This window comes from Enterobacter pseudoroggenkampii, assembly GCF_026420145.1.
In the GTDB taxonomy this organism is placed as follows: Bacteria; Pseudomonadota; Gammaproteobacteria; order Enterobacterales; family Enterobacteriaceae; genus Enterobacter; species Enterobacter pseudoroggenkampii.
The window spans coordinates 167,292-222,701 of record NZ_JAPMLV010000004.1 but is presented as its reverse complement, the minus strand read 5'-3'; the positions used below and the strand labels follow the sequence as shown (position 1 = coordinate 222,701).

Below are 55,410 nucleotides of genomic sequence, written 5' to 3'. Positions count from 1 at the left end.
GACGTGGCGCTGCATGCGCTGACCGACGCGCTGCTGGGCGCTGCCGCGCTGGGTGATATCGGCAAGCTGTTCCCGGACACCGACCCGGCATTTAAAGGCGCGGACAGCCGCGAACTGCTGCGCGAAGCGTGGCGTCGCATTCAGGCGAAAGGTTACACCCTCGGCAACGTCGACGTGACGATTATTGCCCAGGCCCCGAAAATGCTGCCGCACATTCCGCAGATGCGCGTGTTTATTGCAGAAGATCTGGGCTGCCATATGGACGACGTGAACGTGAAAGCGACGACGACCGAGAAGCTGGGCTTTACCGGGCGTGGCGAAGGGATTGCCTGTGAAGCCGTGGCGCTGCTGGTGAAGGCGAGCAAATGACAGACTTCGACAACCTGACATACCTGCACGGTAAACCGCAGGGGAACGGGGTGCTGAAAGCCAGCCCTGAAGACTTCCTCGTGGTAGAGGATCTGGGCTTTGAGCCGGATGGCGAAGGCGAACATATCCTGGTGCGTATTCTGAAAAATGGCTGCAATACCCGCTTTGTGGCCGACGCGCTGGCAAAATTCCTTAAAATTCATGCCCGCGAAGTGAGCTTTGCCGGGCAGAAAGATAAACACGCCGTCACTGAACAGTGGCTCTGCGCGCGCGTTCCCGGTAATACGATGCCTGATTTAAGCAAATTTGAGCTTGAGGGTTGTAAGGTACTGGAATTCGCTCGCCACAAGCGCAAACTGCGTCTGGGGGCGTTGAAGGGTAACGACTTTACGCTGGTGCTGCGGGAAGTGACCCACCGCGAAGACGTTGAAAAACGTCTGAACGCTATCAGTGAACGCGGCGTGCCGAACTACTTTGGCGCGCAGCGCTTTGGTATTGGCGGCAGCAACCTGCAGGGTGCGCTGCGCTGGGCGCAAAGCGATGCACCGGTGCGGGACAGGAATAAACGCAGTTTTTGGTTGTCGGCGGCCCGCAGTGCGTTGTTTAATCAGATTGTGAGCGAAAGGCTGAAAAAACCGGACGCGAATCAAGTTGTTGTTGGCGATGCGCTACAATTAGCGGGACGCGGAAGCTGGTTTGTGGCAACGGCCGAAGAAATGGCCGATGTGCAGTCGCGCGTGGACGCAAAAGCGCTGATGATTACCGCCGCGCTGCCCGGTACGGGCGACTGGGGAACACAGGGCGACGCGCTGGCCGCCGAGCAAGCAGCCGTAGCGGATGCGCCAGAACTGCAATCCTTGCTGGTGCGGGAAAAAGTCGACGCGGCACGCCGCGCAATGCTGCTCTATCCGCAGCAGTTAAGCTGGAACTGGTGGGATGACGTAACCGTCGAGTTACGCTTCTGGCTGCCGGCAGGTAGCTTTGCCACCAGTGTTGTCAGGGAACTTATCAACACCTCGGGTGATTATGCGAATATTGCTGAGTAACGATGACGGGATCCACGCGCCGGGTATTCAGACCCTGGCGAAACACCTCCGTGAATTTGCGGATGTGCAGGTCGTGGCACCCGATCGTAACCGCAGTGGAGCGTCTAACTCGCTGACGCTGGAGTCGTCGCTTCGCACCTTTACCTTTGAAAATGGCGATATTGCCGTGCAGATGGGCACGCCAACCGACTGTGTTTTTCTGGGCGTGAACGCGCTGATGCGTCCGCGTCCGGATATCGTTGTCTCCGGCATTAACGCCGGTCCTAACCTCGGCGATGACGTGATTTACTCCGGTACCGTGGCGGCCGCAATGGAAGGGCGCCATCTGGGCTTCCCGGCGCTGGCGGTCTCGTTGAACGGCTACACGCACTACGACACCGCCGCTGCGGTGACCTGTTCGATCCTGCGGGCGCTCGGCCGCGAGCCGTTGCGTACCGGGCGCATCCTCAACATCAACGTGCCGGATCTTCCTCTCGATGAAATTAAAGGCATTCGCGTCACCCGTTGCGGAAGCCGACATCCTGCCGATCAGGTGATCCCGCAGCAGGATCCGCGCGGCAACACGCTTTACTGGATTGGCCCTCCTGGCGATAAGTGCGATGCGGGGCCAGATACCGACTTTGCCGCCGTAGAAGAAGGCTATGTTTCGGTTACCCCGCTGCACGTAGATTTAACCGCGTATAGCGCGCATGATGTGGTGTCGGGCTGGCTGGATCGCGCAGGAGTGAACGCGCAATGGTAAACAAACGTGTACAAACTCTTCTGGAACAACTCCGCGCGCAGGGGATCCGCGACGAGCACGTGCTTGAAGCGCTTGCTCAGGTTCCGCGTGAGAAATTTGTAGACGAGGCGTTTGAACACAAAGCGTGGGAAAACGTGGCGCTGCCCATCGGGCAGGGCCAGACGATTTCGCAGCCTTATATGGTAGCGCGGATGACGGAGCTGCTGGAGCTGACGCCCGACTCCCGCGTGCTGGAGATTGGCACCGGGTCGGGGTATCAGACTGCGATCCTGGCGCATCTGGTGCACCATGTATGCTCCGTTGAGCGGATTAAAGGTTTACAGTGGCAGGCGCGTCGTCGCCTGAAACAACTTGATTTACATAATGTTTCGACACGACACGGTGATGGATGGCAGGGTTGGAAAGCTCGCGCCCCGTTTGACGCCATCATCGTGACGGCGGCCCCGCCTGAAATTCCAGCTGCCCTGTTATCGCAGCTGGATGAGGGGGGCATTCTGGTTCTGCCTGTCGGGGACGAGCAGCAGCTGTTGAAGCGCGTTCGTCGGCGCGGCGGCGAGTATATTATCGACACCGTGGAAGCCGTGCGCTTTGTGCCTCTGGTGAAGGGGGAGTTGGCCTGAGACTCGGAATTATCCAGGGTTATTAAGGCAAATTCAGCGTATGGTGTGGCGCGAAAGATTCGTGCCATCACGGTAAATTTTAAGTCACTGGTAGTTAACACATTCCTGGGGGATAAATGAGCGCGGGAAGCCCTAAATTCACCATCAGCCGTGTTGCGGCATTATCACTGGTTTCGCTCTGGCTGGCAGGTTGTACAAGTTCTAACAACGCGCCTGCGCCCGTCAGTTCCGTCGGCGGAAACAGCGGCTCCGGTAACACGTCCAGCGGAATGTTAATCACGCCGCCACCTAAAATGGGAACGGCTGCGCCGCAGAAAACGCCACAAATTCAGCCTGTGCAACATCCTGTTACACAGCCAATGCAGGTTCAGCCAGTTGAACAACCTGTTCAGACCCAAAATGGCCGCATAGTCTATAACCGCCAGTATGGGAACATTCCGAAAGGCAGCTACACCGGTGGCAGCACCTATACCGTGAAACGCGGCGATACGCTGTTCTACATTGCGTGGATCACCGGGAACGATTTCCGTGACCTCGCGCAGCGCAATAACGTCCAGGCCCCATACGGTCTGGAAGTCGGGCAAACGCTCCAGGTGGGTAACGCGACGGGCACGCCGCTGACCCCTGGCAACACCGTTTCAGCGGCCGATGTGACGGCGCAGAATAACAGCGTTAAGCCTGCACAAAAATCCACCACGGTGGTTGCTTCACAACCTGTAATTACGTATTCTGAGGATTCAGGTGATCAGACTGCTAACAAAATGTTGCCGAATAATAAAGGGACTGCGACTGCTGTCACAGCACCGGTTACGGCACCTGTGGTTAGCTCTACTGAACCGACTGCCAGCAGTATGACCTCCAGTTCGCCGATTTCTGCGTGGCGCTGGCCAACTGACGGCAAGGTTATCGAAAACTTCTCTTCCTCCGAAGGGGGAAATAAAGGGATCGATATCGCAGGGAGTAAAGGACAGGCTATCATCGCGACCGCAGACGGACGCGTTGTGTATGCCGGTAACGCTCTGCGCGGTTACGGTAATCTTATTATCATCAAACATAACGATGATTACCTGAGTGCCTACGCCCATAACGACACAATGCTGGTCCGGGAACAACAAGAAGTTAAGGCGGGGCAAAAAATCGCTACCATGGGTAGCACCGGAACCAGTTCTACACGCTTGCATTTTGAAATTCGTTACAAGGGGAAATCCGTAAACCCGCTGCAGTACTTGCCGCAGCGATAATTTGACGGGGCATGCCAGCCAGGGTGTCTCGTTCAGGGATCACGGGTAGGAGCCACCTTATGAGTCAGAATACGCTGAAAGTTCATGATTTAAATGAAGACGCGGAATTTGATGAGAACGGAGTAGAGGCTTTTGACGAAAAAGCCTTAGTAGAAGAGGAACCCAGTGATAACGATTTGGCTGAAGAAGAGCTGTTATCGCAGGGTGCCACACAGCGTGTACTGGACGCGACTCAGCTTTACCTTGGGGAGATTGGTTACTCCCCACTGCTAACGGCCGAAGAAGAAGTCTATTTCGCACGTCGTGCTTTGCGTGGTGATGTCGCCTCGCGTCGTCGCATGATTGAAAGTAACCTGCGACTGGTCGTGAAAATTGCCCGCCGTTACGGCAATCGTGGTCTGGCTCTGCTGGATCTGATTGAAGAGGGCAACCTGGGTCTCATCCGCGCAGTTGAGAAGTTTGACCCGGAACGCGGGTTCCGTTTCTCAACCTACGCGACCTGGTGGATTCGTCAGACCATCGAACGGGCTATTATGAACCAGACCCGTACGATCCGCCTGCCGATCCACATCGTCAAAGAGTTGAACGTTTATCTGCGCACCGCGCGCGAGTTGTCCCATAAACTGGACCACGAGCCAAGCGCAGAAGAAATTGCCGAACAACTCGATAAACCGGTTGATGACGTAAGCCGTATGCTGCGTCTCAACGAGCGCATTACCTCCGTTGACACCCCGCTGGGTGGCGACTCCGAAAAAGCGCTGCTGGACATCCTGGCCGATGAAAAAGACAACGGCCCGGAAGACACCACGCAGGACGATGACATGAAACAGAGCATCGTCAAATGGCTGTTCGAACTGAACGCCAAACAGCGTGAAGTGCTGGCACGTCGTTTCGGTTTACTGGGGTATGAAGCTGCGACACTGGAAGACGTCGGCCGCGAAATTGGCCTGACCCGTGAACGTGTTCGTCAGATTCAGGTTGAAGGTCTGCGCCGCCTGCGTGAAATCCTGCAGGGGCAAGGTCTGAATATCGAAGCGCTGTTCCGCGAATAAGCTACCTTTCGTCAAAAAGGCCCGTCGTGAGACGGGCCTTTTTCTTTTGTGTTACGGTTGCGTCGCCGTCTCGTGCAGCAGACGCCACACTATCCGATCGCCTTCCTGGTTGAGCACTGCGGTTGACCAGCGCACGTTAACGGGCTGGTCCGGCCGGGTTTGCGTCTCCCGGTAATGGAGTACCGCGCCGTGAGGCCACGCCTGGCGCGTAGTTAATTCATCAATGACGATCTTCAGTCCGGGACGGCTTCCGCGCTGTTTTTCCAGAAAGCTGACAAGGCCGTCATAGTCGATATGAACGCCGCCCGGCGGGATCATCAGAAAATCGGGACGAAAACGGGCGTGCAGGGCGTCGGAATCACCTTCACCTTTGCCTAACCAGTCTTCAAGCGCAATGTGGAGGTCGATAATGTCGTGTTCGAAAGGCGTCATGAATTCTCCTGTCGCAGCTGGGTGAGCACCTGCGAATTGTTAAGACGAAAAACATACAGTACAGGCAGCAAGGTCATGCCTGCTGCAAAAATAAACATCCCGTGCCAGGCGGCGAGCGGTGGCAGCCACGCCTGAGCCAGGTTCAGCACTTGGGCAAGCAGCAGGGCACCGGCAAAAAAGCTCAGCTGACGATTGAGATTCCACAGCGCGCTGGCATCGGGCATCTCTTCCCGGCGCGTTGTCAGAAACGCGCTGCTCTGAGCCGTACTGCTGCACAGGCTTCCTCCCGCGCCCATCAGGGTAAACGCAACGGCAGGCAGCAGCGTAGCCGAACTGATGTTAATCAATAGCAGGATACCCGTGGCCTGCAACAGGCAGCCGATGACGATCAGCGGCCGGGGACCGATACGGTTAAAATAACGTCCCGTTGCCGTGATGGCGATAAACGATGCCACGGACCACGGCAGCATGAGCATCCCCGTTGCGGCTGGGCTCATGTTCGCCACGTGCTGAAGATAAAACATGCCCGTGACGTTCACCCCAATAAATACGCCAGGAACGCATAAATAGACAAGCATGGAAAAACGTAAAAGCGGGTCCGTGAGCAAGGGCAGGTTTAGCAGTCTGGCCGCTTTCATCGTGGGTTTTTCGTGTTTAAGCCACAGACAGGCCAGAACAAAGGTCACGATAGCGACCGGTAGCGTGGCGAAAAATATCCATCGCCAGCCCAGCGTCTGCACCAGCACGCCGCCGACAGCCGGGGAGCAGGCCGGGGCAAGCAGCGCGACCAGCATCACCGCCGAGGAGAGTCTGGCACGCTCGTGAGGCTTATACTGTTGCCAGGTCAGCGCCTGTCCAACGGGGATCAGTAAGCCTCCTCCCACGCCCTGGATCATTCGCCAGGCGATCAGACTTTCAAGCGTTGCAGACAGGCCCGCCGCTGCGGAGGCTGCGCTGAACAGAAAAAGCGAGAGCAGGATGACGCGCTTGGGCCCGATGCGGCGCGTGAGCACGCTGCTAAACGGGATCACCAGCGTCAGGCCGGCAATGTACCCGTTACTAACCCAGGTAAGGGCCGAAGGCGTGGCGTTAAAGGCGTGAGCCATTGCCGGGAACGCGACGCTGGCAATGAACATGTTGATCAAATCAAGAAAAAAGCCCAGCAGATAAACAACGGCGACTTTGCTGCGATACGTCATGGTGGATCCTCCGGTGAGGTGGCGTATCGTATCGGCTCGGTAATCACGGATAAACCTGACAAAGCGCGATATACTGTCAAAAATATTTTGACAGTAAAGGGCGTGATGATGATTAACCTGCAGCGGACGCAGATGTTTGTCGCGGTGGCCGACACCGGCAGTTTTACGGCGGCCGCCGAGGCGATGGGGCTGACAAAAGCGGTCGTTAGCTTCAATATTCGCCAGCTTGAAGATGAGCTGGGCGTTACGCTGCTGCTGCGCTCCACCCGTCGACTGACGTTAACCGAGGCGGGCGCGCTTTTTCATCAGCGCAGCGTGGCGCTTCTGAAGGACGCCGAACGGCTGCAGGAAGATGTCCGCGCGAACCATGCGGGGCTTACTGGCGAACTGCGGATCACCACTACGCCCGAGTATGGCTCCCGGGTGGTGGTGCCGCTGCTGGCCAGGTTTAGCCAGCAGCACCCGGATCTTCGCGTACGACATGCTTCGTCGTCCCTGCACGCCGACCTTATCTCGGAGCGCTTTGACGTGGCCATCCGGCTGGGAACGCTTGCCGATTCGCGCAACCACGCCGCGCTGATTTCGCACTTTTCTATTCTCCCTGTGGCGACGCCCGGGTGGCTCGTTAACCATCCGATAGAAACGCTTGCGCAGCTGGCGCAAGCCGACTGGATCATCCACGAGCGCCTGGCCTCGCCGCTGCGCTGGCAGGTGAGAGATGCCAGCGGTGCGCCTGAAATACTGGAGATAAAACAAGCGCCGCGCCTGTTTGCCGACAGCGCTCAGGCCCTTATGGCTTTTGCGCTCGCAGGCGGTGGGGTGGCGTTACTGCCGGAATGGCTGGTACGCGGTGCGCTTGATGCGGGAAAACTGGCCCCGGTATTACCGGAATATACCTTTGCGCGGCAGGGTATCTATGCGGTGTATCCTGATGCCCGGCATGTGTCAGCGAAAGTGCGCACCTTTATCGATTTTATGCGCACCAGCGTGAATTAATCGTGCATCATCTTTTTGATGAGCGCCGAGAACTGCTCCCGTTCGGCCTTGCTTAGACGGCCTAAAAAGGCCTCATCAACTTCATTGCCTACCGGCTTGCAGTCTGCAAGCAGGGCTTCCCCTTCTGGCGTCAGGAAGACAAAGCGACGGCGCTTATCCGCAGGGTCGTGCTCGCGTTTGACCAGACCACGCGCCTCCATGCGGCTGAGCATCTCCGCCAGGGTCGCTTTCGTGCTGACCGCGACTTCAGTCAATGCCACCTGTTCAATGCCTGGATGCTCGGCAATGGAGCGCATCACCGCATACTGTGGCTTGGTCAGTTCCGGCAAGGCATGTTGCCACTGCGCGGTATGCTGTTGAAAAAGCTGACGTAACAGGTGGAACGCCTCTTGTCTTAGTTCCATGAACACTCCGACGGAAAAAATCTCCCCCTATGATAGCCGCTATTGCTCTCAATTTTAACGCGGCATTTTTTAGCCATTCGTGTGATCGTATGCGAACGATCTTGTCAGCAAAACAATCCTGGAGTAGCTTATTTATAATGTTCGTGTACGAACAAATTATTGAGGTGATGAATGAGATTGATAGTAGGAATGACGGGAGCAACGGGCGCGCCGCTGGGTGTGGCTTTATTGCAGGCACTGCGTGACATGCCGGAGGTGGAAACCCATCTGGTGATGTCTAAGTGGGCAAAAACCACCATTGAGCTGGAAACGCCTTACACCGCGCAGGACGTCGCTGCGCTGGCTGACGTTGTCCACAGCCCGGCTGACCAGGCCGCCACTATCTCTTCCGGCTCGTTTCGCACCGACGGCATGATCGTCATTCCCTGCAGCATGAAAACGCTGGCGGGTATCCGCGCGGGTTACGCCGAAGGGCTGGTGGGACGTGCGGCGGATGTGGTGTTGAAAGAGGGGCGCAAGCTGGTGCTGGTTCCCCGTGAAACGCCGCTCAGCACCATTCATCTTGAGAACATGCTTGCGCTCTCCCGCATGGGCGTGGCGATGGTGCCGCCTATGCCTGCGTATTACAACCACCCTCAGACCGCAGATGACATTACCCAGCATATTGTGACCCGCGTGCTCGACCAGTTCGGTCTGGAGCATAAAAAGGCGCGACGCTGGAACGGGCTGCGGGAGGCGAAACATTTTTCACAGGAGAATAAAGATGGCATTTGATGATTTGAGAAGCTTCCTCCAGGCGCTCGATGAGCAAGGGCAACTGCTGAAAATTGAGGAAGAGGTAAACGCTGAGCCCGATCTGGCAGCGGCAGCCAACGCGACCGGCCGCATTGGCGACGGCGCGCCCGCGCTGTGGTTCGACAACATTCGTGGCTTTACCGATGCCCGCGTGGTGATGAACACCATCGGCTCCTGGCAGAACCACGCCATTTCGATGGGGCTGCCGGCGAACACTCCGGTAAAAAAACAGATCGACGAGTTTATCCGCCGCTGGGATAAATTCCCCGTCACACCGGAGCGCCGCGCTAACCCGGCCTGGGCGCAGAATACGGTGGACGGTGAAGACATCAACCTGTTCGATATTCTACCGCTGTTCCGTCTGAACGACGGTGACGGGGGCTTTTATCTCGATAAAGCGTGTGTCGTCTCGCGCGATCCGCTTGACCCGGATCACTTCGGCAAGCAAAACGTCGGGATCTACCGCATGGAAGTGAAGGGCAAGCGCAAGCTCGGCCTGCAGCCGGTACCGATGCACGATATCGCTCTGCATCTGCACAAAGCGGAAGAGCGCGGCGAAGACCTGCCGATTGCGATTACCCTCGGCAACGACCCGATCATCACCCTGATGGGCGCCACGCCGCTGAAATACGATCAGTCCGAGTATGAAATGGCCGGCGCGCTGCGTGAAAGCCCGTACCCTATTGCCACCGCGCCGCTGACCGGCTTCGACGTGCCGTGGGGTTCTGAAGTGATCCTGGAAGGGGTGATTGAGGGCCGCAAGCGTGAAATCGAAGGGCCTTTCGGCGAGTTTACCGGGCACTACTCCGGTGGCCGTAACATGACGGTTGTCCGTATCGACAAAGTCTCTTACCGCACCAAACCGATTTTCGAATCCCTTTACCTTGGCATGCCGTGGACCGAGATCGACTATCTGATGGGACCGGCTACCTGCGTGCCGCTCTACCAGCAGCTGAAAGCAGAATTCCCGGAAGTGCAGGCGGTTAACGCGATGTACACCCACGGTCTGCTGGCGATTATCTCCACCAAAAAACGTTACGGCGGTTTTGCCCGCGCGGTCGGCTTGCGCGCCATGACCACGCCGCACGGTCTGGGCTACGTGAAGATGGTGATCGTGGTGGATGAGGATGTCGATCCGTTCAACCTCCCGCAGGTGATGTGGGCGCTGTCATCGAAAGTGAATCCTGCAGGGGATTTGGTGCAACTGCCGAACATGTCGGTGCTGGAACTGGATCCTGGATCCAGCCCGGCGGGCATTACCGACAAACTGATTATCGATGCCACTACGCCTGTCGCACCGGACACCCGTGGCCACTATAGCCAGCCGGTACAGGATCTCCCAGAAACCAAAGCCTGGGCCGAAAAACTGACCGCGATGCTGGCAGCACGCCAATAAGGAGGAAAAGATGATTTGTCCACGTTGTGCCGATGAGCATATTGAAGTGATGGCGACGTCGCCGGTAAAAGGGGTCTGGACCGTTTACCAGTGCCAGCATTGTTTGTATACCTGGCGCGACACTGAACCGTTGCGTCGTACCAGCCGTGAGCATTATCCGGAAGCGTTCCGCATGACGCAGAAGGATATTGATGAGGCGCCTCAGGTGCCGACGATCCCGCCGCTGTTGTAAAAAAAGCCCGGTGGCGCTGCGCTTACCGGGCGATAACATCGTGCGGTCTGTTTTGCCGGGTGGCGGCTTCGCCTTACCCGGCCTACAAAACCCGTAGGCCCGGTAAGCGCAGCGCCACCGGGCAAAAGACCGCAGAGAACTAAACCAGACTCTTCAAACGATAAATCCACTCCAGCGCCTGACGTGGCGTCAGTGAATCCGGATCGAGGTTTTCCAGCGCTTCCACGGCAGGCGATGTCTCTTCCGCCGGTACCAGCAGCGACATCTGCGTACCATCAATCTGCGTCGCCGCCGCATTCGGTGAGAGGCTTTCCAGTTCACGCAGTTTCTGACGCGCGCGCTTGATCACCTCTTTCGGTACACCTGCCAGCGCCGCGACGGCCAGGCCATAGCTCTTGCTCGCCGCGCCATCCTGCACCGTGTGCATGAAGGCAATGGTATCGCCGTGCTCCAGCGCATCCAGATGAACGTTCGCAACCCCTTCCATTTTCTCCGGCAGCTGCGTCAGCTCGAAGTAGTGGGTAGCGAACAGCGTCATGGCCTTGATTTTATTCGCGAGGCTTTCCGCACAGGCCCATGCCAGTGACAAACCGTCATAGGTTGACGTTCCGCGTCCGACTTCGTCCATCAGCACCAGGCTGTGCTCCGTCGCGTTATGCAGAATGTTTGCCGTTTCGGTCATCTCGACCATGAAGGTAGAGCGACCGCTCGCCAGATCGTCCGCTGCCCCGACGCGGGTAAAAATGCGGTCGATGGGGCCAATCTCCACGTTTTGCGCCGGGACGTAGCTGCCGATATAGGCAAGCAGGGCAATCAGCGCCGTCTGACGCATATAGGTACTCTTACCGCCCATGTTCGGACCGGTAATGATCAGCATTCTTCTCTGCGGTGACAGGCTCAGCGGGTTGGCGATGAACGGTTCATTCAGCACCTGCTCTACCACAGGGTGACGACCTTCAGTGATACGAATGCCAGGCTTGTCGGTAAAGGTCGGGCAGGTGTAGTTCAGCGTTTCCGCGCGTTCTGCCAGGTTCACCAGCACGTCCAGTTCCGCCAGCGCGCTGGCGCTCAGCTGCAGGTCGGCCAGGTGCGGCATCAGCATGTCGAACAGCTCGTCATAAAGCTGTTTTTCCAGCGCCAGCGCTTTACCCTTCGAGGTAAGGACTTTATCTTCGTACTCTTTCAGTTCAGGAATGATGTAGCGTTCGGCGTTTTTCAACGTCTGGCGACGCACGTAGTGAATCGGCGCCAAATGGCTCTGCCCGCGGCTGATCTGAATATAGTAGCCGTGTACCGCGTTATAACCCACTTTCAGGGTGTCGAGCCCGAGACGTTCGCGTTCGCGGATTTCCAGCTTGTCGAGGTAGTCCGTCGCACCGTCGGCCAGCGCGCGCCATTCGTCCAGTTCCTCGTTGTAGCCAGGGGCAATCACGCCGCCATCACGCACCAGAACCGGAGGCGCATCGATAATGGCGCGCTCCAGCAGTTCGCGTAGCTCGGTAAATTCGCCCATGGTTTCGCGGAGTTTCTGTACCGGCGCGCTGTCAACGTCGCTCAGCTGTGCACGGAGTTCCGGTAACTGCTGGAAAGCATGACGCATCCGCGCGAGGTCGCGCGGTCGTGCCGTGCGCAGCGCCAGACGAGCCAGGATACGCTCCAGATCGCCCACCTGGCGCAGGACAGGCTGCAGCTCGGTATAGCGATCCTGCAGGGCGGCAATCGTCTGCTGACGGCAAACCAGCGTAGCGGTATCGCGAATCGGCATATGCAGCCAGCGTTTCAGCATGCGGCTGCCCATTGGCGTTACCGTACTGTCGAGGACCGACGCGAGCGTGTTTTCTACGCCGCCCGCCAGGTTCTGCGTGATCTCCAGATTACGGCGCGTGGCGGCATCCATGATGATGCTGTCCTGCTGGCGCTCCATGGTGATAGAGCGGATATGCGGCAGGGAGGTGCGCTGGGTATCTTTCACGTACTGCAGGAGACACCCTGCCGCACACAGCCCGCGCGGGGCATTTTCAACGCCAAAGCCAATCAGGTCGCGGGTGCCAAACTGCAGATTCAGCTGCTGGCGGGCGGTATCAATTTCGAATTCCCACAGCGGACGACGACGCAACCCACGACGGCCTTCAATCAGCGCCATTTCGGCGAAATCTTCGGCATAGAGCAATTCTGCCGGGTTGGTACGCTGCAGTTCGGCTGCCATCGTTTCACGGTCAGCCGGTTCACTCAGACGAAAACGTCCGGAGCTGATATCCAGCGTCGCGTAGCCATACCCTTTACCGTCCTGCCACAGCGCTGCCAGCAGGTTATCCTGGCGCTCCTGTAACAGGGCTTCATCACTGATGGTGCCAGGCGTGACGATGCGCACGACTTTGCGTTCCACCGGGCCTTTTGAGGTCGCCGGATCGCCGATCTGTTCGCAGATAGCGACGGACTCACCCTGATTCACCAGTTTCGCCAGGTAGTTTTCTACCGCGTGGTGCGGGATACCTGCCATCGGGATGGGTTCACCTGCCGATGCGCCACGTTTGGTCAACGAGATGTCGAGCAGCTGCGATGCACGCTTAGCATCGTCATAAAACAGCTCGTAAAAATCACCCATACGGTAAAACAGCAGGATTTCCGGATGCTGTGCCTTCAGCTTCAGATACTGCTGCATCATCGGCGTATGTGCGTCGAAATTGTCGATTGTGCTCATGGAGTTATGATGTCCATTTCTTTGAATATAAACCGTTTTGATCGGCTCAGTGGCCGTTTGTTCCTTCTATTGTCGCATGAAAAAAAGGTCCGGCGCAGAAAAATGTCGTGGCTTTACGAGCCGTCTTCCGACATTAATTCAATGATAATTTTTCCATGCTCCACGCCCACTCTGACTCTGGAATGGGTCGTAAACCCCGCCTTTTCAAGCCAGTCACCTTTTAAGCTCAGCGCCGCATGTACGCTGTAACGCTTTGGTATCTTGGTATTGCGGTCTTCATGGCGCTTTCTAAAATATCCCACTTTTAAATGGCGATAGGGTTTGCCGATCGCGAGCTCTTGCATAGGGTCTCCAGACAACACGGACAAAGGTCATTTCTGATGCCTGTATAAAATACCAGTAATTATCGGTCGGTGCAGGGTGAAAACTGGAATCAGGCTTCAGGAAACGAAATGCAACCGCTGAAATACAGTACTTAAAAGTGTATTATTAATGCACTTTATTATTCGGTAGGCCGTTATGTCCGGTAAACGCATCTCACGAGAAAAAGAGACCATCGCGAAAATGATCGCGTTGTATGAAAAGCAGTGTCCGCAGGCATCTCAGGAGGAAGGGCATTATCAGGCGCTCAACGCGTATGCCGATAAGCGCCTGGATAAGTGCGTTTTCGGTGAGGACAAGCCTGCCTGCAAGCAGTGTCCGGTACACTGCTACCAGCCTGCCAGACGTGAAGAGATGAAGCAGGTTATGCGCTGGGCAGGTCCGCGTATGTTATGGCGTCATCCTATCCTGACCGTTCGTCATCTGATTGATGATCGTCGTCCCGTACCGGAACTGCCGGAGAAGTGCCGTCCGAAAAAGTGATCGGTTCAGCGTCTCAGCGGGCGGCAAATCACGTTCAGGGCCAGCGCGCTGCAGAGTGGGAAAAGGGCCAGCAGCAGCCAGGGATACATTGCCTGCGTTGAGGGCACCAGCGCGCGATCCAGCAGGCTGCCAAACAACAGATTTCCTGCCAGTACCGCAATGCCTCCTGCGGTGGCGAGAGCGCCGTAGTGCGCGCCAAGCGTGGACTCCTCCGCAAACCGAGGGATCAGATCTTTAGCCGATGGCACCAGCAGCATCTGTCCCAGCGTCAACAGCGTCACAAAGCAGACTGAGGGCAGTAAGCGCAGCCAGCCTTCCGGCGGCGTCATCGGGGCAAATATCGCCACGCTCGCAAAGGCGGAGGAGAGCAGCAAAAAACCTACCGGCAGGAGCCTCACCGCGCCCACGCGCCGGGCGAAACGCGCCAGCGGCAGCTGTAATGCAACGATCAGCAACGAGGCCAGCATAAAAAGCGGGCCGAGATCTTTCTCGTTACCGCCAGAGCGTTGGATCTCCACCGGCAGCGCCAGATAGAGCTGGTTATAGCTTAACAGCCACGAGCTGTAGGCAATGATAAAGGCGACAAAGCGCGGCTGGCGGAACGTCGTCCACCAGGGAACGAGCTTCAGCGTCCGGGGGGCGTGGCGTGACGCGGGCAGGCAAAAGTAGAGAACCACCAGCGCAACGATAAAGACCCCTGCGCCCGCCAGCGCCACCTGGCGAAAGCCCAGGCCGGTGAGCAGGGCGCCGGCAACCGGGCCCAGTACCGCACCGAGTTCCCCGCAGACCGCAAATAGCGCGAACCACTCCGCCCGACTTCGTTTTCCTTTCGCCTCGCTGTGCGTGCCCGCTTTCGCCAGCAATGCCTCAATAGACGGAGAAAACAGCGCGCCGCCCACGCCTGTCAGACACGCGCCCAGAATAATCGGCCACAGCGAGCCTCCAAACGCCAGCAGCAGATAGCCCGCAACGCGAATCATGCACCCGCTCAGGATAACGACTTTCGCGCCAAACCTGTCCGAGAGCGCACCACCGACGATAAACATCCCCTGCTGAGAGAACGTGCGCAGGCCGAGGATCAGCCCGATCAGCCCGCCGGAGAGCAGCATATCGTCGCGCAGGAATATCGCCAGGAAGGGGACAACGGCGTAAAAGCCAATGTTAAAAACAAACTGGCTACCCAGTAAGACGGGCGGCCAGAGCGTGGTGGCAGGGCGAAGGGGCATCGTTTTTCACTCGCCCCTAAACGATAAAGTGGATGTGCTTTTTGCCATGGAACGGCGAGATCTCGATTTTGGTTTTGACCCGGAAGACGTCCCAGAGCAACGACTCGGATAAGATATCCTGCGGTGTCCCCGTCGCCACAATTTGCCCTTTCTGCATCACAATCAGCGAGTCGCAGAACATCGAGGCGTGGTTGAGATCGTGGATAGCGACGATGCTGGTGACCGGTAATTCGCTGATCAACTGCATCAGCTGGATCTGATGATGAATGTCCAGGTGGTTGGTCGGTTCATCCAGCAGGATTTCCGTCGGGGTCTGGGCCAGCGCGCGGGCAATGTGGACGCGCTGGCGCTCGCCGCCGGAGAGGCTCAGCCAGCCCTGGCCACTTTTATCCAGCATATCCACGCGCTGCAGAGCGGCGGTGACGGTCTCGTCATCGTGGTTGCTCCAGTTGGAAAAGGCGGAGTGGTGTGGAATACGCCCAAGTTTCACCACGTCGCGCACGCGCATGTTGGCGTCAGTCATGCCGTGCTGCTCCACGAAGGCGACCCGGCGGGCAAGCTGTTTTTTGGCGATGCGGGTAATGTCCTGTCCGTCCAGGGTGACGCAGCCAGCATCCGGGCGACGCAGCCCTGCGAGGATACGTAAAAGAGAGGATTTACCGCAGCCGTTAGGGCCAAGCAGTCCTACCGTTTCGCCCCGTGACACCTTCAGCGAGACGTCATTAACGATGACTTTTTTGCCGACCTTCCAGGTAATATTTTCCGCGCAGATGCTCATCACTTATTCCTTGAACGGTAGATAATCACGGCAAAGAAGGGGACGCCAACCAGCGCGGTGACCACGCCGACGGGCAGGCTTTGCGGTGCAATCAGCATGCGTGAGGCAATGTCTGCCAGCACCATCAGGATCGCGCCTGCCAGCGCGCTGGCAATCAGCAGTGTGCGGTGCAGCGGCCCGAACAGGAAACGCATCACGTGCGGCACCACCAGCCCGACAAAGCCGATTGACCCCGCCATGCTGACGATGGTCGCGGTAATCAGCGCGGTGGTGGTAAAGAGCGCCAGGCGCACCCAAGGAACGGCAATGCCCAGCGACGCGGCGGCGTCGTCACCGAACGTAAAGGCATCCAGCGCCCGGGAATAGTAGAGGCAAATGGCTAACCCAATCAGCACCACGACCAGCGCCAGCTGGAATTCAGGCCAGCGTACGCCGCTGAAGCTGCCCAGCAGCCAGAACATCACGTCGCGCGCCTGCTGGGCGCTGGCGGAGGTGCTGATGGTGTAGGCGGTAATGGCGTTGAAAAGCTGCGAGGCGGCGACCCCTGCCAGAATGGTCCGTTCATTCCCGCCGCGCGCGCCGTTCGTCAGAAACGCGACAAACGCAAACGCGGCGAACGCCCCGGCAAAGGCACCGGCGGAGAGAGACACCGCACCGGTGCCGATCCCCAATACGACGACAGAAACCGCCCCGGTCGACGCGCCCGCGGACACGCCGAGCACGTAGGGTTCCGCCAGCGCGTTCTTCAGCAGGCTCTGCAATACGGCACCGCAGATGGCCAGCCCCGCGCCGCAGCAGGCCGCCACCAGCGCGCGGCTCAGGCGAAAGTCCCAGATGACGCTCTCATAGATGCGAGTGAGCGGAACCTCGGTAAGCCCCATTTTATTGCTGATGGCGTAAAACACGTTATCCAGCGGGATGGACAGCTCGCCGACGCTGACGCTCAGGGCGATCACCAGAAATAACAGTACCAGGGCGAGCAAAGCCGAGGTCGTCAGAACCAGGCTCTGCCGGACCTGAAGAACGGCAGTTGTCATCAGTTCAGCCCCAGTTTTCTGAGCTGTTCGCCGACCTGCTCAGCCCCGTAAATCGTGCGGATCGTCGGGTTCATGGCCTGACCGTCCATCACCACGATATGGCCTTTTTTCACGGCGTCCAGCTGGCTGACCGCCGGATCGCTCTTCAGAAATTTGATTTTCTCTTGTGCGTTATCCAGCGCCCAGCGGTTGCGATCCAGGCTGGAGACCACGATGACATCCGGATTGGCGGCAATAATGCTTTCCCAACCCACGGTCGGCCATTCGGTCTCGGAGGTGATGGCGTTATGCCCGCCCAGCACGTCAGCGATGAACCCTGAGGCGCTGTTTTTACCGCCGACGTAGGCGTCCGCAGAAGGGGATGAGCTGGAGAACCAGAAGACAAACGAGAGGTCTTTTTTATTCTTGCTGAATTCCTTACGCAGGTCGGCCTCGCGTTTTTTGAAATCCGCAATGACGGCCTGGCCGCGATCTTCAACGTTGAAAATTTTAGCGAAATCCTCAATCTCTTTATAGAGATAGGTCATATCCCACAGCTTCTGGCGGCTGCCGTACATATCGCCGGCGGCCTTTTTGGTCGCGCACATGCCCGGTGATAAATAGCTGTTCACGCCGACAGTGGCCAGATCTTCACGCTTTGCGACCTTACTCTCCGGCCCAAGCAGCAGAGGAAGCTGGGCAGGAACAAAATCAGGGTTTTGCGAAAGGATGGATTCCAGCGTCGGGATTTCTACCGTCAGGGTTTTGATTTTTGCGTTCTGTTCCGCCAGCTGCGGCAGCACTTTGGTCGGCCAGAAGGCGCTGGCCTTCACCTTATCTTCCAGCCCCAGCAGGAGCAAAATTTCGACGGTGTTCTGTCCCAGGGCCACGACGCGTTCCGGCGCTTTGGTGAACGTCTCTTTATAGCCACAGTTTTCAATGGTCAGAGGATATGTGGTTGCCAGAGCAGAACTGACCGACGCAACCGCCAGGCCTAACGCGCAGATGACCTTCTTCATGAAACGCTACCCTTGATTAATATTATTATTGATGCAAATGAAACTCATTATTAAGGCGGAATTTTATACAGAGGAAACGATTTTGTGTCAATGAGGGACAATTGCGCGGGGTAACGAAAGGCGGTGCCAGAAAACACCGCCAGAGTAGGGGCTTAAACCAGGCTCTCTTTCTCAATCCCGAGTCGCTTCATGCGCGACAGCAGGGTGGTGCGTTTTAACCCCAGGCGCTGGGCGGCACCTTTTGGCCCGGCGACCACGCCGTTGGTCTCTTTGAGTACGCGCATAATGAGCTGATATTCATCCTCTCCCTCTTTCGCTGTCTCGGCGGCGGGCAGGATCACGTCAGGCAGCGTCACTTCAGGCAGGGAGAGTTGCAGCACATTCCCCCGCGTCAGCAGCACCGCACGTTCGATGACGTTTTCCAGCTCGCGCACGTTGCCGGGCCACTCCATCGATGAAAGGGTACGCAACGTCTCGGCAGGAATGCTGTCGATATTTCGACCCATCCGACGCGCGATCTTGGCGGTAAACGCTTTGACCAGCAGGGGGATATCTTCCGGGCGCTCGCGCAGCGGCGGCAGGAAGATCGGGAACACGTTCAGGCGATAGTAAAGGTCGCTGCGAAACTCGCGGTCGGCGACCATTTTTTTCAGATCGCGGTTGGTGGCGGCAATCAGCCGCACGTCGGTCTGGATAAGCTTGTTGCTTCCCAGGCGCTCAAACTCCTGCTCCTGCAACACGCGCAGCAGTTTCGGCTGTAGCTCCAGCGGCATATCGCCCACTTCGTCGAGAAACAGCGAGCTCTTGTCCGCCAGCTCAAAACGGCCCAGCCGCTGGCTGCTTGCCCCGGTGAATGCACCGCGCTCGTGGCCGAACAGATCGCTTTCCAGCAGCCCTGCGGGCATCGCGGCGCAGTTCATCTTCACCATCCGACGGCTGTTGCGGTTGCTCAGGTTGTGGATGGCGCGGGCAATCAGCTCTTTACCCGTACCGGTTTCGCCCAGGATCAGCACCGTGCTGTCGCTTTGCGCCACCATCTCGACCTGCTTGAGCACACTGTACATGGCGTCGCTGCGCCCGATGATTTCACCAAACTCGCTGTCCACGTTGTTGAGCTGCTCGGTCAGGGCCAGGTTCTCATCCACCAGACGCTCTTTCAGACGATGAATTTCCTGATAGGCGAGGGCGTTATCCAGGGCGATGGAAATACGCTCGGCGATCTGACGCAGCAGCTTCAGGTTGGCGGTGGTGAACACGCCTTCCTCACACTGCGCCAGCTTAAGCACGCCCAGCATGGTGTTGCCGGACATCAGCGGCAGCAGGCACAGGGTCTGAATTTTGTTGCCCCAGGTGTTAAACAGCATCCGCTCGTACGGCGCTACCGGGTCCTGCTCGTTCAGGTTGAGCAGGAGGATCTCTTTGCTTTTGAAGACCCGTTCAGAAAGGGTCCCCGCTTCATCCACTTCGCTCTGCTCGTGTGCCGGGTTGGCTTCATCAAGATAATGCGTGGAGTAGATGTTCAGCTTGCCCTTGCGATGGCCGCGAAGCGCAATGCTGATAGCGTCGATTTTGAAATAGTGATGGATCTCTTTCGAGACTTCGCTCACCAGTTCATCCATGTCGAGCCGCGACAGCACGGCGTTAGTGATGGCGACCAGAATGCGGAAGTTGTCGCGTTCGCGGCTCAGCAGGTCGTAATCCACATTATTGGTGACGCGGCTTTGGATCTGCTCAGCGACGACGGCCACAATCTGGGTAAAGGTGTGCAGGCGTTCGTATTCCGCCTCGCTCCAGGGCTGGTCGGTGGTGCGGATAAACTCGCAGCCGCCAAAAATCTGACCCTCTGCCGCCAGCGGCAACATGCAGTAATGCCCGAAAGGCTGATAGAGGTTACTCTCCGCGAGCCGCGGCCACGCCTGGCGGAACTCCTCAAAGTTGCAGTGCAGCACTTCAGGCCGGGAGAGAATGCGGCGCACCGGGCCATGCGCGAGATACGTTTCGTCTTCATATTCGAACGTTTTGCCATTGTCACGCGTTGAGTAGTAGCTCGCGCGGTGCGTTCCGCTATGCCACAGTACAATCGCGGCGCTGTCGGCCAGCGCCGACTGCCTGACCAGCCGGGTCAGGGCATCGCTCAGCGCGCCGAGATCGGGCTGCTGTAAAAGTGTGCGCGTGATGTCAAACAGGCCCTGCTGTCCAAGATCGCTCATCGGTGTATACGGCATAGTGCTTTCCAGTAGAAACGAGCAAAAAAATCCATGCTGACCGCTTTTGGCGCGGTTCTAGCAAATACGGGGTAAAGGTTCCGCGTGCGGCAGATCCAGCGTGCGCTTCACGCCATAAAGCCCGGTCAGGCGCACCCCTTTGCGCTCAACCACTTCACCAATCATTGCCGCCTCTTTTCCTGACGGATGAGCCCGCAGCTGTTCAAGAACGGCTTCCGCTGCCGCGCGTTCAACGCCAATCACCAGTTTGCCTTCGTTTGCGAAGTTAAGCGGGTCCAGCCCCAGCAGTTCGCAGAGCCCACGAACGGCGGGCTTAACGGGCAGGCTGCGCTCGGTGAGTTCAATCCCATACCCGCAGCTTGCTGCAAATTCGTGGGCCACGGCATTCACGCCGCCTCGCGTGGCATCCCGCAGGGCTTTCACGCCGGGCACGGCCCGCAGCGTCTGAATCAGCGGGGTGAGCACCGCGCAGTCGCTGCGCAGTTCCCCGTCCAGCCCCAGCCCTTCACGCAGGTTAAGGATGGTCGCCCCGTGGCAGCCCAGCGTTCCGGTCACGATCAGCACGTCGCCCACGCTAAGCTGCTGCGCGCCCCAGTGAATATCGGCGGGGATCGCCCCCACGCCGGCGGTGTTGATAAACAGCTTGTCGGCCGCGCCGCGCTGCACCACTTTGGTATCGCCTGTAACGATAGCTATCCCCGCCTCGCGCGCGGTCTGCGCCATGCTGTTGACCACTGTTGTGAGCGTCTCCATCGGCAAGCCCTCTTCGAGGATAAACCCGCAGGAGAGGTAGCGCGGAACGGCGCCGCTGACGGCGACGTCGTTGGCCGTGCCGCAGACGGCGAGCTTGCCGATATCGCCACCCGGGAAGAACAGCGGATCAATGACGTAGCTGTCGGTGGAGAAGGCCAGCCTGTCGCCCTGGGCGGTGAGGGTGGCGAGGTCAATGCGCGCCTGGTCTTCCTGTTCGGCGAGCCAGGGGTTGTTAAAGGCCGACATAAATAGCCGGTTAATCAGCTGCTGCATCGCCTGTCCGCCGCTACCGTGCGCCATTTCAACCGTATTCATGCTTCACTCTCCTGGTTGCGATACTGATACCACGCGGCACACGCCCCTTCGGAGGAGACCATCAGCGCGCCAAACGCCGTTTGCGGGTTGCAGGTATTGCCAAATAACGGGCACTGATGCGGTTTGCATTTGCCGGTGAGCACCTCGCCGCAGCGGGCCCGGGGATCGTCGCAAACCTGCTGCGGCTGCGGGCGGAAATGCGCTTCGGCGTCGAATGTGCGATAGGCTGACGTCAGGCGCACGCCGGATTCGGCAATCAGCCCCAGACCACGCCATTCGCTGTCGCCCTCAACGCTAAACACGTCGGCTATCGCCTGCTGTGCCCGTTCATTTCCCGCATCCGGCACCACGCGCCGGTACTGGTTTTCCACTGCACTCAGGGCCGCTATTTTCTGCTCAACCAGCATGGTGACACCTTGCAGTAGATCAAGTGGTTCGAAACCAGCGACCACTAACGGACGATTGTACTGTTCAGCGATAAAACCGTAGGCGTCTGTGCCAATCACCATGCTGACATGCCCCGGTGCCAGAAAGGCGTCAATGCCGTTTCCCGGCTCTTCCAGCAGGCTGCGCAGGGTGGGGATAAGCGTAATGTGCTGGCAGAAGAAGAAAAAGTTATCGACGCCGCGCGCTTTTGCCTGCTGCAGCGTGATGGCGGTGGCGGGCATGGTGGTTTCAAACCCCAGGCCAAAGAACACCACCTTACGCGCGGGATTATTCTCTGCCAGCGTCAGGGCATCCATCGGCGAATAGACGATCCGCACGTCCGCACCGCGCGCTTTTGCCTGCAGCAGCGAGCCGTTTTTCCCCGGCACGCGCATCGCGTCGCCAAAGGTGCAGAAAATGACGTCGGGCTGGCTGGCAATTTCAATACAGCTGTCGATGCGCCCCATCGGCAGCACGCAGACCGGGCAGCCGGGGCCGTGGATAAACTCGATGTTCTCCGGCAGCAGCTGGTCGAGGCCAAATTTGAAGATGGCGTGCGTGTGCCCGCCGCACACCTCCATGATCCGCAGCGGTCTTTCTGTCGTGAAGTCCAGCAGCGCTGCGCGCGTTTTCAGGTGGCCGATAAGCTGCAGCACCTGCTCCGGCGCGCGGTATTCATCAACGTAACGCATGATTACCGCTCCTCGCCGTACAGCAGCGCGCCCACGTCAGGCTCCACGTCAAACATGTTCTGCAACGCATCCAGCGTGTCGCGGGCTTCCGCTTCGTTAATCACGCTCATTGCGAACCCCACGTGCACCAGCACCCACTGGCCGAGACGCGATGCGCCCGTTTCATCTGTGTTGCCCACCAGCGTCAGGTCCACGTCGCGCAGGATGCCGCAGACCTCGACTTTGGCCTGATTACCGTCGATGGCGTAAATTTGCCCAGGTACGCCTATGCACATCGCTCGTTCTCCAGCCACTGTAGCCAACTGTCCATGCCGTCACCGCGCGTGGCGGAGACCAGCAGGATCTCAATCTCCGGATTCACTTCACGGGCATACGCCAGGCACTTATCCACGTCGAAATTCAGGTACGGCAGCAGGTCGACTTTGTTCAGCAGCATGATGGACGCGGCGGCAAACATATGCGGGTACTTCAGCGGTTTGTCTTCGCCTTCGGTCACCGAAAGCACCGCCACCTTGTGCCGTTCGCCCAGGTCGAAGCTCGCCGGGCAGACCAGGTTGCCGACGTTTTCAATAAACAGAATGCCGTCATCCGCCAGCGGCAGGCGCGGGGCGGCGTCGGCAATCATCTGCGCATCCAGGTGGCAGCCTTTGCCGGTATTAACCTGAATCGCCGGGGTGCCGGTTGCGCGAATACGCGCCGCGTCGTTAACGGTTTGCTGGTCGCCTTCAATCACCGCGCAGGAGACGCGCCCGTTCAGGCGCTTGAGCGTTTCCGTTAACAGCGTGGTTTTGCCGGAGCCGGGGCTGGAGACCAGATTCAACACCAGCTGTTTACGGGTGGCAAAGCGGGCGCGGTTGCGGGCGGCGATCTGGTTATTTTTGTCCAGCACGTTGATTTCCACTTCCAGCATCTGGCGCTGGCTGATACCCGGCGCGTGGGTGCCCGCTTCCCCGTGGCCGTAATGCAGATCGCCCACTTCGGAGCGCTGCGGAGCGAAGGTGATACCGGTCAGTGCCGCAGAAGGTCGTGGGGCAGGAGAAAAGGGCGCGGAGCGAAACGCGGAATGGGGGCGATGTTCATCCCCTTCTATATACAGGTTGCCTTCGGCGCAACCGCAGGTACTACACATACTTTACTCCTTCTCGATTTCGAGACGTTGGATCTGCATGCCGTCATCCGCCACGATGCGAAGACCGGTGCTCTGACACTGCGGACAGCGCTGAACCTTTGATGACAGCAGGGTGACGTACTGCTGGCACTGTTCGCACCAGCACTCCGCCTGCTGCTCTTCAATATGCAGTTCGCAGCCTTCCGCCAGCGTGCCGCGGCACACCAGTTCAAAACAGAAATTCAGGGCGCTGGTCTCGACGCAGGAAAACGCCCCGACCTTCAGCCAGACGCCGGTAACGCGTTTCGCGTGGTTTTGCACTGCCTGCTGCTCGATAAGTTCCAGAGCCCGCTGGCAGAGGGTGATTTCGTGCATGACGCCTCCTCAGTGAATTGCGCCATTGAATGCAATAACGGTGCCAGCTTGATTTTTGTTAAGGCGTGACGATGTCAACGCTGTCGAAATGACACGTCGACACCGCGGCGTTGACAGCGGTTTTGCAATTAAATCAATTAAAAATCATATAGATAAAAACTGGCATGGAATCTGCTTAACAGCCGCTATCTCCATTAAACGGATACCTTCTATGACTATTTGGGAAATCAGCGAAAAAGCGGATTACATCGCGCAGCGTCATCAGCAGCTGCAGGACCAGTGGCACCTTTACTGCAACTCGCTGGTTCAGGGCATTACCCTCTCGAAAGCGCGTCTTCACCACGCGATGAGCTGCGCGGCACAGGGGGATATGAGCTTTGTCCTGTTCGGCCATTTCACGATCAACGTGACCCTGGCAGATAACTTCAACAGCCACACCATCGAGTACCACCTCGAGACAAAAGACGGCGAAAAACAGTGTATTGCGAAGGCGCAGCTGATGGCCGACGGCATGGTGGACGGCCACGTCAGCAACCGCGATCGCCAGCAGGTGCTGGAGCACTATCTGGAAAAAATCGCGCCGGTCTATAACGGCCTGTACGCCGCCGTTGAACGCGATCTCCCGGTCAACCTGAAGCTGCTGATGGACGGAAATGCCTCAGCGAACGTGGCCTGACCCTTGCGTGTCGAGAAGTGTCGACAAGACAGTTTTTCGTCAAAAATGACTATCACCAGAGGATGACCCGGTGAACCGTTTTGTAATTGCCGACTCGACGGTCTGTATTGGCTGTCGAACCTGTGAGGCGGCGTGTTCGGAAACGCATCGCCTGTATGGGCTGCAGTCCATGCCGCGCCTGCACGTCATGCGTAATGAAAAAGAGTCTGCCCCGCAGCTCTGCCATCACTGTGAAGACGCCCCCTGCGCGGGTGTCTGCCCTGTGAATGCCATCACCCGCGTTGATGGCGCTGTCCAGCTGAACGAAAGCCTGTGCGTAAGCTGCAAGCTGTGCGGCATCGCCTGCCCGTTCGGCGCGATTGAATTTTCCGGCAGCCGTCCGCTGCACATTCCGGCGAACGCTAACTCGCCAAAAGCCCCGCCTGCGCCACCGGCTCCGGCACGCGTAAGCACGTTGCTGGACTGGGTGCCCGGCATCCGTGCCGTGGCGGTGAAGTGCGACCTGTGCAGCTTCGATGAGCAGGGTCCGGCCTGCGTGCGCACCTGCCCGACTAAAGCATTGATTCTGGTTAACATTCGCGACATCGCCCGTACCAGCAAGCGCAAACGCGAGCTGACCATCAACAGTGATTTTGGCGACCTTTCTCTGCTACAGGCGCTTAACGAGGGGGCGAAATGAACGCGGCAATGATGATTACCAGCGCGGTAGCCTGTTTTACTGCCGCCGCTGTTCTGGCGCTGATCTTCTCATTCCATAAAACCCTGAGCGGCGCGATCGCCGGGATTGGCGGGGCGGTAGCTAGCCTGATGACGCTGGCGGCAGGCGGCGTTGTCCTGCTCGGCGGCCAGTCCGCAGAAACCGTGATGCCGCTGATTCGGCACACCGTTGAGATCACGCCCCTGAACGCCATCTGGCTGGTGACGTTTGGCCTGTGCGGGCTGTTTATCAGCCTGTTCAATATCGACTGGCACCGCCACCCGCATGCTAAAGCCAACGGCCTGCTGGTTAATCTGCTGATGGCGACGGCGGTCTGTACCGTTATCGCCAGCAACCTCGGCGCGCTGGTGGTGATGGCGGAGATCATGGCGCTGTTCGGCGTGTTCCTGACGGGCTGCAGCGCCTCCGGCAAGCTGTGGTTTGCGCTGGGACGCCTGGGGACGCTGCTGCTGGTGCTGGCCTGCTGGCTGGTGTGGCAACGCTTTGGCACGCTGGATTTCTCTGCGCTCAACGGGCATCCGCTGGGGAATGACGTCTGGCTGCTGGGCGTTATCGGCTTTGGCCTGCTCGCTGGCATCATCCCGCTGCACGGCTGGGTGCCGCAGGCGCATGCGAATGCCTCCGCGCCCGCCGCCGCGCTGTTTTCGGTGGTGGTGATGAAAGTGGGTCTGTTCGGAATTTTGGCGATTACGCTGACCGGCGGACAACCGCCGCTATGGTGGGGCGTTGTGCTGCTGATCGCCGGAATGATTACCGCGTTCGTCGGCGGCCTGTACGCGCTGATGGAGCACAATATCCAGCGTCTTCTGGCGTACCACACGCTTGAAAATATCGGCATCATCCTGCTCGGTATTGGCGCGGGCGTAACCGGGCTGGCGCTCAATCATCCGGCGCTAATCGCGGCCGGTTTTATCGGCGGTCTTTATCACCTCGTTAACCACAGCCTGTTTAAAAGCACCCTGTTCCTCGGCGCGGGAAGCCTCTGGTTCCGCACCGGCCATCGGGACATCGAAAAGCTGGGCGGGATTGGCAAAAAGATGCCGGTAATTTCACTGGCGATGCTGGTCGGGCTGATGGCGATGGCCGCGCTGCCGCCGCTGAACGGCTTTGCCGGGGAGTGGGTGATCTATCAGTCCTTCTTCGCGCTCGGTCAGAGCGATCTCTTTATCGCGCGTTTGCTCGGCCCGCTGCTGGCGGTCGGGCTGGCAATTACCGGGGCGCTGGCGGTGATGTGCATGGCGAAAGTCTACGGCGTGACCTTCCTCGGCGCGCCGCGCACCCGCGAAGCTGAAAACGCCTGCTGCGCACCGTTGTTGATGGGCGTGAGCGTGGTCGCGCTGGCGCTGTGCTGCATCGCGGGCGGCGTCGCCGCACCGTGGCTGTTGCCGCTGCTGGGCAACGCCATTCCGCTGCCGCTGACCGTGGCGAATACCACCGTCTCTCAGCCTATGATCGCGCTGCTGCTGATTGGCGCACCGCTGCTGCCGCTCGTCCTGATGCTGTTCTTCAAACGCGACAGGCTCACCTCCCGCGCGCGCGGTGCGGCGTGGGCCTGCGGCTACGAACATGAACAGTCGATGGTTATCACCGCCCACGGTTTCGCCATGCCGGTGAAGGAGAACTTCGCCGCCGTGCTGAAGCTGCGCCACTGGTTGAATCCGGTGGCCTGGGTACCCGGCTGGCAGAGCGCCGCCGCGCCCGCGCTGTTCCGCCGTCTGGCGGTCATCGAGCTGGCGGTGCTGGTGGTCATTGTGATTTCACGAGGAGCCTGACATGAGTCTGTTACTGGCAATTCTTCAGGCGCTGGTGCTGTTCGCCGTAGCGCCGCTGCTGTCGGGCATCACGCGCGTGGCGCGCGCCCGGATGCACAACCGTCGCGGGCCTGGGGTGCTTCAGGAGTACCGCGATATCTTCAAACTGCTTTCTCGTCAGAGCGTGGCGCCGGATGCCGCAGGCTGGGTCTTCCGCCTGACGCCGTTCGTGATGGTGGGCGTCATGCTGACCATCGCCACCGCGCTGCCGGTGGTGACGGTAGGATCGCCGCTGCCGGCGCTCGGGGATCTGATTACGCTTATCTACCTCTTTGCCATCGCCCGTTTCTTCTTTGCGATTGCGGGCCTCGACACCGGGAGCCCGTTTACCGGCATCGGTGCCAGCCGCGAGGCGATGCTCGGCGTGCTGGTTGAGCCGATCCTGCTGCTGGGGCTGTGGGTCGCCGCGCAGGTGGCGGGTTCCACCCACATCAGCTTTATCACCCACACCGTTTACCACTGGCCGGTGGCGCGCTCAATCCCGCTGGTGCTGGCGCTGTGCGCCTGCGCGTTCGCCACCTTCATTGAGATGGGCAAACTGCCGTTCGACCTGGCCGAAGCCGAGCAGGAGCTGCAGGAAGGGCCGCTTACCGAGTACAGCGGCTACGGCTTCGCGGTGCTGAAGTGGGGCATCAGCCTCAAACAGCTGGTGGTGCTGCAGATGTTTGTCGGCGTCTTCTTCCCGTGGGGGCAGATGACGCACTTCTCCGCGGGCGGTCTGCTGCTGGCCGTCGTGGTTGCCGTCCTCAAGCTGCTGGTTGGCGTGCTGGTGATTGCCCTGTTCGAAAACAGCATGGCGCGCCTGCGTTTTGTCGAAACGTCACGCATCACCTGGGCCGGTTTTGGTTTTGCATTTTTAGCGTTCGTCTCCTTGCTGGTGGCGTGATTAAAGAGAATTTTTATGTCTGAAGAAAAGAAAGGTCAGCAGTATCTCGCCGCGTTGCATCAGGCTTTCCCCGGCGTGGTGCTGGAGGAATCCTGGCAAACCAAAGACCAGGTAACCGTCACTATTAAGGTGAACTACCTGCCGGAAGTGGTGGAGTTTCTCTACTACCGGCAGGGCGGCTGGCTGTCGGTACTGTTCGGCAACGACGAGCGCCAGCTGTGCGGCAGCTATGCGGTGTACTATGTGATGTCGATGGAGCAGGGCGAGAAGTGCTGGCTCACCGTGCGCGTCGAAGTCGACCCGAATAAGCCGGAATATCCGTCCGTCACGCCGCGCGTGCCTGCCGCCGTCTGGGGCGAGCGCGAAGTGCGCGACATGTACGGCCTGGTGCCGGTCGGCCTGCCGGACGAGCGCCGCCTGGTGCTACCGGACGACTGGCCGGACGAGCTCTATCCGCTGCGCAAAGACAGCATGGACTACCGCCAGCGTCCGGCGCCGACCACCGACAGCGAAACCTACGAGTTTATCAACGAGCTGGGCAGCAAGAAGAATAACGTGGTGCCGATCGGCCCGCTGCACGTCACCTCTGACGAGCCGGGCCACTTCCGCCTGTTCGTCGACGGTGAAAACATTATCGACGCCGACTACCGCCTGTTCTACGTCCATCGCGGCATGGAAAAGCTGGCGGAAACCCGCATGGGCTACAACGAAGTGACCTTCCTCTCTGACCGCGTGTGCGGCATCTGCGGCTTTGCCCACAGCACCGCCTACACCACCTCGGTGGAGAACGGCATGGGGATCGTGGTGCCGGAGCGCGCGCAGATGATCCGCGCCATTCTGCTGGAGGTGGAGCGCCTGCACTCGCACCTGCTGAACCTCGGCCTGGCCTGCCACTTTGTCGGCTTTGATTCCGGGTTTATGCAGTTCTTCCGCGTGCGCGAAGCGTCGATGAAGATGGCGGAGATCCTCACCGGGGCGCGTAAAACCTACGGCCTGAACCTGATCGGCGGGATCCGCCGCGACCTGCTGAAGGACGACATGATCCAGACCCGCCAGCTGGCGCAGCAGATGCGCCGCGACGTGCAGGAGCTGGTGGACATGCTTCTCAGCACGCCAAACATCGAGCAGCGCACCGTCGGCATTGGCCGCCTTGACCCGGAGATCGCCCGCGACTTCAGCAACGTCGGCCCGATGGTGCGCGCCAGCGGCCACGCCCGCGATACCCGCGCCGATCACCCGTTCGTCGGCTACGGCCTGCTGCCGATGACCGTGCACAGCGAGCAGGGCTGTGACGTCATCTCGCGGCTCAAGGTGCGCATCAACGAGGTGTTCACCGCGCTGAATATGATCGACTTTGGTCTGGACAACCTGCCGGGCGGCCCGCTGATGGTGGAGGGCTTCACCTACATCCCGAACCGCTTTGCCCTCGGCTTTGCCGAAGCGCCGCGCGGGGACGATATCCACTGGAGCATGACCGGCGACAACCAGAAGCTCTACCGCTGGCGTTGCCGCGCGGCCACCTACGCCAACTGGCCAACCCTGCGCTACATGCTGCGCGGTAACACCGTGTCTGACGCGCCGCTGATCATCGGCAGCCTCGACCCGTGCTACTCCTGCACCGACCGCATGACCGTGGTCGATGTGCGCAAGAAGAAAAGCCAGGTGGTGCCGTACAAAGAGCTTGAGCGCTACAGCATCGAGCGTAAGAACTCGCCGCTGAAATAAGGACTCGCCATGTTTACCTTTATCAAAAAAGTGATCAAAACGGGCACGCAGACCAGCAGCTATCCGCTGGAGCCGATGCCGGTGGATAAAAACTTTCGCGGCAAGCCGGAGCACAATCCGCAGCAGTGCATCGGCTGCGCGGCCTGCGTCAACGCCTGCCCGTCGAACGCTTTAACGGTGGAAACGGATCTCAAAACCGGCGAGCTGGCCTGGCAGTTTAACCTCGGGCGCTGCATCTTCTGCGGCCGCTGCGAGGAGGTCTGCCCGACGGTCGCCATTCGCCTGTCGCAGGAGTACGAGCTGGCGGTGTGGAAGAAAGAAGACTTCCTGCAGCAGTCGCACTTTGACCTGTGCAACTGCCGCGTCTGCAAACGCCCGTTCGCCGTGCAAAAAGAGATCGACTACGCCATCGCGCTGCTGCAGCACAACGGCGACGCCCGTGCGGAGCATCACCGCGAAAGCTTTGAAACCTGCCCGGCGTGCAAGCGTCAGAAGTGCCTGCTGCCGTCCGACCGTATTGATATCACCCGCCATATGAGAGAGGCCAGCTGATGGAAAACCTACTGGGCCCGCGCGACGCTAACGGCATTCCGGTGCCGATGACGGTGGACGAATCCATCGCCAGCATGAAGGCGTCGCTGTTGAAAAAAATCAAACGCTCGGCCTACGTCTACCGCGTGGACTGCGGGGGCTGCAACGGCTGCGAGATTGAGATCTTCGCCACCCTGTCGCCGCTGTTTGACGCGGAGCGCTTCGGCATCAAAGTGGTGCCGTCTCCGCGTCATGCGGACATTCTGCTGTTCACCGGGGCCGTCACCCGCGCCATGCGCTCGCCCGCGCTGCGCGCCTGGCAGTCCGCCCCTGATCCGAAAATCTGCATCTCGTACGGCGCCTGCGGCAACAGCGGCGGCATCTTCCATGACCTCTACTGCGTCTGGGGCGGCACCGACAAAATCGTGCCGGTGGACGTCTACATTCCGGGCTGCCCGCCGACGCCTGCCGCCACGCTGTACGGCTTTGCCATGGCGCTTGGCCTGCTGGAGCAAAAAATCCACGCGCGCGAGCCGGGCGAGTTGGACAACCAGCCAGCGGCCATTCTGCACCCGGATATGGTGCAGCCGCTGCGGGTGAAGGTGGATCGCACGGCGCGCAGGCTGGCGGGCTACCGCTACGGCCGTCAGATTGCCGACGACTATCTGCGCCTGCTGAGCCAGGGCGAGCATCAGGTCGCACGCTGGCTGGAGGCGGAAAACGATCCGCGTCTCAATGAGATCGTGGCGAACCTGAACAGCATCGTGGATGAGGCGCGTATCCGATGAGTGAAACGGTGGTGTTCAGCCAGCTGAGCCGTAAGTTTATTGATGAGAACGATGCCACGCCGGATGCGGCGCAGCAGGTGGTCTATTACAGCCTGGCGATTGGGCATCACCTCGGGGTGATCGACTGCCTGGAGGCGGCGCTGAGCTGTCCGTGGTCCGAATATCTGGCGTGGATCGCCACGCTGGAGGAGGGCAGTACGGCGCGTCGCAAGATGGAAGGCGTGCCGAAGTACGGCGAGATCGTGATCGATGCCAACCACATTGCGATGCTCGCCAACGCCTTTGACGCGGCGCTCGGCAGGCAAACCCCAGAGCAGCAGGCGTGGAGCAAAACGCTGCTCGGCATGCTGCATGATATTCATCAGGAGAGTGCCATCTACCTGATGGTGAGGAGATTACGTGACTGACGTTTTACTGTGTGTCGGCAACAGCATGATGGGCGATGACGGCGCGGGTCCGCTGCTGGCGGAGATGTGCGCCGCGAACCCGCAGGGCAGCTGGGTGGTGATTGACGGCGGCAGCGCGCCGGAAAACGACGTGGTCGCCATTCGCGAACTGCGCCCGGACAGGCTGTTAATCGTCGATGCCACCGATATGGGACTCAACCCCGGCGAGATCCGCCTGATTGACCCGGACGACATCGCCGAGATGTTTATGATGACCACCCACAATATGCCGCTGAATTATCTGGTGGATCAGATCAAAAGTGACGTGGGCGAGGTGCTCTTTTTGGGGATTCAGCCGGATATTGTCGGGTTTTATTACCCGATGACGCCGCCGGTGAAAGCGGCGGTGGAAGTGGTGTATTCAAGGCTTGCGGAGTGGGTTGGGGACGGGGATTTCTCCCGGCTCTGAGCAGTGCCGGGTGGCGGCTTCGCCTTACCCGGCCTACCAAACCCATCTCCCTCTCCCTGTGGGAGAGGGCTGGGGTGAGGGCAACAGGCTATTCGAGATCCGCCCCGTTACTCGCAATCACCTTCTTATACCACCAGAACGATTTCTTGCGTTTGCGCTCCAGCGTGCCGTTCCCGGCGTCGTCGCGGTCGACATAGACAAACCCGTAGCGCTTGCTCATCTCCCCGGTTGAGGCAGAGACAAGGTCAATACAGCCCCAGGTGGTGTAGCCCATCAGCGGCACGCCGTCCTCAATCGCGTCGCCCATCGCGCGGATATGCTCGCGCAGATAGCTAATGCGGTAGTCGTCGTTAATCTCGCCGTTTTCATCAACGACATCTTTCGCTCCCAGGCCGTTTTCCACCAGGAACAGCGGCTTCTGGTAGCGGTCGTACATCATGTTCATGGTGATGCGCAGGCCGAGCGGGTCGATGCCCCAGCCCCATTCGCTCACCTGAATGTGCGGGTTGCGCAGAGATTTGACGATGTTCGCCGCATTGGTGTTGTTCGCGTTCATATCCGCCGAGGCGCAGCGCGAGGCGTAATAGCTGAACGAGACAAAGTCGACGGTGTTTTTCAGAAGTAGATCATCGCCCGGGTCTTTAACAATCACCACGCCTTTCTCGCGGAACACGCGGGCAGAATAGGCCGGATAGCTGCCGCGCGCCTGCACGTCGATAAAGAACAGGTTCTCGCGGTCTTTCTCCAGCGCCATCCACACGTCTTCCGGCTTGCAGGAGTACGGATAGAAATTTCCGCCCGCCAGCATGCAGCCGACCTGGTTTTCCGGGTTCACCTCGTGAGCGATTTTGGTCGCCAGCGCGCTCGCCACCAGCTCGTGGTGAGCGGCCTGGTATTTCACCTGGTCTTCATTTTCGCCTTCCTCAAACACCAGCCCCGCGCCGGAGAACGGGCTGTGCAGCATGATGTTGATTTCGTTGAAGGTCAGCCAGTATTTCACCAGCCCGTTAAATTCCTCGAAGCAGGTGCGGGCGTAGCGGGCAAAGAAATCCACCATTTTGCGGTTGCGCCAGGAGCCGTACTCCGTCACCAGGTGCATCGGCACGTCGAAGTGGCAGAGGGTCACCAGCGGCTCGATGTTGTATTTTTTGCACTCCTCGAACACCGCGCGGTAGAAGGCAATACCCTCTTTGTTCGGCAGCGGTTCGTCGCCGTTCGGATAGAGGCGGCTCCAGGCGATCGAGGTGCGGAACACCGTAAAGCCCATCTCCGCCATCAGGGCGATGTCCTCTTTATAGCGATGGTAAAAATCAATCGCCTCGTGGCTCGGGTAGAATTCGTCGTCACGCAGCGAAAAACGCTTTTCCTTACCGAGCTTCACCGCCAGGCGGTTCGCGCCGTGGGGGATCATATCGACCGTCGTCAGCCCTTTGCCGCCCTCACGGTAAGCGCCTTCACTCTGGTTGGCGGCAAGCGCGCCGCCCCATAAAAATCCTTGTGGAAAAACAGACATTCTTACCTCGCTTTCAATTTATGCTTTTGCTGCGTTGTTCTGTACCGGTGCGGTCTGCAGGGCGCGCGCTTTTTCGGCGTCGTCTTCGACCGGAATATCCTCAAAGCCTAGTATCAGGGTCAGGACAAACGACAGCACCACTGCCAGACCCATCACGCCAAACACCCAGACGATGGTCATCGGGTTCGCCGGGTCGAAGAACTGTACGCTGGTAAACAGCCCCGGTGCCGCCATCGAGTGGCTGGCAAGACCCGCGATACCGGCAACCGCGCCGCAGATAAAGCCGCTGATCAGGCTCGCGATCAGCGGACGTTTCAGACGCACCGCCACGCCGTACAGGGCCGGTTCAGAGATCCCCGCCATGATGGCGGAGGCCGCCGCCGCCAGTGCCGTCTGGCGCAGCTCCGGGTTTTTGGTTTTCCACGCCACCGCCAGCGACGAACCGCCGAGCGACAGGTTGGCGCCGATTTCCGACGGCATGACCATCCCTTCTTTGCCCGTTTCGGCAATGGTCTGAATGATGGTTGGCGTAAACACGCGGTGCATCCCGGTCATGACCAGCAGCGGCCACAGCGCGCCCATGATGGCCACGGAGAGCCAGCCCAGATAGCCGTGAATGGTGTAAACCAGCGCGGAGATGGCGCTACCGATCCAGATCCCTAGCGGTCCAATCAGCACGATGGCGAGCGGGGCGGCAATCAGAACGATCAGCATCGGCTTGAGGAAGTTTTTGGTTACCGCCGGGGTGATGCGATCCACCCAGCGCTCGATGTATGACAGGCACCAGGTCATCACCAGCGCCGGGATGACGGTGTAGGTGTATTTCACCGCCGTCACCGGGATAAAGGCGAACTCAACGTGTTCGCCCTGCGCGGCTTTCGCCATCAGCTCGATAAAGCTCGGGTGCACCAGCACGCCCGCAATGGCGATGGCCAGCGACATGTTGGTTTTGAACTTCACCGCCGCCGAGGCCGCCACCATCAGCGGCAGGAAGAAGAACGCGCCGTCGCCGATGACGGTCAGAATAGTGAGCGTCGGCGCGCCTTTTGGCAGCACGCCGGTCATCTCAAGGATCATCGCCAGCAGCTTGACCATTGAGCCGCCGATGATCGCCGGGATCAGCGGGGACATGGTGCCGATCAGCGCGTCGAGGATCCCGGCGCCAATGCGACGCAGCGTCAGCTTTTGCGGGCCTTCCGGTTCGGCAGGCTGCAGGCTGGTTGGCAGCAGGCTCACCACTTCGCGGTACGCCTGCGAAACGGTGTTGCCGATGATGACCTGGCACTGGTTGTCGGTGCGCACCACGCCGAGCACGCCGCTGATGCTTTTCAGGCGCGCGGTATCGGTAAGGCTTTCGTCTTTCAGAACGAAACGAAGTCGCGTCATGCAGTGGGTGACGGCGACGATGTTCTCTTTGCCACCCAGCGCGCTGACAACGTCGTTCGCCAGCGCAGCGTAATTTTTGGCCATCGGATGTGATCCTGTTATCGTTGTGAGAAATGTAGGAAACCGGTTCCACATAATCATCATGAGTTTCTTTTGATGAAACAAGATCGCTTTTTGACCATTTTTTTATTTCGTGACGACGATCACCAGCAGGAGCCAAAAGCGTGATTTCACCGCTGCGACAATTTTTCTGCAGTGCAGTACACTGCGCTCCATCAGATGCAGACGGAATAACAACATGACCACGATGCTTGAAGTGGCGAAGCGGGCAGGCGTTTCGAAAGCCACGGTGTCCCGGGTGCTGTCGGGAAATGGCTATGTCAGCCAGGAGACCAAAGACAGGGTTTTTCAGGCCATTGAAGAGAGCGGCTATCGCCCAAATTTGCTGGCGCGCAACCTGGCGACCAAACGTACCCAGACGCTGGGCCTGGTGGTGACGAACACCCTTTATCACGGCGTCTACTTTAGCGAGCTGCTGTTTCACGCCGCGCGCATGACGGAAGAGAAAGGGCGGCAGCTGATCCTCGCGGACGGCAAGCACAGCGCGGATGAAGAGCGCGAGGCGATCCAGTATCTGCTCGATATGCGCTGTGACGCGGTGATCATCTATCCGCGTTTTCTGAGCGTGGAAGAGATGGATGAGATCGTCGAGAAGTGCGAGCAGCCCATTATGGTGCTCAACCGCCGCCTGCGTAAAAACAGCAGCCACTGCGTGTGGTCGGATCATAAAGCCTCCAGCCAGGACGCGGTGTCACAGCTGATTGCGAAAGGGCATCGGGAGATCGCCTTTATCACCGGCTCGCTGGATTCTCCCACCGGGGTTGAGCGTCTCTCCGGCTATAAGGACGCGCTGGCGCAGCACGGTCTTCCGCTGCGCGAGGGGCTGATTGCGCAGGGGAAGTGGAACCCCGCCAGCGGCGCGGCGGCGGTGTCCGAACTGCTTGCTCGCGGTGAACGCTTTACGGCGCTGGTGGCGAGTAATGACGACATGGCAATTGGCGCCATGAAGCAGCTGCACGACAGCGGCGTAGCCGCACCGGACGCGGTGTCGGTGATCGGTTTTGACGACGTGGCCATCGCGCCTTACATTGTGCCGTCGCTTTCCAGCGTACGTATCCCGGTAACGGAGATGATCAAAGAGACCATCAGCCGCCTGATCTTCATGCTCGACGGCGGCGAGTTTAAATATCAGCAAATTTTCTCCGGCGAGCTTGTCCTGCGCGACTCGGTTATTGACGGCCCGCACCGCTGATGTCGACAGCTGTCATCGTCATAAGTGACGATGACAGCACCGCTTTTATTTTTAAAACCAAATAAAATCAATAATTTAATTATTGGCACGGTTTATGAATATCTCCGGGCATAACTGTAATGCTGGAGAAGCAGATGAACCGTTTTATTATGGCCGATGCCAGTAAGTGTATTGGTTGCCGTACCTGTGAAGTGGCGTGCGTGGTTTCCCATCAGGCGGAGCAGGACTGCGCGTCGCTTACCCCTGACACGTTTTTGCCGCGCATCCACGTCATCAAAGGCGTGAATATTTCCACCGCCGCCATCTGTCGCCAGTGCGAAGACGCACCGTGCGCCAACGTCTGCCCGAACGGGGCGATTAAACGCGAGAAAGGCTTTGTGCACGTGATGCAGGAGCGCTGCATTGGCTGCAAAACCTGCGTGGTCGCCTGCCCGTATGGCGCGATGGAGGTGGTGGTCCGTCCGGTAGTGCGCAACAGCGGTATGGGACTGAGCGTGCGCGCGGACAAAGCCGAAGCCAACAAATGTGACCTGTGCTACCACCGCGACGCCGGCCCGGCCTGTATGGAAGCCTGCCCGACGCACGCGCTGGTCTGCGTTGATCGCGACAAGCTTGAGCAGATGAGCGCCGAAAAGCGCCGTCGCGCGGCGTTCGACACCTCGTCATCGCTGCTGTTCTGAACCGTATGAGCAGCAACGGCGTTCAGCTGCGCGTGCGCGGCAAGGTGCAGGGCGTCGGGTTTCGTCCCTTCGTCTGGCAGCTGGCGCAGGCGCTTCAGTTGACCGGTGACGTCTGCAATGACGGAGAGGGCGTGCTGGTGCGCCTCGCGGGTAATGGGGGGGCCTTTACCGCGAGGCTGCATCAGGACTGCCCGCCGCTGGCACGCATTGACCGCGTGGAAGCGCAGCCGTTTACCTGGGCGCACGTACCGGAGGACTTTACCATCCGCCACAGCGCGGCCGGGACAATGGACACCCAGATTGTGCCGGATGCCGCCACCTGTCCGGCGTGTCTGGCTGAGATGGGCGACCCACTCGAACGCCGTTATCGCTATCCGTTTATCAACTGCACCCACTGCGGGCCGCGGTTTACCATTATCCGCGCCATGCCCTACGACCGCCCGGCCACGGCAATGGCGCCGTTCCCGCTCTGTGGGCCGTGTGAAGCCGAGTACCGCAATCCTGCCGACCGCCGTTTTCACGCCCAGCCGGTCGCCTGCCCGGACTGCGGGCCTGCGCTGGAATGGCGCGCGGGCGACGTTCTTGCCACCCGCGAAACGGCACTGCGTGCGGCGGTGGCGATGCTGAAAAGCGGCGGTATAGTCGCGGTTAAAGGGCTGGGCGGTTTTCACCTCGTCTGTGACGCGCGTAACCCGCAGGCGGTCGCGACGCTTCGGTCACGCAAGCAGCGGCCCGCGAAGCCGCTGGCGGTGATGATCCCGCATGCGGATGACCTGCCGGAGACGGTTCAGACGCTGCTACGCTCACCCGCCGCACCCATTGTGCTCACGCCAAAAGCCTGGCTGCCCGCGTTCCCGGAAGGTATCGCGCCCGGTCTGGATTCCGTGGGCATCATGCTTCCTGCGAACCCGCTGCAGCATTTGCTGATGATGGACTGCCAGCGACCGCTGGTGATGACCTCCGGCAACCTTAGCGGCAGGCCGCCTGCCATCACCAACCGGCAGGCGCTGGATGAGCTCAGCGGCATCGTGGACGGCTTCCTGCTACACAATCGCGATATTCTTCAACGAATGGACGATTCGGTGGTGGATCGGGACGGCGCGATGCTGCGCCGCGCGCGCGGTTTTGTGCCCGATGCCATCACGTTGCCTGCGGGATTCGAGAATATCCCCGCCACGTTATGCACCGGTGCGGAGATGAAAAACACCTTCTGCCTGGTGCGTGGCAACCAGGCGGTGCTGAGCCAGCATTTTGGCGATCTCGGTGACGAGGGTGTCGAAGCGCAGTGGCACGGCGCGCTCTCGACGATGCAGGACATCTATGCCTTCCGTCCTGAGCGCGTGGTGTGCGACGCCCATCCGGGGTACCGTGCGCGCCAGTGGGCGCAGGCGCAGGGGCTGCCTGTTGAAACCGTGCTGCATCATCACGCCCACGCGGCGGCGTGCCTGGCCGAAAACGGCTGGCCGCGCGATGGCGGAGATGTTATCGCCCTGACGCTGGACGGGATCGGCATGGGGGAAAACGGCGCGCTGTGGGGCGGGGAGTGCCTGCGTGTCAACTATCTCGAGTGCGCGCATTTAGGTGGCTTGCCTGCCGTTGCGCTGCCGGGGGGCGATCTGGCGGCGCGGCAGCCGTGGCGCAACCTGCTCGCCCAGTGTCTGGCGTTTGTCCCTGACTGGCAGCAGTACCCGGAAACGCGCGCGGTACAGCGTCAGAACTGGCCGCTGCTGGCGAAGGCTATCCAGCGCGGCGTCAACGCGCCGCGGGCGTCGTCGTGCGGTCGCCTGTTTGATGCCGTCGCCTGCGCGCTGGGTATCGAAACCCAATCCTGGGAAGGTGAAGCGGCCTGCAGGCTGGAAGCGCTGGCGGCACAGTGCAACGGCGTCGAACACCCGGTTACGCTGTCGGTGGAAGACTTTGCGCTTTTCTGGCAGCAGTGGCTGAGCTGGCAGGCAGAGCCCTGCGAGCGCGCGTGGGCGTTTCACGACGCGCTGGCAAAAGGGCTGGCGGAGCTCGCTGCGTTCCATGCCCGGCGCTTATCGCTGTCGACAATCTGTCTCAACGGCGGGGTATTACACAACCGTCTGCTGCGCGCGCGCCTGCGTCATTACCTTTCTGACTTTACGCTTCTTTTTCCTTCGCGCCTGCCCGCAGGTGACGGAGCGATCTCCTTCGGGCAGGCGGTGGTCGCCGCTGCCCGGTCATGTTTACAAAGGACTAAAAATGTTACGACTGTTACGCAATGAACCTCGCGCCGCGCTCCTGCTGCTGGCTCTGGTAATGGCAAACCTGCTGGCCTGGGGATGGGCATGGCACACCTTTAGCGGCAGCACGGCGCTGATGGCGGCAAGTCTGCTGGCGTGGTGCTACGGGCTGCGTCACGCGGTGGACGCTGACCACATTGCCGCCATTGATACCGTGACGCGTAAGATGATGCAGCAGGGCTCGCGCCCGTCCGGCGTGGGGGCGTGGTTCTCGCTGGGGCACTCCACCATCGTGGTGCTGGCCTCCATTGCCATCGCCGCTACCGCCACGGCGTTTCAGAAAAACATGGAATGGTTCCACGAAACTGGCAGCCTGATTGGTACCGCCGTTTCCGCGACCTTCCTGCTGGCGATGGCGCTGGTGAATATGGTGATCCTGCGCGGCGTCTGGCGCAGTTTTCAGGCGCTAAAACGCGGCAGGCCTGTGCAGGGCGACATCACGCTCCCTGCCCAGGGCGGCGTCATGAACTGGCTGTTTGGCAAAACCTTCCGCCTGGTGAATAAAAGCTGGCAGATGTACCTGGTCGGTTTCCTGTTTGGCCTCGGCTTTGACACGGCCACCGAGATTGGCGTGCTGGGGATCTCTGCCGCCAGCGCCTCCAGCGGGATGTCGGTGTGGTCAATCATGATCTTCTCGGCGCTCTTCGCCAGCGGCATGGCGCTGGTGGATACCCTCGATAACCTGCTGATGGTCGGTGCCTACGGCTGGGCGTTTAACAAGCCGCAGCGCAAGCTCTATTACAACATGACTATCACCGGCACCTCCGTGGTGGTGGCGCTGTTTATCGGCGGGCTGGAAGCGCTGGGTCTGCTGATGGATAAATTTGCCCTCAGCGGCGGCGTCTGGGATCTGATTGGCGCGGTAAACGACAACCTGGGCAACGCCGGGTTTGTGGTGGTCGGGCTGTTCGTTGCCTGCTGGCTGATCTCCATGGTCAACTACCGCTGGCGCGGCTACGACGCGCTGGTGGTGCGATCCTGAGCAGGGGGTAGCCAGGCGCGGGTAAAATCAAGCCAGCCGCTGGCGGTCAGCACAATGTCCTGCACGTTTTCCAGGGTGTTAAGACGGTAGCGGTAGTGGAAAAGCGGCGTACAGGCGCCGCTTTCCAGCAAGGAACGAAAGAAGGAGGGCAGGTGATTATTCAGGGTCTCCTCACTTTCACAATAACCCATCAGTTTCTGCTTCTCTTCTTGCCAGGTGTCCTCGCCTAATGCCGTGGCCCACGCAGGCTCATCAAAAAACCACTCCACCAGGGCAAAGCCTGGCAGTTCACCCGCCAGATAGTCACCCAACAAAAGATCGGCCTGATCCAGCGCGTTATGACCATGCCACTCTTCGCGATCTTTCCATTTCACCGTCACGTTGCAGCTGTGCTTTTTCAGGCGCGCGCGCAGAATATCGGCCAGTTCGCACAGTTCAGGTGTGTGGTAGCAAACCAGCGAAAGCGTGGCGGGAAGCATCGCTTCCGAAGCCTGCGGGTATTGCGGTGGTGTCAGGCCTGGCAGTATTTCCGTTTGGGTTTCTAAATCATCCCGATGGAGAAACTGTTGATGAGTCATGCTCTGAATTTCCTGACGTAGCCAGGCCGCAAGCGGCTCGGGTAACCTGGCGTTTACCATTAGCCAGGCGAATCCGCCGCTGGTGGACGTTACCGCTGCCTGCGCATTTTGTCCTTTCCCGACGGTGATCCACGCCGGCTTTTGCGCCTCCGTACGGGTTCGCCAGAACTCTATCGCATGCAGTAGCGGATGGGCAGCAAAATACCAGGGCTGGCGCTCCAGGCGCAGGTAGTGAGAATGGTGATGCGCAATGGCAAAGGGTCCGGCACCGATGTCCGGTTGCTGTGGATGTGGCAGGCGGCATACGTGGTGCGCGAGACGATGCGCCAGCATCGCATCGGGGATGGTCAGCTGTATCTCCAGACACCAGGGGGCAATAAGCAACGCCCTGCAGACGTGAGTCAGACCGGCATTGCGTGCCGGATCGGCCAATACCTGTTGCAGCGCAATGAGGATATCTTCATCGCTGATAGCTTGCCCATTGTGCCAGTGCGCACCGCTGCGCAGGTAAAAACGCCAGCGGCGTTTGTCTTCGTTGAATTCCCAGTGATGGGCTAGATCAGGTACTGGATGCGGCTGACCGGGCATATAGCGCGTTAATCCCGCGTGTACGGCGCAGATAATGTGCTGCTCAGCGCGACGACGCTGAAGCGCCGGATGAAGCGACGTCAGTGGACGATACCAGGGAATGCGCAGGGTTGGCTGGTGCTTAAGCCACTTTCCGCCTAAAAAGGGTGTGATGATGTGATGCAGGCTGGCTGGATCGCCATCAGCCAGCTGCAGCGCGCTCTGGTAATCCCCCTTCTCCAGGCAGGCGTGCATCAGAGGGGCGCTGAGTTCGCTGGTGGTTGTCAGGCAGTGCAAGATGGCTCGATGTCCCCGTCCCGGCTGAGCATTCCAGCTTAACCATCCGCTCTGCGCCAGCTGGCGCAACAGGGTACGTGCATGACGTTCACTGCACAGCGCCACCTCGGCGACTTCAGCGATAGTCGTCGGCTTTGGCTCTGCGCCAAAGTGTTGATAAAGCCGTTGATACTGACGGATTTTCTGAAGCTGGCGCATGTCGACGTACCCAGGATAAAAGGTGGATGGTGAGAGTGTAGGTTTTTTTGCGGAATAATTAAGGTCTGGATTGATAAAGTGTTCCGGTTTTGTTCCCCCTCCAGGGCGGAGAGGGAACTGGATTATGCAGCGTCAGATTTCAAGCTGTGCCCGAATCTTTAGCGCAATGCTTTCTGCCTGCGGGCCCAGAATAACCTGCGCATTCTGCGTACCCATTTTGAGAATACCTTTCGCGCCCAGCGATTTCAGCACGGGCTCATCCAGCACGCTGTTATCAACGAGCGTCAGGCGCAGGCGGGTAATGCAGGCATCGACAATCCTGAGGTTGTCTTTGCCACCCAGTGCCGCGATGTATTGTGCGATGGCTTCGCTTTGATCGTCAGAGTTACCCGCTACAGCCTCGTCGTCTTCGCGGCCCGGCGTTTTCAGCTTAAAGAAGCGGATCGCGAAGGTAAATACGACAAAGTAGATCGCGAAGAACAGCACGATCAGTGGGATCAGGATCCACGGCTTAGTAGCCAGTCCCCAGTTGAGAACGAAGTCGATAAGCCCGGCAGAGAAACCAAAACCGTGCAGTACGCCGAGGCTGTTGGTGATCACCATGCTCACGCCCGCCAGTACCGCATGCAGCGCATACAGAGCAGGGGCAAGGAACAGGAAGGAGAACTCGATGGGCTCGGTAATGCCGGTCAGGAAAGCGGTCAGAGCCACAGAAAGCAGCATCCCCCCTACGGTAGCGCGACGTGCTTTCGGTGCGGCGAAATACATCGCCAGCGCGGCACCCGGCAGGCCTCCCATAAAGATCGGGTAAGCCCAGGCCATGTAAACGCCTGCATGCGGGTCACCGGCGAAGAAGCGGTTAAGGTCGCCACGGGTCAGGTCGGTTGCAATCTGCGTGATGCTGGAACCGTCAATACCCGGTACAGCACCGCCAACCACCAGCCCTTTTACCACGTCAGGGGCCAGACAGATATTGTGTACGGCGCTGGCGGCATCGTAAGTCACTTTCAGGCAGTCGCCGAGACTAAACCAGAAGACGGAGTGCAGAATGTAATGCAAACCGAAGGGGATTAGCGCGCGGTTCAGGACACCATAAATAAACCATCCCGGTTCGCCGCTGCGAGAGACAAACAGGCTGAAGGTATCAATACCGTGCTGCACGGAAGGCCAGACATACCCGCAAATCCAGGCGATGAACAGGCAAATAAGCCCGGTTACGATCGGCACCAGGCGTTTGCCCGCAAAGAAGGCGAGAAAGTCCGGAAGTTTGGTGTTTGAGAAACGGTTGTAGCAGTGACCCGCGACGACACCGGCAATGATCCCGGCGAAGAAGGACATGTTAATGGATGAGTTTATGACGGCCGTGGCTTTGGTAAGCACCAGGAAACCCACCGCCCCTGCGAGGGCTGCAGCACCGGCGTTGTCTTTTGCCAGACCAATGGCGATCCCTAAGGCAAACAACAAAGGTAGACTGTCAAAGATACCGCCACCGGCGCTGGCTATAAACGGAATATTAAAAACATCAGGCTGCCCGAGGCGTAATAATATCGCTGCAACGGGCAGGGTGGCGATTGGCAACATCAGGGCTTTACCCAGACGTTGCAGATAACTAAATGCGTTCATGAGAGTGGATTCCAAAAAGGACTTAATTCACGACGAAAAATAACACCTTTTATTTTAATGCGAAAGTCCCTGTAATAAAAATGTGATGCGGAATAAATTAATTTTTATTATATTTTATCAGCGAATTGTTCATGGCATAAACAATGATGAAGTAACTAATTTGTTCCGGTTTTAAACTGGTCGTGCTTCAGTTATCACGTTTACTCACCGGCATCATCAGTTCTCGCAGGCGCTCTATGCGCGCCTCCGGGCTGAGGTAGAGCCAGCGAAACAAAATATGTTCTGATTTTTTAGCCTGTTTAAAATAGGCGGAAAGGTAGTTGAGTTCTTTGCTAAAGGTGGTCATGGGATGTCTCCGGCTAATGGGTCTATTTTTAGGATAAGCCGAAAACAGGGAATAAAACAGGCTGGTGTTTATCAGGTGTTCCGTATTTAAATATTGATGGATGTAATGGTTAAGGGATTAATGGCGGTGATTTATCTTGTTTGTATTTATGTCCTGAATAGAATTCGCAAAAAAAAGCCCCGGGACATCGGGGCAGCGGATAATATAATCCAATGGTTAAGTGAGCGTGGCAAGAGATTACGGGTTACGCGGGCAGCGATTTCAGCAGAGCGAAAGCCTCCTTCATCCGATCTTCGCTAACCACAAAGGCGCGTACCTGACCTTCGGCGTCAGAGCCGCGTGCAACCATTCCGTGAGGTTCAATGGCAATCTGCCAGCTCAGATCCATGCGCTGTGTCTCCCCCGCAAGATGCAACGGTAACTCTGGCGTTTTAACCTTCACCAGCATGGCGGGGAGTTTCAGCGGTGCGCTGCCGCCGAGCAGGTTTTTCGCCAGATACATGGCGCTCAGCTGTATCGGCTGCAGGAAAGGCAGCACCTGACCGTTGATTTCAGCGCAGTCGCCTAACGCGTAAATATCGGGCTGCGTGGTTTGAAGGTAGCTATTTACCTTCACGCCACGGCCTGTTTCGGCGCCTGCACGATGCGCCAGCGCAGTTTCCGGGCGCAGGCCCGTCGCCGCGATAACCACATCCACCTCAACGCTGCGGCTGCGGTCGAGCGTGGCACGAATACCGCCTTCGGTTTTGCGCAGGCTTTGCAGCTGCGATTTCAGCAGCAGATGCACCCCCATGTCGGTCAGACGATGCTGTAAGCGACTGCTTACTTCTGCGGGCATCAGCGCCGACAGAATGCTCGCCGCATGGTCGACCAGGGTCACCGATTTGCCCGCCCGGCAGAAATCCATCGCCAGCTCGGTGCCGATCAGTCCGCCGCCGACAATCATCACGCGCTTTGCGTCGCGAAGCGCCGTTTCGCTGGCCTGATACGCCTGCTGGCTGTTGAGGGTGAGCATCAGCTCGCGGCCCTCAATCGGCGGCACGAAAGCAGAGGCACCCGTGGCCAGCACCAGCCTGTCGTACTGCCAGGTCTTCTCTTTTGCTTTCACCACGTGTGCGGCGGCGTCGATATCGGTGACCCAGGTGTACGGAAACAGACGCAGGTTGAACTGTTCCGCGAACTCCCCCGCCGTCTGGCGGGTGAGTTCTTGGGCGCGCTGATTCTGGCTAATAACGTGGCTTAAATCAGGTTTGTTGTACTCGTCCATGCTGTCGGCGGCAATCACCGTCAGCGGCACGCTGGCATCCTGCTTGCGGATGTTTTTCACCAGCTGACGGGCGGCAAAGCCCGAGCCGATGATGACGATACCGTTGCTCATTTTGCCTCCGTACCCAGTTCGTCAAAGACGTCCTTACCGAGGGAACATTCCGGGCAGAGGAAATTGTCCGGCACGTCGCGCCACGGCGTGCCCGGGGCAACATCCTGCAGCGGTTCGCCCAGGTCAGGATCGTAAATCCACTGGCAGACGCTGCACTGCATGCGCGGGCCGAGATCGGCGGCTGCCGCGGCGGCACAGGCGCAGGCTTCCTGCTGTTCGGGTGCTTTTGCCGCCACTTCCGGCAGCGGAGCGAGCGCCCACTGACGGGCAATGTCGCGACCGTGCTGGCGACAGATCTCCAGGGCGTCGATATCCGGGCGCCACTTGGCCTTCAGGCTCATGGACATCTCAAAGCCCGCATCCTGTAAGCGGGTGGAGAGACGGTCTACCGCGCCGCCGCTCCAGCCGTGGGAGCCAAAGGCGCTGGCGCGCTTGTTGCGAAAGCGCAGGCCGGTCATCTCTTCTACCAGACCGGCAATTTTCGGCATCATCACGTTGTTCATGGTGGAGGTGCCCACCAGCACGCCCTTAGAGCGGAACACGTTGGTTAACACCTCATTCTTATCGCTGCGCGCCACATTGAAGATTTTCACCGCCACGTTCGGGTCCACTTCGTTGATGCCCTGGGCAATGGCGTCCGCCATCATGCGGGTGTTGTTGGACATGGTGTCGTAGAAAATAGTGATGCGGTCTTCCTGATAGTCCGCCGCCCACTTCAGGTACAGCTCGACGATCTGGGTGGGGTTTTCACGCCACACCACGCCGTGGGAGGTGGCAATCATCTCCACCGGCAGGTTGAAGCCGAGGATTTCGGTGATTTTCGGCGTGACCAGGCGGCTGAACGGCGTCAGGATGTTGGCATAGTACCGCTGGCACTGCTCGAACAGCTCTGTCTGATCCACTTCGTCATTAAACAAACGTTCGTCGCAGTAGTGCTGGCCGAAGGCGTCGTTGCTGAACAGCACCGCGTCACCGGTCATGTAGGTCATCATGCTGTCCGGCCAGTGCAGCATCGGGGTTTCCACGAAGATCAGCTGCTTGCCATTACCGATATCCAGCGCGTCGCCGGTTTTCACGGTGTGGAAGTTCCACTCCGGATGGTGGTGGTGGCCGTTGATCGAGTCGATGGCGTTGGTGGTGCAGTAGACAGGTGTGTTCGGGATGTAAGACATCAGCTCGGTCAGCGCGCCGGCGTGATCTTCTTCCGCGTGGTTGATGATGATGTAATCGATGGTGTCGAGATCGATTTCGCTGCGCAGGTTCTGCACGAACTCGCGGCTGAACTTGTGATCGACGGTATCGATCAGCACGTTTTTTCCTTCGCGGATGAGATAGCTGTTGTAGCTGCTGCCGCGCAGCGTTTTGTATTCCGTCCCGTGGAAATCGCGCACTTCCCAGTCACGTTGACCGACCCAATGAATGTTATTTTTAACCAGAATAGACATAGCAACCTCTACATGATACAGCATTTTCAAATAAGATGGTTTGCTTATATCAAGTTGCGTGCCAACTTTTATTTTATTGATTTTACTTAATTAATTTTTTTATGATCCGTAATGGGTAGTCATTATGACTATTCAAAACAGTGTCACTATGACAACATGCATTGTCAAAATGACAGCGAGGCAGACATGAGCTTTTCCGTAGACGTGCTGGCGAAGATCGCCATTGAGCTGCAAACCGGTATCGGCCATCAGGATCGCTTTCAGCGGCTGATCTCCACGCTGCGCCACGTGCTGGCGTGCGACGCCTCGGCGCTGCTGCGCTACGAAGGACGACAGTTTATTCCCCTGGCGATCGACGGCCTGGCGAAGGATGTGCTCGGACGGCGCTTTACCCTTGAAGGCCATCCGCGTCTGGAAACTATCGCCCGCGCGGGTGACGTGGTGCGCTTCCCGGCGGACAGCGACTTGCCCGATCCGTACGACGGGCTTATTCCCGGACAGGAGAGTCTGAAGGTACACGCCTGTATCGGCCTGCCGCTGTTTGCTGGGCAGAATCTGATTGGCGCGCTGACCCTCGACGGCCTGTCGCCGGTCCAGTTCGACACCTTTAGCGATGAAGAACTGCGCCTGATTGCGGCGCTGGCCGCCGGGGCGCTTAACAACGCGCTGCTGATTGAACAGCTGGAGAGCCAGAATATTCTTCCCGGCAGCCCGGCGGCGTTTGAGCAGATAACGCACACAGAGATGATTGGCCTCTCGCCGGGCATGGCGCAGCTCAAAAAAGAGATTGAGATTGTTGCCGCCTCAGATTTGAACGTGCTGATCTTCGGCGAAACCGGCACCGGTAAGGAGCTGGTGGCGAAATCCATTCACGAAGCCTCGCCGCGCGCGATTAACCCGCTGGTGTACCTCAACTGCGCCGCGCTGCCGGAGAGCGTGGCGGAAAGCGAGCTGTTTGGTCACGTTAAGGGAGCGTTTACCGGGGCCATCAGCAACCGCAGCGGCAAGTTTGAAATGGCCGATAACGGCACGCTGTTTCTGGATGAGATTGGTGAGCTTTCCCTTTCGTTACAGGCCAAGCTGCTGCGCGTGTTGCAGTACGGCGACATCCAGCGCGTGGGGGATGATCGCAGTCACAGAGTGGACGTTCGCGTGCTGGCGGCGACCAACCGTGACCTGCGTGAAGCGGTGCTGGCCGGGCAGTTCCGCGCCGACCTGTTCCACCGCCTGAGCGTGTTCCCACTTACCGTGCCGCCGCTGCGCGAGCGCGGGGACGACGTGGTGCTGCTGGCGGGCTATTTCTGCGAGCAGTGCCGTCTCCGGATGGGGCTTTCCCGCGTGGTGCTGAGCCCGGGAGCGAGGGCGCATCTGTTGAGCTACGGCTGGCCGGGCAACGTGCGCGAGCTGGAGCATGCGATCCACCGTGCGGTGGTGCTGGCGCGGGCGACGCGTTCGGGTGACGAAGTGGTGATCCACGCGCGCCATTTTGCGCTGCAGGATGAAACCACACCGGCTGTCGTGCAGGCGGCGCCAGAGATAGCGAATGAAAATCTGCGTGAAGCCACGGAGGCGTTTCAGCGTCAGAGGATTACCCGCGCGCTGGAGCAGAATAACCGTAACTGGGCGGCGTGCGCCCGGACGCTGGAGATGGACGTCGCCAACCTGCACCGGCTGGCGAAGCGTCTCGGACTGAAGGGTTAGATAATCCCGGCCTGATAGAAGTCCTGCAGGTTGATGGCACCGCACAGTCTGCCGGCGTCATCCACCACCGGCGCGGCGGTGATTTTGCGCTTCATCAGCACCTCTTTGGCTTCAATGGCGCGGCTCTCGGCGTTCAGCGTCAGCCCGCCCTGTGTCATAGCGTCCGACACTTTGGTTTCCAGCTTGCCGCCGCCCACCAGCCAGCGGCGCAGGTCGCCGTCGGTGAACACGCCTTTGACGTACCCGTCGTCATCGCACACCGCTACCAGCCCCAGGCCGGTGCGGCTCAGCTCTAGCATCGCGTCCATGACGCTGGTATCGAGTTTGACCTGCGGAATAGCATCGTCGGTGCGCATCAGGTGGTGAACCTTGTTGAGCAGGCGTGCGCCGAGCGCCCCCGCCGGATGCGAACGGGCGAAATCTTCTTCGTTAAAGCCGCGCGCCTGCATTACCGCCATCGCCAGCGCGTCGCCCATCATCAGCGTGTTAACGGTGCTGGAGGTCGGGGCGAGGTGCATCGGACAGGCTTCACGCTCAACGGAAATATCCAGCGTCGCTTTGGCGGCCAGCGCCAGCGGCGAGCGGGATTTCCCGGTCATCGCCAGCAGGGCGACCGATTTTTCCTGCAGGCGCGGAATAATCAGGTCCAGCTCTTTGGCCGAACCGGAGTAGGAGATAAACAACATCACGTCGCGGCTTTCTATCATCCCCAGATCGCCGTGTAGCGCCTCTGCAGGATGCACGAAGAACGCCGGGGTGCCGGTGCTGGCGAGCGTCGCAGCAATCTTTTTGCCGATATGGCCGGATTTACCGATGCCTGCCACGATCACTTTGCCTTCGCAGTGGATAATAGTGTTGGCGGCGCGGACAAAATCCTCGCCCAGACGTTCCGGCAGGCGGCTGGCTTCCTGCAGCTCCAGCGTCAGCGTCTGGCGGCCCGTTTCTAACAGAAAATCACTCATCTCTCTCTCCGGTTACGATCACGTCGATGCCTTTCTCTTCCAGCGCTTTCCTGAACGCCGGGTCGATACCCGCGTCGGTAATCAGCTTGTCGACGCTTTCCAGGCTACAGACAATGTTGGGGCTTTTGCGGCCAAACTTCGACGAGTCTGCCATTAAAATTACTTCCCGCGCGGCGTTGCACATGGCTTTACTGACGCTGAACACCTCGTTGAACGTCGTGACGCCCGCGTTCAGATCGATGCCGTCGGTGCCCATGAACAGTTTATCAAAGCTGAAATGGTCGAAGGCGTTCTCCGCCAGCTGGCCGTGAAATGAGGCGGATTTTTTGCGGAAGGTGCCGCCGGGCATCAGGATGGTCTGCTCGCTGTCGAACTCTGACAGGGCGTTGACGATGTGCAGGCTGTTGGTCATCACCGTGATGTTGTTAAAGCGGCTGAGCAGCGGGATCATCTGCAGGACGGTGCTGCCGGCGTCAAGGATAATGGAGTCACCATCGTGGATAAATTTCACCGCCGCTTCGGCAATCAGCGCCTTCTGGTGGGTGTTGATCAGCGTTTTGTGATCGATAGGCGGGTCCGCTTCATCCTTATTGAGCACCACGCCGCCGTAGGTTCGAATGACGGCGCCAGAGTTTTCGAGCAATACCAGGTCCTTGCGTATTGTCGTGCCGGTGGTGTCAAAGTAGTGGGCCAGATCCTCTACCGAACATTTTCCCTGTTTTTGCAGATGTTCGAGAATGGCCGCCTGCCGCTGACGAGGTTTCATAGGCGCTTCGTTCCTTAGGTTGCGAAATGATAATTTCGCAAGTCTATAGCTTTCACAACGAAATTATCCATGTTTCAGATTAAGCGCTAATGATAGTGCATTCTGACAGAGTGGATCATGGGGAAAGATCACATCAGGCTGCAATTCCTGCAACGAAATGCCGTTAATTGCCTGGATTTTCACCGGACGGGCAAAGACGGTCATGCCGCGCATGAGCAGTGAATCGCAGACGTTATTGTTTTCATCCAGCGCAATAGCCACGACGACCCGCGGTTTGAAGCGTCCGCCGGAACGTCCGACCCCGACGCGACCTTTCTGACACAGGGCATCAAACGCGCGGTTAAACTGGTGGATTTGCCAGCCGCCGAACGCCATCTGGCAGAGCCAGGCGAGGGCGGCGACGGTGATGAGTGCGGTGACCATATCGGCTCCTTATTGTATTCCCTCTCCCTGTGGGAGAGGGTTAGGGTGAGGGCATCAGGCCGCTCGATCAGAACATCACCTGCCCACCAGTGACGTTAATCGACTGTCCGGTGCAGTACGAGGCTTTCGGGCTGGCGTAAAACAGCAGCATATTCAGCACGTCCTGATAATCGCACCCGCGCTTCAGCGGCACTTTATCGATGTAGTACTGCTCCACTTCTTCCGCTTTGATGCCGAGCTTGGTGGCGTACTGCGGCAGCAGGGACTGGAACATCGGCGATTTCAGCAGGTTGCCCAGCATCAGCGAATGCACGGTAATGCCGTATTCGGCCAGATCCAGCGCCAGAGACTGCGTCAGCCCCACGCCGCCAAACTTCGCCGCGCTGTAGCCGGAGTTATGCTTGCTGCCCACTTTCCCTGATTTTGAGTTGATCTGAATGATGCGCCCCTGAATACCGTCGCGGATCATCAGACGGGAAAACTCGCGGGCGCAGAGGAAATAGCCCACCAGATTCACCTGCAGCGAGCGGTCAAAATCCCCCAGTTCGAAATCGCTGATAAAGGCCGCTTTCGCAATCCCCGCGCTGTAGACCAGCAGGTCGGTGCGTCCAAAAATCTCGTCCACGCCGCGGGCCAGCGCCATCACGCTCTGCTCGCTGGTGGCGTCGGCACCAAACCCGTACGCCATCCCTTCGCCAAACTCGGTGTTAATGGTGTCCGCCACGCGGGCGGCTTTTTCACTCTGAATGTCCACTACCGCCACGCGATAGCCCTCAGCGGCAAGCCCACGGCAGAGGAACTCGCCTAAGGTTTGTCCTCCACCAATGACAACGGCAACCTGACTCATGTGTTTCTCCTTAATTACGCAACAAATTTTAACGTGCAGCCTGGGGTGACAGCCTGCGGAACCGGACCATCGACGTGAACCGTGCCGGGATACTCCGCCTGCGGCTGGCCGTCGAAACGCAGGGTGATGTGGCCCAGCTCGCGCAGGTTTTGTTCAGCGACGTCGCCGACGGCGGTCACGGCATAGCGCGCCTCGCCCAGCTCCAGCTGGCTTCCTGCCTTCAGCTCGCCCTTCAGCTCGCCGTGGCAGTGGATAAAGCAAAACTCTTCGATATCCGCAGGCGCCCCTTCGCGGAAGGTGATTAGCATCTGGTCGCTCAGCGCGTCGGCCGCGCTCTGGCCGATGCGGGTAATGGTGGTCTGGTAAATCACGGTCATCGCAGGAACCTCTTATTGATAAATAAAGCCGGAGACAAACCAGGCAATCAGCACCGTCGGCGCGCCCGTCAGGAAGCGGCTGACCAGCACGGACGGCACGCCCACGCGCACGGTATCCTGGCGCGCTTCCGCCAGCGACAGCCCCACGGGGATGAAATCGCACGCCGCCTGGGCGTTAATGGCAAACAGGGCGGGCAGGGCGAGGTGTGGAGGGATGTTCCCCAGACCAATCTGCACGCCAATCAGCACGCCGATGACCTGGGCAATCACCGCGCCCGGGCCGAGGAACGGCGACAGCAGCGGGAAGGAGCAGATCAGCGCCAGCGTTACCAGCCCGAGCGGGTGGCTGGCGAGCGGGGCGAGGCCGTGGGCAATCCAGTCGCCCAGGCCGGAGGCCATAATGATGCCGATCAGCGCCGAGACGAACGCCATAAACGGCAGAATGGTCTTCAGCACCGTGTCGATGGTGTCGCGCCCGGACTGGAACAGCACCGCCACGGCGGAACCCATGCCCATCCCGACCTTCGCCAGCAGGCCGTCGCTCTGCTCGGTGATTTTCTTGCTGGTGTCGTACTCGCGCGGGGCCGCTTTTTGCGGCGCGGGGTTGCCATTCACCAGCGTGATGTTGTCCTCCTTCACGCCTGAGACATAAATGTCTTCAAGAATGTACTGCGCCAGCGGGCCGGATTTTCCGGTGGAGTGAATGTTCACCGTCGGAATGCGGCGCTTCGGGTAGATGCCGCAGCGCAGCGTGCCGCCGCAGTCGATCACCGCCACGCCGATTTCCGCTTCCGGCGGTTCCCCTTCCTTGAAGCCGTCGACCGCTTCCCAACCGGTTAGCTCGCGCAGCCTGTCGACGATCGCCGGGCGCGTCCCCGCGGTGATGTAAACAATCTTTTTGCCTTCGGTGGCGTCGAACTCCAGCGGGCCGCCCCAGCCGCCCGTGCCTTTCTCAATGCGGATCCGGTTCATGCTGTGGCTCCTGAAAGATGGACTTTCTGTTCAAGCTGGATGCCCATTTTTTTCTCAAAAATGGCGGTGGTGAGGTCCGTCACCCAGCCGCGGAAAAAGTTGGTGACCAGGCCGACCAGCAGGTAGCTCACCGCCAGCGGGCCGAGCGGCAGGCCAAGCGTGGTGAGACCGCTGGCGATCCCGAGATACACAAACAGCTCGCCGGGGTTGATGTGCGGGAACAGGCCGTTCATCGAATGGCAGCTGTAGGAGGCGGCGGCGTAATAGCTCGGCTTGTACTTTTCCGGCATGAAGCGACCGAGGCTTAAGGTCATCGGGTTGCAGAACACGAAGGTGCCGATAAAGGGCAGTATCAGGTAGCGGGACAGCGGATTCCCGGCACAGCGCTGGGCGAAGCGTTCAATACGCTGCTGGCCGATAAAGTTGATCAGCGCGTTCATGATCACCAGCAGGCTGATCAGCAGGGGCAGGATCCCGGTCACCATGCCGGTGAACACTTCTCCGCCTTTCTGAAACAGCCCGATGAACCACTCGGCGCCGTGGGTGATGGTTTCTATCATTCTTCTCTCCTGTGGGGCGTTTGTTTTTGTCTATCTGCGGCTAATAATAATCACTTTGAAAGGTTTTAAAGTGTTAGTTAGATCTCACAATGAAAGAAAAATGTATTATTTTGAAAGTTAATTGACGTGATGAATGATTTTCGGTGTTAAAAAGCGCGGATTTGCGTGGGGGAGGTGCGTACCGCTTCCTTGAGGTGTTGCGGATGCTTTACCATACTGGGTTCTTATCGAACCCGTTAAATGGATGTCTCATGTTCAAGCGTCGTTATGCAGCGCTGTTGCCTGCGCTTATTCTGCTGTCTGCCTGTAGTAGCAAACCTAAGACCGAAGCCGTTCAGCAAACGGCGGGCGCGCCTTCCGGAGGATTCCTGCTGGAGCCGCAGCACAATATGATGCAGATGGGCGGCGACTTCGCGAATAACCCGGCGGCCGAGCAGTTCATCGATAAAATGGTGAGCAAACACGGCTTTGACAGACAGCAGCTGCACGAAATTTTGTCTCAGGCCAAGCGTCTGGACTACGTGCTGCGCCTGATGGACAGGCAGGCGCCGACGGCCCAGGTGCCGAGCGGGCCAAACGGCGCGTGGCTGCGCTATCGCAAACAGTTTATTACCCCGGACAACGTGCAAAACGGCGTGGTGTTCTGGAATCAGTATGAAGATGCGCTCAACCGCGCGTGGCAGGTGTACGGCGTACCGCCTGAAATCATTGTCGGGATTATTGGCGTGGAAACCCGCTGGGGCCGCGTGATGGGTAAAACCCGCATCCTGGATGCGCTGGCGACGCTCTCCTTTAACTACCCGCGCCGCGCGGAGTATTTCTCTTCCGAGCTGGAAACCTTCCTGCTGATGGCGCGCAACGAGCAGGACGATCCGCTCGATCTGAAAGGGTCGTTTGCCGGCGCGATGGGCTACGGCCAGTTTATGCCGTCGTCCTATAAACAGTATGCCGTCGACTTTAACGGAGATGGTCACATCAACCTGTGGGATCCGGTGGATGCCATCGGCAGCGTGGCGAACTACTTCAAAGCGCACGGCTGGGTGCCGGGCGGCCAGGTGGCGGTGCAGGCGAACGGTCAGGCGCCGGGGCTGGAAAATGGCTTCAAAACCAACTATAGCATTTCGCAGCTGACCGCGGCAGGCTTAACGCCAACGCAGCCGCTGGGTAATGCGCAACAGGCGAGCCTGCTGCGTCTGGATGTCGGAACGGGCTATCAGTACTGGTACGGCCTGCCGAACTTCTACGCCATTACCCGCTATAACCACAGCACTCACTATGCGATGGCGGTGTGGCAACTGGGGCTGGCTGTATCCCAGGCCCGCGTGCCGGCGGCGTCACCGTTTAGTCAGTAAGCTGCTCCGACGGGTAGGCCGGGTAAGGCAACGCCGCCACCCGGCATGGCGGCGCGCACGGTGCGGCCTGATGCCCTCACCCTGACCCTCTCCCACGGGAGAGGGAAGTTTTGCAGAAACATTTCGCCACACTCCCTTTTAAACCCTCCATTTACATCTTAACCGTCTTTCATTATTGTTATGTTATAACATTTAATGCGGTATCGACATGTCAACGTCCCTTTTTTCTCTGTCTGCTCTGGTTCGGCTTTTGCTGGCGCTGGTGCTTGTTGTCTTTATCGGGCTGGCCGTGCGCTGGGCGGTGGCATTGCCATGATCGTGATGAATGAACTGGTCGCGGGTTATGAACGCCTGCCCGTTACGCGACCCCTCTCGGGCACGATTGAGCGCGGAAGCATGACCGCCATTATCGGCGCTAACGGCTGCGGGAAATCCACGCTGCTGAAAACGCTGGCGGGATTTATCCCGCCCGTCAGCGGTGGTTTCCGCTGGCAGGGTAAGCGTCCGGTAATCGGCTGGCTGGCACAGCGTCACGCGCTGGAGGCGCAGTTTCCGCTGACCGTACAGGACGTCGTAAGCATGGGCTGCTGGCCGGGCATTTCGCTTTTCTCCGGGTTTCGTCGCGAAACGCGGCTGCGCATTGCCAGTGCGCTTGAGCGCGTTGGGCTGGCATCCATGGCGTTATCCACCATTGATGAACTCTCCGGCGGTCAGTTTCAGCGCATGCTGTTTGCCCGCGTCCTGGTGCAGCAGGCGCCGCTGGTGATGCTGGATGAACCCTTTACCGGGGTCGATGAGGCCACCTGCAACGTGCTGATGGATGTGATGCTGGAGATGTACATGCAGGGGCAAACGCTGCTCGCGGTACT

Annotated in this window: 56 protein-coding genes (2 of these 56 running past the window's edge); 27 read left to right on the top strand and 29 right to left on the bottom strand. The window is 59.0% G+C overall.

Annotated elements, in window-relative coordinates; all coding sequences use genetic code 11:
- The 6 genes from ispF to rpoS form a co-directional block, all read left to right on the top strand.
- Positions 1–369, top strand: the 3' portion of a protein-coding gene (gene ispF, locus OTG14_RS18080; protein ID WP_008499607.1) for a 2-C-methyl-D-erythritol 2,4-cyclodiphosphate synthase. It extends 111 nt beyond the left edge of the window; only the last 369 of its 480 coding nucleotides appear in the window; its start codon lies beyond the left edge, outside the window; it ends in the stop codon at positions 367–369.
- Positions 366–1,415, top strand: a complete 1,050-nt coding sequence (truD, locus tag OTG14_RS18075) for a tRNA pseudouridine(13) synthase TruD (RefSeq protein ID WP_048990162.1) — start codon at positions 366–368, stop codon at positions 1,413–1,415. Before ispF ends, truD begins: the two co-directional genes overlap by 4 nt.
- Positions 1,396–2,157, top strand: coding sequence for a 5'/3'-nucleotidase SurE (gene surE, locus OTG14_RS18070; protein WP_021241911.1), 762 nt, complete (start codon positions 1,396–1,398; stop codon positions 2,155–2,157). Before truD ends, surE begins: the two co-directional genes overlap by 20 nt.
- Entirely contained in the window at positions 2,151–2,777 is a 627-nt protein-coding gene (locus tag OTG14_RS18065) for a protein-L-isoaspartate(D-aspartate) O-methyltransferase (protein WP_157189659.1), read from the top strand. The genes surE and OTG14_RS18065 overlap by 7 nt, the downstream gene beginning before the upstream one ends.
- A 116-nt stretch (positions 2,778–2,893) precedes the next feature.
- Positions 2,894–4,018 (top strand): murein hydrolase activator NlpD, encoded by a 1,125-nt coding sequence (gene nlpD, locus OTG14_RS18060; RefSeq protein ID WP_061714543.1) that lies wholly within the window; start codon positions 2,894–2,896, stop codon positions 4,016–4,018.
- Between the two features lie 59 nt (positions 4,019–4,077).
- Positions 4,078–5,070, top strand: a complete 993-nt coding sequence (rpoS, locus tag OTG14_RS18055) for an RNA polymerase sigma factor RpoS (RefSeq protein ID WP_008499600.1) — start codon at positions 4,078–4,080, stop codon at positions 5,068–5,070.
- Between the two features lie 51 nt (positions 5,071–5,121).
- On the opposite strand, the gene OTG14_RS18050 is transcribed toward rpoS, so the two are convergent.
- A complete protein-coding gene (locus OTG14_RS18050; protein ID WP_024909252.1) occupies positions 5,122–5,502 on the bottom strand; it encodes a DUF4440 domain-containing protein in 381 nt (126 codons plus the stop codon).
- Positions 5,499–6,701, bottom strand: a complete 1,203-nt coding sequence (locus OTG14_RS18045) for an MFS transporter (protein ID WP_267215554.1) — start codon at positions 6,699–6,701, stop codon at positions 5,499–5,501. The genes OTG14_RS18050 and OTG14_RS18045 overlap by 4 nt, the downstream gene beginning before the upstream one ends.
- Positions 6,702–6,809: 108 nt before the next feature.
- Here OTG14_RS18045 and OTG14_RS18040 point away from each other — a divergent pair, with 108 nt between their 5' ends.
- Positions 6,810–7,697, top strand: coding sequence for a LysR family transcriptional regulator (locus OTG14_RS18040; protein WP_267215563.1), 888 nt, complete (start codon positions 6,810–6,812; stop codon positions 7,695–7,697).
- Here OTG14_RS18040 and OTG14_RS18035 read toward each other — a convergent pair.
- Complete coding sequence (locus OTG14_RS18035; protein WP_024909249.1) at positions 7,694–8,101, bottom strand: MarR family winged helix-turn-helix transcriptional regulator; 408 nt, start codon at positions 8,099–8,101, stop codon at positions 7,694–7,696. The genes OTG14_RS18040 and OTG14_RS18035 overlap by 4 nt on opposite strands.
- A gap of 171 nt (positions 8,102–8,272) precedes the next feature.
- Between OTG14_RS18035 and OTG14_RS18030 the strand changes: the two genes are divergently transcribed.
- The 3 genes from OTG14_RS18030 to OTG14_RS18020 are packed head-to-tail and all read left to right on the top strand — an operon-like array spanning position 8,273 to position 10,524.
- Positions 8,273–8,875: a non-oxidative hydroxyarylic acid decarboxylases subunit B gene (locus OTG14_RS18030; protein WP_024909248.1), complete on the top strand. Its 603-nt coding sequence runs from the start codon at positions 8,273–8,275 to the stop codon at positions 8,873–8,875.
- Positions 8,865–10,292, top strand: a complete 1,428-nt coding sequence (locus OTG14_RS18025; RefSeq protein WP_024909247.1) for a non-oxidative hydroxyarylic acid decarboxylases subunit C — start codon at positions 8,865–8,867, stop codon at positions 10,290–10,292. The genes OTG14_RS18030 and OTG14_RS18025 overlap by 11 nt, the downstream gene beginning before the upstream one ends.
- Positions 10,293–10,302: 10 nt before the next feature.
- Positions 10,303–10,524: a non-oxidative hydroxyarylic acid decarboxylases subunit D gene (locus OTG14_RS18020; RefSeq protein WP_003862116.1), complete on the top strand. Its 222-nt coding sequence runs from the start codon at positions 10,303–10,305 to the stop codon at positions 10,522–10,524.
- A 139-nt stretch (positions 10,525–10,663) separates the two neighbouring features.
- Here OTG14_RS18020 and mutS read toward each other — a convergent pair whose 3' ends face one another.
- Together mutS and OTG14_RS18010 are read right to left on the bottom strand one after the other, a co-directional pair.
- Entirely contained in the window at positions 10,664–13,225 is a 2,562-nt protein-coding gene (mutS, locus tag OTG14_RS18015) for a DNA mismatch repair protein MutS (RefSeq protein WP_024909246.1), read from the bottom strand.
- Positions 13,226–13,338: 113 nt separating this feature from the next.
- Positions 13,339–13,569, bottom strand: coding sequence for a SymE family type I addiction module toxin (locus OTG14_RS18010; RefSeq protein ID WP_024909245.1), 231 nt, complete (start codon positions 13,567–13,569; stop codon positions 13,339–13,341).
- A 175-nt stretch (positions 13,570–13,744) separates the two neighbouring features.
- On the opposite strand from OTG14_RS18010, the gene OTG14_RS18005 reads away from it, so the two are divergent.
- Positions 13,745–14,089 (top strand): nitrous oxide-stimulated promoter family protein, encoded by a 345-nt coding sequence (locus OTG14_RS18005; protein ID WP_267215553.1) that lies wholly within the window; start codon positions 13,745–13,747, stop codon positions 14,087–14,089.
- A 5-nt stretch (positions 14,090–14,094) separates the two neighbouring features.
- Here the strand turns inward: OTG14_RS18005 and OTG14_RS18000 are convergent, their stop codons facing one another.
- The 10 genes from OTG14_RS18000 to hypA all read right to left on the bottom strand — a co-directional run bounded on the left by OTG14_RS18000 (position 14,095) and on the right by hypA (position 24,022).
- Positions 14,095–15,315 (bottom strand): MDR family MFS transporter, encoded by a 1,221-nt coding sequence (locus OTG14_RS18000; protein WP_048993022.1) that lies wholly within the window; start codon positions 15,313–15,315, stop codon positions 14,095–14,097.
- 16 nt (positions 15,316–15,331) lie between these two features.
- The gene (eitC, locus tag OTG14_RS17995; protein WP_267215552.1) at positions 15,332–16,093 is read right to left on the bottom strand and encodes a siderophore ABC transporter ATP-binding protein EitC; all 762 of its coding nucleotides are present in this window, start codon (positions 16,091–16,093) and stop codon (positions 15,332–15,334) included.
- The gene (locus OTG14_RS17990; protein ID WP_267215551.1) at positions 16,093–17,130 is read right to left on the bottom strand and encodes a FecCD family ABC transporter permease; all 1,038 of its coding nucleotides are present in this window, start codon (positions 17,128–17,130) and stop codon (positions 16,093–16,095) included. Before OTG14_RS17990 ends, eitC begins: the two co-directional genes overlap by 1 nt.
- Positions 17,130–18,128, bottom strand: a complete 999-nt coding sequence (eitA, locus tag OTG14_RS17985) for a siderophore ABC transporter substrate-binding protein EitA (RefSeq protein ID WP_032648061.1) — start codon at positions 18,126–18,128, stop codon at positions 17,130–17,132. The genes OTG14_RS17990 and eitA overlap by 1 nt, the downstream gene beginning before the upstream one ends.
- Before the next feature lie 152 nt (positions 18,129–18,280).
- Entirely contained in the window at positions 18,281–20,353 is a 2,073-nt protein-coding gene (gene flhA / locus OTG14_RS17980; protein ID WP_267215550.1) for a formate hydrogenlyase transcriptional activator FlhA, read from the bottom strand.
- 57 nt (positions 20,354–20,410) lie between these two features.
- The gene (gene hypE / locus OTG14_RS17975) at positions 20,411–21,421 is read right to left on the bottom strand and encodes a hydrogenase expression/formation protein HypE (RefSeq protein WP_267215549.1); all 1,011 of its coding nucleotides are present in this window, start codon (positions 21,419–21,421) and stop codon (positions 20,411–20,413) included.
- Entirely contained in the window at positions 21,418–22,539 is a 1,122-nt protein-coding gene (gene hypD, locus OTG14_RS17970; protein ID WP_267215548.1) for a hydrogenase formation protein HypD, read from the bottom strand. Before hypD ends, hypE begins: the two co-directional genes overlap by 4 nt.
- A gap of 2 nt (positions 22,540–22,541) precedes the next feature.
- The gene (locus tag OTG14_RS17965) at positions 22,542–22,814 is read right to left on the bottom strand and encodes a HypC/HybG/HupF family hydrogenase formation chaperone (RefSeq protein ID WP_024909236.1); all 273 of its coding nucleotides are present in this window, start codon (positions 22,812–22,814) and stop codon (positions 22,542–22,544) included.
- Entirely contained in the window at positions 22,805–23,668 is an 864-nt protein-coding gene (hypB, locus tag OTG14_RS17960) for a hydrogenase nickel incorporation protein HypB (protein ID WP_267215547.1), read from the bottom strand. The genes OTG14_RS17965 and hypB overlap by 10 nt, the downstream gene beginning before the upstream one ends.
- A gap of 3 nt (positions 23,669–23,671) precedes the next feature.
- Positions 23,672–24,022, bottom strand: a complete 351-nt coding sequence (gene hypA / locus OTG14_RS17955; protein ID WP_029739533.1) for a hydrogenase maturation nickel metallochaperone HypA — start codon at positions 24,020–24,022, stop codon at positions 23,672–23,674.
- A gap of 211 nt (positions 24,023–24,233) precedes the next feature.
- Between hypA and hycA the strand changes: the two genes are divergently transcribed.
- From hycA to hycI, 9 genes are all read left to right on the top strand, one after another.
- On the top strand, positions 24,234–24,698 hold the full coding sequence (gene hycA / locus OTG14_RS17950) for a formate hydrogenlyase regulator HycA (protein WP_048993070.1): 465 nt from the start codon (positions 24,234–24,236) through the stop codon (positions 24,696–24,698).
- 70 nt (positions 24,699–24,768) lie between these two features.
- A complete protein-coding gene (locus OTG14_RS17945; protein WP_267215546.1) occupies positions 24,769–25,377 on the top strand; it encodes a 4Fe-4S dicluster domain-containing protein in 609 nt (202 codons plus the stop codon).
- Complete coding sequence (hycC, locus tag OTG14_RS17940; RefSeq protein ID WP_267215545.1) at positions 25,374–27,188, top strand: formate hydrogenlyase subunit 3; 1,815 nt, start codon at positions 25,374–25,376, stop codon at positions 27,186–27,188. The genes OTG14_RS17945 and hycC overlap by 4 nt, the downstream gene beginning before the upstream one ends.
- A 1-nt stretch (position 27,189) precedes the next feature.
- Complete coding sequence (locus OTG14_RS17935) at positions 27,190–28,113, top strand: respiratory chain complex I subunit 1 family protein (RefSeq protein WP_248272335.1); 924 nt, start codon at positions 27,190–27,192, stop codon at positions 28,111–28,113.
- A 15-nt stretch (positions 28,114–28,128) separates the two neighbouring features.
- Positions 28,129–29,838 carry a formate hydrogenlyase subunit HycE gene (gene hycE / locus OTG14_RS17930; RefSeq protein ID WP_148769288.1) on the top strand — a complete coding sequence of 570 codons (1,710 nt, stop codon included), beginning with the start codon at positions 28,129–28,131 and terminating at the stop codon, positions 29,836–29,838.
- Positions 29,839–29,847: 9 nt separating this feature from the next.
- Positions 29,848–30,390 carry a formate hydrogenlyase complex iron-sulfur subunit gene (locus OTG14_RS17925; RefSeq protein WP_267215544.1) on the top strand — a complete coding sequence of 181 codons (543 nt, stop codon included), beginning with the start codon at positions 29,848–29,850 and terminating at the stop codon, positions 30,388–30,390.
- The gene (gene hycG, locus OTG14_RS17920) at positions 30,390–31,157 is read left to right on the top strand and encodes a formate hydrogenlyase subunit HycG (RefSeq protein ID WP_048029233.1); all 768 of its coding nucleotides are present in this window, start codon (positions 30,390–30,392) and stop codon (positions 31,155–31,157) included. The genes OTG14_RS17925 and hycG overlap by 1 nt, the downstream gene beginning before the upstream one ends.
- Positions 31,154–31,564: a formate hydrogenlyase maturation HycH family protein gene (locus OTG14_RS17915; RefSeq protein ID WP_208763222.1), complete on the top strand. Its 411-nt coding sequence runs from the start codon at positions 31,154–31,156 to the stop codon at positions 31,562–31,564. Before hycG ends, OTG14_RS17915 begins: the two co-directional genes overlap by 4 nt.
- Positions 31,557–32,012 carry a hydrogenase maturation peptidase HycI gene (gene hycI / locus OTG14_RS17910; protein ID WP_267215543.1) on the top strand — a complete coding sequence of 152 codons (456 nt, stop codon included), beginning with the start codon at positions 31,557–31,559 and terminating at the stop codon, positions 32,010–32,012. Before OTG14_RS17915 ends, hycI begins: the two co-directional genes overlap by 8 nt.
- An 88-nt stretch (positions 32,013–32,100) precedes the next feature.
- Here hycI and OTG14_RS17905 read toward each other — a convergent pair whose 3' ends face one another.
- Positions 32,101–33,525 carry a 6-phospho-beta-glucosidase gene (locus OTG14_RS17905; RefSeq protein ID WP_032648036.1) on the bottom strand — a complete coding sequence of 475 codons (1,425 nt, stop codon included), beginning with the start codon at positions 33,523–33,525 and terminating at the stop codon, positions 32,101–32,103.
- An 18-nt stretch (positions 33,526–33,543) separates the two neighbouring features.
- On the bottom strand, positions 33,544–34,995 hold the full coding sequence (gene ascF / locus OTG14_RS17900; RefSeq protein WP_267215542.1) for a PTS cellobiose/arbutin/salicin transporter subunit IIBC: 1,452 nt from the start codon (positions 34,993–34,995) through the stop codon (positions 33,544–33,546).
- A gap of 214 nt (positions 34,996–35,209) precedes the next feature.
- Between ascF and OTG14_RS17895 the strand changes: the two genes are divergently transcribed.
- The 4 genes from OTG14_RS17895 (at position 35,210) to OTG14_RS17880 (ending at position 40,149) form a co-directional block, all read left to right on the top strand.
- Complete coding sequence (locus OTG14_RS17895; RefSeq protein WP_267215541.1) at positions 35,210–36,223, top strand: LacI family DNA-binding transcriptional regulator; 1,014 nt, start codon at positions 35,210–35,212, stop codon at positions 36,221–36,223.
- A gap of 134 nt (positions 36,224–36,357) precedes the next feature.
- The gene (gene hydN / locus OTG14_RS17890; RefSeq protein WP_029739520.1) at positions 36,358–36,903 is read left to right on the top strand and encodes an electron transport protein HydN; all 546 of its coding nucleotides are present in this window, start codon (positions 36,358–36,360) and stop codon (positions 36,901–36,903) included.
- Positions 36,904–36,908: 5 nt separating this feature from the next.
- Positions 36,909–39,149, top strand: coding sequence for a carbamoyltransferase HypF (gene hypF, locus OTG14_RS17885; protein ID WP_267215540.1), 2,241 nt, complete (start codon positions 36,909–36,911; stop codon positions 39,147–39,149).
- On the top strand, positions 39,127–40,149 hold the full coding sequence (locus tag OTG14_RS17880; protein ID WP_267215539.1) for a HoxN/HupN/NixA family nickel/cobalt transporter: 1,023 nt from the start codon (positions 39,127–39,129) through the stop codon (positions 40,147–40,149). The genes hypF and OTG14_RS17880 overlap by 23 nt, the downstream gene beginning before the upstream one ends.
- Here the strand turns inward: OTG14_RS17880 and OTG14_RS17875 are convergent.
- The 5 genes from OTG14_RS17875 to norV form a co-directional block, all read right to left on the bottom strand.
- The gene (locus OTG14_RS17875; RefSeq protein ID WP_267215538.1) at positions 40,122–41,789 is read right to left on the bottom strand and encodes an SgrR family transcriptional regulator; all 1,668 of its coding nucleotides are present in this window, start codon (positions 41,787–41,789) and stop codon (positions 40,122–40,124) included. The genes OTG14_RS17880 and OTG14_RS17875 overlap by 28 nt on opposite strands.
- A gap of 132 nt (positions 41,790–41,921) precedes the next feature.
- On the bottom strand, positions 41,922–43,412 hold the full coding sequence (gene nagE / locus OTG14_RS17870) for an N-acetylglucosamine-specific PTS transporter subunit IIBC (protein ID WP_032648026.1): 1,491 nt from the start codon (positions 43,410–43,412) through the stop codon (positions 41,922–41,924).
- A 187-nt stretch (positions 43,413–43,599) separates the two neighbouring features.
- Positions 43,600–43,758: a hypothetical protein gene (locus tag OTG14_RS17865; RefSeq protein WP_162837374.1), complete on the bottom strand. Its 159-nt coding sequence runs from the start codon at positions 43,756–43,758 to the stop codon at positions 43,600–43,602.
- 244 nt (positions 43,759–44,002) lie between these two features.
- On the bottom strand, positions 44,003–45,136 hold the full coding sequence (norW, locus tag OTG14_RS17860; RefSeq protein WP_267215537.1) for an NADH:flavorubredoxin reductase NorW: 1,134 nt from the start codon (positions 45,134–45,136) through the stop codon (positions 44,003–44,005).
- Positions 45,133–46,581, bottom strand: a complete 1,449-nt coding sequence (gene norV, locus OTG14_RS17855; RefSeq protein WP_148769295.1) for an anaerobic nitric oxide reductase flavorubredoxin — start codon at positions 46,579–46,581, stop codon at positions 45,133–45,135. Before norV ends, norW begins: the two co-directional genes overlap by 4 nt.
- 186 nt (positions 46,582–46,767) lie before the next feature.
- On the opposite strand from norV, the gene norR reads away from it, so the two are divergent.
- The gene (norR, locus tag OTG14_RS17850; protein WP_267215536.1) at positions 46,768–48,282 is read left to right on the top strand and encodes a nitric oxide reductase transcriptional regulator NorR; all 1,515 of its coding nucleotides are present in this window, start codon (positions 46,768–46,770) and stop codon (positions 48,280–48,282) included.
- Here norR and gutQ read toward each other — a convergent pair.
- The 7 genes from gutQ to srlA form a co-directional block, all read right to left on the bottom strand.
- Positions 48,279–49,244 carry an arabinose-5-phosphate isomerase GutQ gene (gutQ, locus tag OTG14_RS17845; RefSeq protein WP_267215535.1) on the bottom strand — a complete coding sequence of 322 codons (966 nt, stop codon included), beginning with the start codon at positions 49,242–49,244 and terminating at the stop codon, positions 48,279–48,281. The genes norR and gutQ overlap by 4 nt on opposite strands.
- Positions 49,237–50,010, bottom strand: coding sequence for a glucitol operon DNA-binding transcriptional repressor SrlR (srlR, locus tag OTG14_RS17840; RefSeq protein WP_021241949.1), 774 nt, complete (start codon positions 50,008–50,010; stop codon positions 49,237–49,239). Before srlR ends, gutQ begins: the two co-directional genes overlap by 8 nt.
- A 63-nt stretch (positions 50,011–50,073) precedes the next feature.
- Entirely contained in the window at positions 50,074–50,433 is a 360-nt protein-coding gene (gutM, locus tag OTG14_RS17835) for a transcriptional regulator GutM (protein ID WP_032648019.1), read from the bottom strand.
- A 67-nt stretch (positions 50,434–50,500) separates the two neighbouring features.
- Positions 50,501–51,280 carry a sorbitol-6-phosphate dehydrogenase gene (srlD, locus tag OTG14_RS17830; RefSeq protein ID WP_023294411.1) on the bottom strand — a complete coding sequence of 260 codons (780 nt, stop codon included), beginning with the start codon at positions 51,278–51,280 and terminating at the stop codon, positions 50,501–50,503.
- Positions 51,281–51,294: 14 nt separating this feature from the next.
- A complete protein-coding gene (srlB, locus tag OTG14_RS17825; protein WP_024907705.1) occupies positions 51,295–51,657 on the bottom strand; it encodes a PTS glucitol/sorbitol transporter subunit IIA in 363 nt (120 codons plus the stop codon).
- Between the two features lie 12 nt (positions 51,658–51,669).
- A complete protein-coding gene (srlE, locus tag OTG14_RS17820; protein WP_024907704.1) occupies positions 51,670–52,629 on the bottom strand; it encodes a PTS glucitol/sorbitol transporter subunit IIB in 960 nt (319 codons plus the stop codon).
- Positions 52,626–53,189: a PTS glucitol/sorbitol transporter subunit IIC gene (srlA, locus tag OTG14_RS17815; RefSeq protein ID WP_003862164.1), complete on the bottom strand. Its 564-nt coding sequence runs from the start codon at positions 53,187–53,189 to the stop codon at positions 52,626–52,628. Before srlA ends, srlE begins: the two co-directional genes overlap by 4 nt.
- A gap of 251 nt (positions 53,190–53,440) precedes the next feature.
- Between srlA and mltB the strand changes: the two genes are divergently transcribed.
- Both mltB and OTG14_RS17805 read left to right on the top strand, forming a co-directional pair.
- Entirely contained in the window at positions 53,441–54,541 is a 1,101-nt protein-coding gene (gene mltB, locus OTG14_RS17810) for a lytic murein transglycosylase B (RefSeq protein WP_193745671.1), read from the top strand.
- 312 nt (positions 54,542–54,853) lie between these two features.
- Positions 54,854–55,410, top strand: partial view of a metal ABC transporter ATP-binding protein gene (locus tag OTG14_RS17805; protein WP_048991903.1) — the 5' portion only. Its footprint extends 97 nt past the window's final position; only the first 557 of its 654 coding nucleotides appear in the window; it begins with the start codon at positions 54,854–54,856; its stop codon lies off the right edge, out of view.

Bases quoted from the DNA above. Each gene is read 5' to 3' on its own strand.
- nagE (WP_032648026.1), bottom strand. From the start codon at position 43,412: ATGAACGCATTTAGTTATCTGCAACGTCTGGGTAAAGCCCTGATGTTG.
- hypA (WP_029739533.1), bottom strand. From the start codon at position 24,022: ATGCACGAAATCACCCTCTGCCAGCGGGCTCTGGAACTTATCGAGCAG.
- OTG14_RS18005 (WP_267215553.1), top strand. From the start codon at position 13,745: ATGTCCGGTAAACGCATCTCACGAGAAAAAGAGACCATCGCGAAAATG.
- srlB (WP_024907705.1), bottom strand. From the start codon at position 51,657: ATGACCGTGATTTACCAGACCACCATTACCCGCATCGGCCAGAGCGCG.
- truD (WP_048990162.1), top strand. From the start codon at position 366: ATGACAGACTTCGACAACCTGACATACCTGCACGGTAAACCGCAGGGG.
- mutS (WP_024909246.1), bottom strand. From the start codon at position 13,225: ATGAGCACAATCGACAATTTCGACGCACATACGCCGATGATGCAGCAG.
- hypD (WP_267215548.1), bottom strand. From the start codon at position 22,539: ATGCGTTACGTTGATGAATACCGCGCGCCGGAGCAGGTGCTGCAGCTT.
- hypE (WP_267215549.1), bottom strand. From the start codon at position 21,421: ATGAATACGGTTGAAATGGCGCACGGTAGCGGCGGACAGGCGATGCAG.
- hycG (WP_048029233.1), top strand. From the start codon at position 30,390: ATGGAAAACCTACTGGGCCCGCGCGACGCTAACGGCATTCCGGTGCCG.
- OTG14_RS18045 (WP_267215554.1), bottom strand. From the start codon at position 6,701: ATGACGTATCGCAGCAAAGTCGCCGTTGTTTATCTGCTGGGCTTTTTT.
- OTG14_RS18035 (WP_024909249.1), bottom strand. From the start codon at position 8,101: ATGGAACTAAGACAAGAGGCGTTCCACCTGTTACGTCAGCTTTTTCAA.
- hydN (WP_029739520.1), top strand. From the start codon at position 36,358: ATGAACCGTTTTATTATGGCCGATGCCAGTAAGTGTATTGGTTGCCGT.
- norR (WP_267215536.1), top strand. From the start codon at position 46,768: ATGAGCTTTTCCGTAGACGTGCTGGCGAAGATCGCCATTGAGCTGCAA.
- OTG14_RS18025 (WP_024909247.1), top strand. From the start codon at position 8,865: ATGGCATTTGATGATTTGAGAAGCTTCCTCCAGGCGCTCGATGAGCAA.
- OTG14_RS17935 (WP_248272335.1), top strand. From the start codon at position 27,190: ATGAGTCTGTTACTGGCAATTCTTCAGGCGCTGGTGCTGTTCGCCGTA.
- srlR (WP_021241949.1), bottom strand. From the start codon at position 50,010: ATGAAACCTCGTCAGCGGCAGGCGGCCATTCTCGAACATCTGCAAAAA.
- norV (WP_148769295.1), bottom strand. From the start codon at position 46,581: ATGTCTATTCTGGTTAAAAATAACATTCATTGGGTCGGTCAACGTGAC.
- OTG14_RS18040 (WP_267215563.1), top strand. From the start codon at position 6,810: ATGATTAACCTGCAGCGGACGCAGATGTTTGTCGCGGTGGCCGACACC.
- OTG14_RS17965 (WP_024909236.1), bottom strand. From the start codon at position 22,814: ATGTGCATAGGCGTACCTGGGCAAATTTACGCCATCGACGGTAATCAG.
- OTG14_RS18030 (WP_024909248.1), top strand. From the start codon at position 8,273: ATGAGATTGATAGTAGGAATGACGGGAGCAACGGGCGCGCCGCTGGGT.
- gutM (WP_032648019.1), bottom strand. From the start codon at position 50,433: ATGGTCACCGCACTCATCACCGTCGCCGCCCTCGCCTGGCTCTGCCAG.
- hypB (WP_267215547.1), bottom strand. From the start codon at position 23,668: ATGTGTAGTACCTGCGGTTGCGCCGAAGGCAACCTGTATATAGAAGGG.
- OTG14_RS17895 (WP_267215541.1), top strand. From the start codon at position 35,210: ATGACCACGATGCTTGAAGTGGCGAAGCGGGCAGGCGTTTCGAAAGCC.
- rpoS (WP_008499600.1), top strand. From the start codon at position 4,078: ATGAGTCAGAATACGCTGAAAGTTCATGATTTAAATGAAGACGCGGAA.
- srlE (WP_024907704.1), bottom strand. From the start codon at position 52,629: ATGAACCGGATCCGCATTGAGAAAGGCACGGGCGGCTGGGGCGGCCCG.
- OTG14_RS17880 (WP_267215539.1), top strand. From the start codon at position 39,127: ATGTTACGACTGTTACGCAATGAACCTCGCGCCGCGCTCCTGCTGCTG.
- hycC (WP_267215545.1), top strand. From the start codon at position 25,374: ATGAACGCGGCAATGATGATTACCAGCGCGGTAGCCTGTTTTACTGCC.
- gutQ (WP_267215535.1), bottom strand. From the start codon at position 49,244: ATGAGTGATTTTCTGTTAGAAACGGGCCGCCAGACGCTGACGCTGGAG.
- mltB (WP_193745671.1), top strand. From the start codon at position 53,441: ATGTTCAAGCGTCGTTATGCAGCGCTGTTGCCTGCGCTTATTCTGCTG.
- OTG14_RS18050 (WP_024909252.1), bottom strand. From the start codon at position 5,502: ATGACGCCTTTCGAACACGACATTATCGACCTCCACATTGCGCTTGAA.
- srlA (WP_003862164.1), bottom strand. From the start codon at position 53,189: ATGATAGAAACCATCACCCACGGCGCCGAGTGGTTCATCGGGCTGTTT.
- OTG14_RS17875 (WP_267215538.1), bottom strand. From the start codon at position 41,789: ATGCGCCAGCTTCAGAAAATCCGTCAGTATCAACGGCTTTATCAACAC.
- OTG14_RS17905 (WP_032648036.1), bottom strand. From the start codon at position 33,525: ATGTCTGTTTTTCCACAAGGATTTTTATGGGGCGGCGCGCTTGCCGCC.
- hycA (WP_048993070.1), top strand. From the start codon at position 24,234: ATGACTATTTGGGAAATCAGCGAAAAAGCGGATTACATCGCGCAGCGT.
- eitA (WP_032648061.1), bottom strand. From the start codon at position 18,128: ATGAAGAAGGTCATCTGCGCGTTAGGCCTGGCGGTTGCGTCGGTCAGT.
- OTG14_RS17925 (WP_267215544.1), top strand. From the start codon at position 29,848: ATGTTTACCTTTATCAAAAAAGTGATCAAAACGGGCACGCAGACCAGC.
- srlD (WP_023294411.1), bottom strand. From the start codon at position 51,280: ATGAGTCAGGTTGCCGTTGTCATTGGTGGAGGACAAACCTTAGGCGAG.
- surE (WP_021241911.1), top strand. From the start codon at position 1,396: ATGCGAATATTGCTGAGTAACGATGACGGGATCCACGCGCCGGGTATT.
- nlpD (WP_061714543.1), top strand. From the start codon at position 2,894: ATGAGCGCGGGAAGCCCTAAATTCACCATCAGCCGTGTTGCGGCATTA.
- hypF (WP_267215540.1), top strand. From the start codon at position 36,909: ATGAGCAGCAACGGCGTTCAGCTGCGCGTGCGCGGCAAGGTGCAGGGC.
- OTG14_RS18000 (WP_048993022.1), bottom strand. From the start codon at position 15,315: ATGCCCCTTCGCCCTGCCACCACGCTCTGGCCGCCCGTCTTACTGGGT.
- eitC (WP_267215552.1), bottom strand. From the start codon at position 16,093: ATGAGCATCTGCGCGGAAAATATTACCTGGAAGGTCGGCAAAAAAGTC.
- OTG14_RS17915 (WP_208763222.1), top strand. From the start codon at position 31,154: ATGAGTGAAACGGTGGTGTTCAGCCAGCTGAGCCGTAAGTTTATTGAT.
- OTG14_RS17990 (WP_267215551.1), bottom strand. From the start codon at position 17,130: ATGACAACTGCCGTTCTTCAGGTCCGGCAGAGCCTGGTTCTGACGACC.
- OTG14_RS17865 (WP_162837374.1), bottom strand. From the start codon at position 43,758: ATGACCACCTTTAGCAAAGAACTCAACTACCTTTCCGCCTATTTTAAA.
- OTG14_RS18020 (WP_003862116.1), top strand. From the start codon at position 10,303: ATGATTTGTCCACGTTGTGCCGATGAGCATATTGAAGTGATGGCGACG.
- flhA (WP_267215550.1), bottom strand. From the start codon at position 20,353: ATGCCGTATACACCGATGAGCGATCTTGGACAGCAGGGCCTGTTTGAC.
- hycE (WP_148769288.1), top strand. From the start codon at position 28,129: ATGTCTGAAGAAAAGAAAGGTCAGCAGTATCTCGCCGCGTTGCATCAG.
- ascF (WP_267215542.1), bottom strand. From the start codon at position 34,995: ATGGCCAAAAATTACGCTGCGCTGGCGAACGACGTTGTCAGCGCGCTG.
- norW (WP_267215537.1), bottom strand. From the start codon at position 45,136: ATGAGCAACGGTATCGTCATCATCGGCTCGGGCTTTGCCGCCCGTCAG.
- OTG14_RS18065 (WP_157189659.1), top strand. From the start codon at position 2,151: ATGGTAAACAAACGTGTACAAACTCTTCTGGAACAACTCCGCGCGCAG.
- OTG14_RS18010 (WP_024909245.1), bottom strand. From the start codon at position 13,569: ATGCAAGAGCTCGCGATCGGCAAACCCTATCGCCATTTAAAAGTGGGA.